General features: G+C 70.4%; 56 protein-coding genes and 3 pseudogenes (1 of these 59 cut by a window edge). 28 read left to right on the plus strand and 31 right to left on the minus strand.

Annotated elements, in window-relative coordinates; all coding sequences use genetic code 11:
• Window positions 1-943 (minus strand): annotated as a pseudogene (locus AC5JJ1_RS21530) (IS3 family transposase); the annotation flags it as partial.
• A 387-nt stretch (window positions 944-1,330) separates the two neighbouring features.
• Here AC5JJ1_RS21530 and AC5JJ1_RS21535 point away from each other — a divergent pair.
• Both AC5JJ1_RS21535 and AC5JJ1_RS21540 read left to right on the plus strand, forming a co-directional pair.
• Complete coding sequence (locus AC5JJ1_RS21535) at window positions 1,331-1,912, plus strand: hypothetical protein (RefSeq protein WP_495787164.1); 582 nt, start codon at window positions 1,331-1,333, stop codon at window positions 1,910-1,912.
• A gap of 435 nt (window positions 1,913-2,347) precedes the next feature.
• Entirely contained in the window at window positions 2,348-4,609 is a 2,262-nt protein-coding gene (locus AC5JJ1_RS21540) for a Calx-beta domain-containing protein (RefSeq protein WP_495787165.1), read from the plus strand.
• 259 nt (window positions 4,610-4,868) lie between these two features.
• Here the strand turns inward: AC5JJ1_RS21540 and AC5JJ1_RS21545 are convergent.
• The 4 genes and pseudogenes from AC5JJ1_RS21545 to AC5JJ1_RS21560 all read right to left on the minus strand — a co-directional run.
• A pseudogene (locus AC5JJ1_RS21545) lies at window positions 4,869-5,774 on the minus strand (IS30 family transposase); the annotation flags it as partial.
• Window positions 5,775-5,829: 55 nt separating this feature from the next.
• A pseudogene (locus AC5JJ1_RS21550) lies at window positions 5,830-6,186 on the minus strand (PAS domain-containing protein); the annotation flags it as partial.
• Between the two features lie 462 nt (window positions 6,187-6,648).
• Window positions 6,649-7,461 (minus strand): hypothetical protein, encoded by an 813-nt coding sequence (locus AC5JJ1_RS21555; protein ID WP_495787166.1) that lies wholly within the window; start codon window positions 7,459-7,461, stop codon window positions 6,649-6,651.
• 348 nt (window positions 7,462-7,809) lie between these two features.
• Window positions 7,810-8,064, minus strand: coding sequence for a hypothetical protein (locus tag AC5JJ1_RS21560; RefSeq protein WP_495787167.1), 255 nt, complete (start codon window positions 8,062-8,064; stop codon window positions 7,810-7,812).
• 375 nt (window positions 8,065-8,439) lie between these two features.
• Between AC5JJ1_RS21560 and AC5JJ1_RS21565 the strand changes: the two genes are divergently transcribed.
• Complete coding sequence (locus AC5JJ1_RS21565) at window positions 8,440-8,808, plus strand: hypothetical protein (RefSeq protein ID WP_495787168.1); 369 nt, start codon at window positions 8,440-8,442, stop codon at window positions 8,806-8,808.
• A 171-nt stretch (window positions 8,809-8,979) separates the two neighbouring features.
• Window positions 8,980-9,432 carry an OsmC family protein gene (locus tag AC5JJ1_RS21570; protein ID WP_495787169.1) on the plus strand — a complete coding sequence of 151 codons (453 nt, stop codon included), beginning with the start codon at window positions 8,980-8,982 and terminating at the stop codon, window positions 9,430-9,432.
• Here AC5JJ1_RS21570 and AC5JJ1_RS21575 read toward each other — a convergent pair.
• The 3 genes from AC5JJ1_RS21575 to AC5JJ1_RS21585 form a co-directional block, all read right to left on the minus strand.
• Complete coding sequence (locus AC5JJ1_RS21575; RefSeq protein WP_495787170.1) at window positions 9,429-10,367, minus strand: LysR family transcriptional regulator; 939 nt, start codon at window positions 10,365-10,367, stop codon at window positions 9,429-9,431. The genes AC5JJ1_RS21570 and AC5JJ1_RS21575 overlap by 4 nt on opposite strands.
• 74 nt (window positions 10,368-10,441) lie before the next feature.
• The gene (locus AC5JJ1_RS21580) at window positions 10,442-10,618 is read right to left on the minus strand and encodes a hypothetical protein (RefSeq protein WP_495787171.1); all 177 of its coding nucleotides are present in this window, start codon (window positions 10,616-10,618) and stop codon (window positions 10,442-10,444) included.
• 73 nt (window positions 10,619-10,691) lie between these two features.
• Window positions 10,692-11,255 (minus strand): hypothetical protein, encoded by a 564-nt coding sequence (locus AC5JJ1_RS21585; protein WP_495787172.1) that lies wholly within the window; start codon window positions 11,253-11,255, stop codon window positions 10,692-10,694.
• A gap of 212 nt (window positions 11,256-11,467) precedes the next feature.
• On the opposite strand from AC5JJ1_RS21585, the gene AC5JJ1_RS21590 reads away from it, so the two are divergent.
• From AC5JJ1_RS21590 to AC5JJ1_RS21620, 7 genes are all read left to right on the plus strand, one after another.
• The gene (locus AC5JJ1_RS21590) at window positions 11,468-11,923 is read left to right on the plus strand and encodes a YsnF/AvaK domain-containing protein (protein WP_495787173.1); all 456 of its coding nucleotides are present in this window, start codon (window positions 11,468-11,470) and stop codon (window positions 11,921-11,923) included.
• A complete protein-coding gene (locus AC5JJ1_RS21595; protein ID WP_495787174.1) occupies window positions 11,920-12,831 on the plus strand; it encodes a YsnF/AvaK domain-containing protein in 912 nt (303 codons plus the stop codon). The genes AC5JJ1_RS21590 and AC5JJ1_RS21595 overlap by 4 nt, the downstream gene beginning before the upstream one ends.
• A 150-nt stretch (window positions 12,832-12,981) precedes the next feature.
• Window positions 12,982-14,043 (plus strand): fatty acid desaturase family protein, encoded by a 1,062-nt coding sequence (locus AC5JJ1_RS21600; protein ID WP_495787175.1) that lies wholly within the window; start codon window positions 12,982-12,984, stop codon window positions 14,041-14,043.
• A gap of 252 nt (window positions 14,044-14,295) precedes the next feature.
• Window positions 14,296-14,733, plus strand: a complete 438-nt coding sequence (gene arsC / locus AC5JJ1_RS21605) for an arsenate reductase (glutaredoxin) (RefSeq protein WP_495787247.1) — start codon at window positions 14,296-14,298, stop codon at window positions 14,731-14,733.
• Between the two features lie 155 nt (window positions 14,734-14,888).
• Entirely contained in the window at window positions 14,889-15,737 is an 849-nt protein-coding gene (locus tag AC5JJ1_RS21610; protein ID WP_495787176.1) for a sensor histidine kinase, read from the plus strand.
• Window positions 15,738-16,152: 415 nt separating this feature from the next.
• The gene (locus AC5JJ1_RS21615) at window positions 16,153-16,368 is read left to right on the plus strand and encodes a hypothetical protein (protein WP_495787177.1); all 216 of its coding nucleotides are present in this window, start codon (window positions 16,153-16,155) and stop codon (window positions 16,366-16,368) included.
• Window positions 16,369-16,428: 60 nt separating this feature from the next.
• Window positions 16,429-17,013, plus strand: a complete 585-nt coding sequence (locus AC5JJ1_RS21620) for a DUF1989 domain-containing protein (RefSeq protein WP_495787178.1) — start codon at window positions 16,429-16,431, stop codon at window positions 17,011-17,013.
• A 193-nt stretch (window positions 17,014-17,206) separates the two neighbouring features.
• Here the strand turns inward: AC5JJ1_RS21620 and AC5JJ1_RS21625 are convergent, their stop codons facing one another.
• The 7 genes from AC5JJ1_RS21625 to AC5JJ1_RS21655 form a co-directional block, all read right to left on the minus strand.
• Complete coding sequence (locus AC5JJ1_RS21625; RefSeq protein ID WP_495787179.1) at window positions 17,207-17,914, minus strand: hypothetical protein; 708 nt, start codon at window positions 17,912-17,914, stop codon at window positions 17,207-17,209.
• A 4-nt stretch (window positions 17,915-17,918) separates the two neighbouring features.
• Window positions 17,919-19,325: a TRAP transporter large permease gene (locus tag AC5JJ1_RS21630; protein WP_495787180.1), complete on the minus strand. Its 1,407-nt coding sequence runs from the start codon at window positions 19,323-19,325 to the stop codon at window positions 17,919-17,921.
• A gap of 5 nt (window positions 19,326-19,330) precedes the next feature.
• Complete coding sequence (locus AC5JJ1_RS21635) at window positions 19,331-19,978, minus strand: TRAP transporter small permease subunit (protein WP_495787181.1); 648 nt, start codon at window positions 19,976-19,978, stop codon at window positions 19,331-19,333.
• Window positions 19,979-20,046: 68 nt separating this feature from the next.
• Window positions 20,047-21,192, minus strand: coding sequence for a TRAP transporter substrate-binding protein (locus AC5JJ1_RS21640; RefSeq protein WP_495787182.1), 1,146 nt, complete (start codon window positions 21,190-21,192; stop codon window positions 20,047-20,049).
• Window positions 21,193-21,521: 329 nt separating this feature from the next.
• Window positions 21,522-22,667 carry a DUF808 domain-containing protein gene (locus AC5JJ1_RS21645; RefSeq protein WP_495787183.1) on the minus strand — a complete coding sequence of 382 codons (1,146 nt, stop codon included), beginning with the start codon at window positions 22,665-22,667 and terminating at the stop codon, window positions 21,522-21,524.
• A gap of 581 nt (window positions 22,668-23,248) precedes the next feature.
• Window positions 23,249-23,710 carry a deoxycytidylate deaminase gene (locus tag AC5JJ1_RS21650; RefSeq protein WP_495787184.1) on the minus strand — a complete coding sequence of 154 codons (462 nt, stop codon included), beginning with the start codon at window positions 23,708-23,710 and terminating at the stop codon, window positions 23,249-23,251.
• Window positions 23,707-24,114 (minus strand): hypothetical protein, encoded by a 408-nt coding sequence (locus AC5JJ1_RS21655; protein WP_495787185.1) that lies wholly within the window; start codon window positions 24,112-24,114, stop codon window positions 23,707-23,709. The genes AC5JJ1_RS21650 and AC5JJ1_RS21655 overlap by 4 nt, the downstream gene beginning before the upstream one ends.
• On the opposite strand from AC5JJ1_RS21655, the gene AC5JJ1_RS21660 reads away from it, so the two are divergent.
• From AC5JJ1_RS21660 to maiA, 5 genes are all read left to right on the plus strand, one after another.
• Window positions 24,105-25,100 carry a catalase family peroxidase gene (locus AC5JJ1_RS21660; protein WP_495787186.1) on the plus strand — a complete coding sequence of 332 codons (996 nt, stop codon included), beginning with the start codon at window positions 24,105-24,107 and terminating at the stop codon, window positions 25,098-25,100. The genes AC5JJ1_RS21655 and AC5JJ1_RS21660 overlap by 10 nt on opposite strands.
• Window positions 25,101-25,253: 153 nt before the next feature.
• Entirely contained in the window at window positions 25,254-25,514 is a 261-nt protein-coding gene (locus AC5JJ1_RS21665; RefSeq protein WP_495787187.1) for a GlsB/YeaQ/YmgE family stress response membrane protein, read from the plus strand.
• 450 nt (window positions 25,515-25,964) lie between these two features.
• Window positions 25,965-27,206, plus strand: a complete 1,242-nt coding sequence (locus AC5JJ1_RS21670) for a 3-hydroxybenzoate 6-monooxygenase (protein ID WP_495787188.1) — start codon at window positions 25,965-25,967, stop codon at window positions 27,204-27,206.
• Entirely contained in the window at window positions 27,206-27,688 is a 483-nt protein-coding gene (locus AC5JJ1_RS21675) for a MarR family winged helix-turn-helix transcriptional regulator (protein ID WP_495787189.1), read from the plus strand. The genes AC5JJ1_RS21670 and AC5JJ1_RS21675 overlap by 1 nt, the downstream gene beginning before the upstream one ends.
• 10 nt (window positions 27,689-27,698) lie before the next feature.
• Complete coding sequence (maiA, locus tag AC5JJ1_RS21680; protein ID WP_495787190.1) at window positions 27,699-28,355, plus strand: maleylacetoacetate isomerase; 657 nt, start codon at window positions 27,699-27,701, stop codon at window positions 28,353-28,355.
• 35 nt (window positions 28,356-28,390) lie between these two features.
• Here the strand turns inward: maiA and AC5JJ1_RS21685 are convergent, their stop codons facing one another.
• From AC5JJ1_RS21685 to AC5JJ1_RS21700, 4 genes are all read right to left on the minus strand, one after another.
• Window positions 28,391-29,401, minus strand: a complete 1,011-nt coding sequence (locus tag AC5JJ1_RS21685) for an alpha/beta hydrolase (RefSeq protein WP_495787191.1) — start codon at window positions 29,399-29,401, stop codon at window positions 28,391-28,393.
• A gap of 85 nt (window positions 29,402-29,486) precedes the next feature.
• The gene (locus AC5JJ1_RS21690; protein WP_495787192.1) at window positions 29,487-29,933 is read right to left on the minus strand and encodes a MaoC family dehydratase; all 447 of its coding nucleotides are present in this window, start codon (window positions 29,931-29,933) and stop codon (window positions 29,487-29,489) included.
• Window positions 29,934-29,945: 12 nt separating this feature from the next.
• On the minus strand, window positions 29,946-31,106 hold the full coding sequence (locus tag AC5JJ1_RS21695; RefSeq protein ID WP_495787193.1) for an MFS transporter: 1,161 nt from the start codon (window positions 31,104-31,106) through the stop codon (window positions 29,946-29,948).
• A gap of 48 nt (window positions 31,107-31,154) precedes the next feature.
• Entirely contained in the window at window positions 31,155-31,454 is a 300-nt protein-coding gene (locus AC5JJ1_RS21700; RefSeq protein WP_495787194.1) for a SemiSWEET family sugar transporter, read from the minus strand.
• Window positions 31,455-31,563: 109 nt separating this feature from the next.
• Here AC5JJ1_RS21700 and AC5JJ1_RS21705 point away from each other — a divergent pair, with 109 nt between their 5' ends.
• The 3 genes from AC5JJ1_RS21705 to AC5JJ1_RS21715 are packed head-to-tail and all read left to right on the plus strand — an operon-like array spanning window position 31,564 to window position 33,436.
• Complete coding sequence (locus tag AC5JJ1_RS21705; RefSeq protein WP_495787195.1) at window positions 31,564-32,034, plus strand: MaoC family dehydratase; 471 nt, start codon at window positions 31,564-31,566, stop codon at window positions 32,032-32,034.
• Window positions 32,031-33,002 carry a Bug family tripartite tricarboxylate transporter substrate binding protein gene (locus AC5JJ1_RS21710; protein WP_495787196.1) on the plus strand — a complete coding sequence of 324 codons (972 nt, stop codon included), beginning with the start codon at window positions 32,031-32,033 and terminating at the stop codon, window positions 33,000-33,002. Before AC5JJ1_RS21705 ends, AC5JJ1_RS21710 begins: the two co-directional genes overlap by 4 nt.
• Window positions 32,999-33,436, plus strand: coding sequence for a GNAT family N-acetyltransferase (locus AC5JJ1_RS21715; RefSeq protein ID WP_495787197.1), 438 nt, complete (start codon window positions 32,999-33,001; stop codon window positions 33,434-33,436). Before AC5JJ1_RS21710 ends, AC5JJ1_RS21715 begins: the two co-directional genes overlap by 4 nt.
• Here the strand turns inward: AC5JJ1_RS21715 and rlmN are convergent.
• Together rlmN and AC5JJ1_RS21725 are read right to left on the minus strand one after the other, a co-directional pair.
• Window positions 33,433-34,596, minus strand: coding sequence for a dual-specificity RNA methyltransferase RlmN (gene rlmN / locus AC5JJ1_RS21720; protein ID WP_495787198.1), 1,164 nt, complete (start codon window positions 34,594-34,596; stop codon window positions 33,433-33,435). The genes AC5JJ1_RS21715 and rlmN overlap by 4 nt on opposite strands.
• On the minus strand, window positions 34,593-35,099 hold the full coding sequence (locus AC5JJ1_RS21725; RefSeq protein WP_495787199.1) for an invasion associated locus B family protein: 507 nt from the start codon (window positions 35,097-35,099) through the stop codon (window positions 34,593-34,595). The genes rlmN and AC5JJ1_RS21725 overlap by 4 nt, the downstream gene beginning before the upstream one ends.
• 184 nt (window positions 35,100-35,283) lie before the next feature.
• Between AC5JJ1_RS21725 and AC5JJ1_RS21730 the strand changes: the two genes are divergently transcribed.
• Genes AC5JJ1_RS21730 through AC5JJ1_RS21745 form a run of 4 tightly spaced genes read left to right on the plus strand, consistent with a single transcriptional unit; the run spans window position 35,284 to window position 39,128 of the window.
• Window positions 35,284-36,528, plus strand: a complete 1,245-nt coding sequence (locus AC5JJ1_RS21730; RefSeq protein ID WP_495787200.1) for a class I SAM-dependent methyltransferase — start codon at window positions 35,284-35,286, stop codon at window positions 36,526-36,528.
• A complete protein-coding gene (locus tag AC5JJ1_RS21735) occupies window positions 36,525-37,025 on the plus strand; it encodes a YdcF family protein (protein WP_495787201.1) in 501 nt (166 codons plus the stop codon). Before AC5JJ1_RS21730 ends, AC5JJ1_RS21735 begins: the two co-directional genes overlap by 4 nt.
• Window positions 37,026-37,075: 50 nt before the next feature.
• Window positions 37,076-38,158 (plus strand): TauD/TfdA family dioxygenase, encoded by a 1,083-nt coding sequence (locus tag AC5JJ1_RS21740; protein WP_495787202.1) that lies wholly within the window; start codon window positions 37,076-37,078, stop codon window positions 38,156-38,158.
• Between the two features lie 10 nt (window positions 38,159-38,168).
• Window positions 38,169-39,128: a Bug family tripartite tricarboxylate transporter substrate binding protein gene (locus tag AC5JJ1_RS21745; RefSeq protein WP_495787203.1), complete on the plus strand. Its 960-nt coding sequence runs from the start codon at window positions 38,169-38,171 to the stop codon at window positions 39,126-39,128.
• Window positions 39,129-39,200: 72 nt separating this feature from the next.
• On the opposite strand, the gene AC5JJ1_RS21750 is transcribed toward AC5JJ1_RS21745, so the two are convergent.
• The 8 genes from AC5JJ1_RS21750 to mutM all read right to left on the minus strand — a co-directional run bounded on the left by AC5JJ1_RS21750 (window position 39,201) and on the right by mutM (window position 47,774).
• Entirely contained in the window at window positions 39,201-39,413 is a 213-nt protein-coding gene (locus AC5JJ1_RS21750; protein ID WP_495787204.1) for a hypothetical protein, read from the minus strand.
• Window positions 39,410-40,501, minus strand: a complete 1,092-nt coding sequence (locus tag AC5JJ1_RS21755) for a PepSY-associated TM helix domain-containing protein (RefSeq protein WP_495787205.1) — start codon at window positions 40,499-40,501, stop codon at window positions 39,410-39,412. The genes AC5JJ1_RS21750 and AC5JJ1_RS21755 overlap by 4 nt, the downstream gene beginning before the upstream one ends.
• Window positions 40,498-42,642, minus strand: coding sequence for a TonB-dependent siderophore receptor (locus AC5JJ1_RS21760; protein ID WP_495787206.1), 2,145 nt, complete (start codon window positions 42,640-42,642; stop codon window positions 40,498-40,500). The genes AC5JJ1_RS21755 and AC5JJ1_RS21760 overlap by 4 nt, the downstream gene beginning before the upstream one ends.
• Window positions 42,643-42,752: 110 nt before the next feature.
• Window positions 42,753-43,880: a DNA polymerase III subunit beta gene (dnaN, locus tag AC5JJ1_RS21765; RefSeq protein ID WP_495787207.1), complete on the minus strand. Its 1,128-nt coding sequence runs from the start codon at window positions 43,878-43,880 to the stop codon at window positions 42,753-42,755.
• A gap of 89 nt (window positions 43,881-43,969) precedes the next feature.
• The gene (dnaA, locus tag AC5JJ1_RS21770) at window positions 43,970-45,358 is read right to left on the minus strand and encodes a chromosomal replication initiator protein DnaA (RefSeq protein ID WP_495787208.1); all 1,389 of its coding nucleotides are present in this window, start codon (window positions 45,356-45,358) and stop codon (window positions 43,970-43,972) included.
• 365 nt (window positions 45,359-45,723) lie between these two features.
• On the minus strand, window positions 45,724-45,990 hold the full coding sequence (gene rpsT / locus AC5JJ1_RS21775) for a 30S ribosomal protein S20 (protein ID WP_495787209.1): 267 nt from the start codon (window positions 45,988-45,990) through the stop codon (window positions 45,724-45,726).
• Between the two features lie 126 nt (window positions 45,991-46,116).
• Complete coding sequence (locus AC5JJ1_RS21780; RefSeq protein ID WP_495787210.1) at window positions 46,117-46,896, minus strand: enoyl-CoA hydratase; 780 nt, start codon at window positions 46,894-46,896, stop codon at window positions 46,117-46,119.
• A 32-nt stretch (window positions 46,897-46,928) separates the two neighbouring features.
• Window positions 46,929-47,774 (minus strand): bifunctional DNA-formamidopyrimidine glycosylase/DNA-(apurinic or apyrimidinic site) lyase, encoded by an 846-nt coding sequence (mutM, locus tag AC5JJ1_RS21785; protein ID WP_495787211.1) that lies wholly within the window; start codon window positions 47,772-47,774, stop codon window positions 46,929-46,931.
• 41 nt (window positions 47,775-47,815) lie between these two features.
• On the opposite strand from mutM, the gene AC5JJ1_RS21790 reads away from it, so the two are divergent.
• Both AC5JJ1_RS21790 and AC5JJ1_RS21795 read left to right on the plus strand, forming a co-directional pair.
• Complete coding sequence (locus AC5JJ1_RS21790; RefSeq protein WP_495787212.1) at window positions 47,816-48,574, plus strand: class I SAM-dependent methyltransferase; 759 nt, start codon at window positions 47,816-47,818, stop codon at window positions 48,572-48,574.
• A 262-nt stretch (window positions 48,575-48,836) separates the two neighbouring features.
• Window positions 48,837-49,778: an SH3 domain-containing protein gene (locus AC5JJ1_RS21795; RefSeq protein WP_495787213.1), complete on the plus strand. Its 942-nt coding sequence runs from the start codon at window positions 48,837-48,839 to the stop codon at window positions 49,776-49,778.
• Here AC5JJ1_RS21795 and AC5JJ1_RS21800 read toward each other — a convergent pair whose 3' ends face one another.
• Entirely contained in the window at window positions 49,779-51,032 is a 1,254-nt protein-coding gene (locus AC5JJ1_RS21800) for a cation:proton antiporter (protein ID WP_495787214.1), read from the minus strand.
• 98 nt (window positions 51,033-51,130) lie between these two features.
• Between AC5JJ1_RS21800 and AC5JJ1_RS21805 the strand changes: the two genes are divergently transcribed.
• The gene (locus AC5JJ1_RS21805) at window positions 51,131-52,105 is read left to right on the plus strand and encodes a 2-dehydropantoate 2-reductase (protein WP_495787215.1); all 975 of its coding nucleotides are present in this window, start codon (window positions 51,131-51,133) and stop codon (window positions 52,103-52,105) included.
• A 15-nt stretch (window positions 52,106-52,120) separates the two neighbouring features.
• Here AC5JJ1_RS21805 and AC5JJ1_RS21810 read toward each other — a convergent pair whose 3' ends face one another.
• Window positions 52,121-52,357 carry a hypothetical protein gene (locus AC5JJ1_RS21810; RefSeq protein ID WP_495787216.1) on the minus strand — a complete coding sequence of 79 codons (237 nt, stop codon included), beginning with the start codon at window positions 52,355-52,357 and terminating at the stop codon, window positions 52,121-52,123.
• A gap of 91 nt (window positions 52,358-52,448) precedes the next feature.
• Here AC5JJ1_RS21810 and AC5JJ1_RS21815 point away from each other — a divergent pair, with 91 nt between their 5' ends.
• Together AC5JJ1_RS21815 and AC5JJ1_RS21820 are read left to right on the plus strand one after the other, a co-directional pair.
• Complete coding sequence (locus AC5JJ1_RS21815; protein ID WP_495787217.1) at window positions 52,449-53,075, plus strand: NeuD/PglB/VioB family sugar acetyltransferase; 627 nt, start codon at window positions 52,449-52,451, stop codon at window positions 53,073-53,075.
• Window positions 53,072-53,659: the 5' portion of an AzlC family ABC transporter permease gene (locus tag AC5JJ1_RS21820; RefSeq protein WP_495787218.1), read on the plus strand. It continues 183 nt past the right edge of the window; 588 of the gene's 771 nt are visible here — the first part of the coding sequence; the start codon lies at window positions 53,072-53,074; the stop codon falls past the right edge of the window. The genes AC5JJ1_RS21815 and AC5JJ1_RS21820 overlap by 4 nt, the downstream gene beginning before the upstream one ends.

A 53,659-nucleotide genomic window follows, 5' to 3' on the forward strand; every position in this document is an offset into this window, starting at 1 on the left:
CCACCTCGTAAATCTGGATGTCGCCTAAGCCCGAGACTCCCATGTCCTCCTACAGGCGCATCACGAGCGATGAACAGGTCGGCCAATGTGTCGATGACGTCCGACGAGGAGAGCTTCCGCGCCACGCGGATCGCCAGCGCCTCTCGCGTGAACTCGTCCACCACGCAGAGCATCCGGATCTTCCGTCCGTCCCGGGTCCGGTCCTCGACGAAGTCGTAGGCCCAGACATGGTTGGCCCGCTCCGGCCGCAGCCGAATACAGGAGCCGTCCGCCAGCCACAGCCTGCCGCGCTTCGGCTGGCGCTGCGGCACCGTCAGCCCCTCGCGCCGCCAGATCCGCTCCACCCGCTTGCGGTTCACCGCCCAGCCAGCATCCCGCAGCAGCGCCGTGATCCGCCGGTAGCCATACCGACCGTAGCGCTTCGCCAGCTCGACAATGTCCACCGTCAGCGCCGCTTCGTCGTCCGGCGCACGCGCCGCCTTCCGCTGCGTCGACCTGTGCTGCCCCAGCACCGCGCAGGCCTTTCGCTGCGACACGCCGAGCTCGCGCACGACATGCTCGACGCAGGCCCGCCGCCGCGCCGGGCTCACCACTTTCCCGATGGTGCGGGGCAATGCCCCGCACCCTTCAGGATGACCTTCTCAAGCGTCAGGTCCGACACCGCCTTCCGAAGCCGCGCGTTCTCCCGCTCGAGCTCCCTCAGCCGCCGCACTTGGTCCAGCTTCAGGCCGCAAAACTCGGTCCGCCAGCGGTAGTACGTTCTCTAACTGAGGGCGGGTGCAGGGTGATCCTGATCCTCCTCCCTGGTCCGGCGCAAGGTCGGCTCCGTCACCCCGATCGACCGCACCGCCTCGGCCGCCGACTTGCCCTGACCTATGAGGACCTCGACCTGCCGGAGCTTGGCAACAATCTCCTCCGGCGTATGCGCCTTCTTCCGCGCCATCCCAGACCCCTCCGCAGCCGCCGGACTACCTTACCGGCGGACCACTTCTACGGGGGCGGGTCAAACCGATCCCTGGCGCACAACGCCTGCGAGTGAGGGTGGCGAGAGGCCGGTGCGGCAAGGCCGTGGCGGCGAGAGTGGCGGACCTTGGCAGGGTACCGTATCGCAGCTTTCAATACCCATAGCTCCACCCTGGCGGCACCGCGCTGGCGCGCCTTCATACCTACCGACATGGCGATGGCCCGTGACATCCACGGGCTGGTTCTAGGTGACCTCGTACGGGTGACGGAAAATGCCGGCTGGGTTTCGGCTGAGTAGGTCAGTAAAGGCCGGAAGAATGTCCGGGGCGTCCACGGCCTCGACCAGTCCAAGTTCAACGCTGCCAGCATGTTCTACCTACCCTGCCGGGCAGCGGTAGGTGACGAGGCAAGCTTCTTTCTCAACTTTGCTGGTGAGCAACGGTCGTCACTTAATGTAGAGGCTGCCATCAACCGGCCAATCACGGCCGACCGCGAAGTTGAGGTGGAGCGGGCTCAGCCTGCTGCCCGGCAGGCGGTGCAGCCGCAGCCCATCATCGTGTTGAGCCCTTCCATGCAGGCCATGCGGGAGGAGCTAATGGACGGCGAACAAGAACGGGCTGATGCCCGCCGCCAGGAAAAGGTCGAGCGAGCCATCGACGAGTGGCGGTCCTGTCTGCCGGGTGAAGGTAGCAAAGCTTTCTTCAAGCTTGGGATGGCGCTGAAACGCGCTGAGATGGAGAATTACGAGATTGGCTCGACCCTTCGGTTGGAAGCTGCCCACAGCCGGTCACCTGCTGGGCGCCGCGCCCAGGGTAGCATCCATCTTGCGAAAGGCATAATAGACCGAAACAGGCGATCCTGCAGCGGAAGGGAGGCGCGAAGCCGAGCGGCTGTCCATCGTGGGCCAACGAACCGCCCGAGCAGTCGGCCGACCTCGTCGCCGTTATGAGGGTTTCCCCGATGCTGTACCTACCAGTTGTCGCCCGCCGTCGCTTGCACGCGCGCCTCTAAACTAGGCCGAAGGCGGACGGCGGCTCCCGAGCGTGATTGCTACAATCGTCCGCACGCGACGGAGCAAGAAGCTTATAGGTGGCACCACCAAGCAAGCACCTGACCTTGCATTCGCCGCCTGTGCCCCACCATCGCAGGCGCAATAGGGACGGTGAGTTTATTAGACTGCCGCCAGCCCTAACCTCTAGCCCAACCTGTGCGCTTATATTCACTGAGTTTCATCCACAATTAGCCGATAAATGTGGGTTGGGAGCCGCAAGTTCCCGTCCAAAAACGCGCACATAAACAAGAATTCTTGACGACAGCTTTGCATCCTCAGAAGACCATCACAGAGGGGACAGTCGTTCCAGCTACGAGATTAGGGGAAGTCTTCATGCCGCCACCCAACATGCCCTTAGATGCCCATTTTGCAGCCTTGAGGCCGGGTAACCCGGGCCGGGGCGAGATCATGAGTGCCCACGGGCAGGATGTGAAGGCGGCCCACGTCCCTGGCGGGAAGACTGCCGACACGGGTGATGTGCAGACCATGAGCCTCATGGCCAGCACCGCCGATGTGCAGCCGATGAGCCTCACCGCGAGCACGACCGCTGATACCACCCAGTACACGCCGGTCTGGCGGGAGGATTTCACCTCCTCCTTCGGCAAGATGGAACGCCGCTGGGGCACGGTCGAGTTGAAGACCGGCATCGACGAGGCCACCGGTCAGTCCGTCAACGAAGCGGTGCTGACCAGCACGAAGGCCTCAGGCTGGGCACAGGGCGGCATGATGGTGCCTCCCACGGGTGCCAGCGCCGGGAATGGGTACGGAATCTACACCATCCGCGCCAAGACCGATCCCGGCGAGGGGCCGGGACCCTTCGCCACGCTGTGGCCCGCCACCGACAAATGGCCCGGACCCGAAATCGATATCTTCGAGAAGGTGTCGAAGCTCGACACGGATGGCTACTCGACGGTCCATTACAAGATCGAAAACGGGACGGCTGCGGGCAAGGACGGGTATGATGTCTACAAGTACCTGCCCGACTTCCAGTTCGATATGAGCAAGTGGCACGAGTATGCGATGAAGTGGGAGCCGGGCAAGCTCAGCCTCTCCATCGACGGCACGCTCGTTTACTCCACCAACGTGCATGTGCCGCTGGATTTCGCCCATGGCGGCCAGAACTCAGCCTTCGGTGTCGGCATGCAGCCCGCCTGGGCCGCTGCGCAGCAGAACGGGGACAGCAACGTCCTGCACGTCGACTGGATGAGCTATGCCGCGCCCGTGGAGGCGCCGTCACCGCCGCCACCGACCCCCACCTTGAGCATCAGCGACGCCCCCACCGTGGTGGAAGGCGGAACGCTGGCCTTCACGGTCACGCTCAGCGCGGCCAGCGCAGGTGCGGTGACGGCGAATTATGATTTCATCTACGGCACCGCCACGGCCGCCGACCATTCGGCGACGGCCGGGAGCATCACCTTCGCGCCGGGGGAGACGATCAAGACCATCTCGGTCCCCACCGTAGATGACGCCATCGTCGAGAGCACCGAGAGCCTGACCGTGCGACTAACCAGCCCGTCCGGCGCTACGCTGGCCGACGACCAGGGTGTTGGTAGCATTACTGACAACGACGTTGCGCCGCCCCCTCCTGGCATGAGCGTCAACGATGTCACGGTCAGCGAAGGCGTCGCTGGCGGCACGATGACCTTCACCGTGTCGCTCAGCACCAGCAATGCCGGCTCCTCGCCGATCACCGTCAACTACGCGACGGCGAACGGCACCGCCGCAGCCGGGACCGACTACACGGCCGGGACCGGCAGCCTCAGCTTCGCGCCGGGCGAGACCACCAAAACGGTGGCGGTGGCGATCACCAACGACACTGTGGTCGAGCCCGACGAGACCCTGACGCTGAACCTGTCGAGCCCGAGCGGCGCCACCCTGACGGATGTCAGCGGCACCGGCACGATCACCAACGACGACAGCGCTCCCCTCGTCACCCCGGGGCTGCGGGTGACGGATGCCAGCGTGGCCGAGGGCGGCCAGTTGAACTTCACCGTCAGCCTCAGCACCGCCAATGCAGGGACCACGCCTATCACCGTTAGCTACGGCACGGTCAGCGGCACCGCCTCTAGCGCCGCCTCCGACTATACGGCGCGGTCCGGCTCGCTCAGCTTTGCCCCGGGCGAGTTGTCCAAGGTCGTCACGGTGCAGACCAACGACGATGCCGTGGCCGAGACCAACGAGACCATGACGCTCCGGCTCACCACGCCGACTGGCGCGACGCTAGCGGATGCCGATGGCCTGGGCACGATCACGGACGGCCGGGTGGTCACCGGCACCTCGGGCGCCAACACCCTGACGGGTAGCCTGGGCGATGATCGCATCACCGGAGCACGCGGCAACGACGTGATGACCGGGCAGACCGGCGCGGATGATTTCGTCTTCAGCCGCTTCGACGGCTTCGACCGGATCAAGTATTTCGTCCCGGGTCTCGATGATCTGGTGCTGAACTCGATCTCCAGCACCTCGGTGCGGGCCGCGCCGGGCACGTCCAACGGCGTCAGCGGCATGGATGTGCGCTACGGACCGAGCGGCGACCACGTCTTCCTCGAAAACGTGTCGTCTTTCTCGATCAGCAACGACGTGATCTTCGCTTAGGTCGGTGGGGTGTGCTGTCAATCCTGAGCATGTGGAGTCATCGGTAAAGACGATCTCGACCTCCCACCCAAGGCGGGGCTGCCCGCCTTGGTGCGCCGTCTCACGCCAGCACTCGGGCGGATGCCGGCGCCTGACCCAGGCTTTCTGGTGCCCGCCGCCTATCGGCTGATTACCAGCACTGATGAGCTTCAGCGGCTCGGCAAGGAATTTCAGAATTGTTTGGCGCTGCACCATTGGGGAGCGGCAGAACATCCTGGGTTCAAGCAGTCGTCGCAACACCAGCCTGCGCTGCTCGCAGCAGCTCGTCAAATGCCTCGGCTGGTGTTCGCCACCCGAGCGTCTTTCGCGGTCGGCCGTTGAGCGTTGTGGCCACCGCTGCGAGAGCTGCTGCGCTGTGCGCACTTAGGTCTGTACCCTTCGGGAAATACTGCCGCAGCAGCCCATTTGTGTTCTCGTTCGTCCCACGCTGCCATGGGCTGTGCGGATCGCAGAAATAGACCTGCACGCCAGGAGCGATGCGGAGCTGCGCATGCAGGCTCAGCTCCGCACCCTGGTCCCATGTCAAGGATCGACGCAGCTGCTCGGGCAGCGTCCTGATGGCGCGCTTGATGGAGCCGCATACCGCCTCGGCGCCATGGCCCGCGAGGGCAGGTCCGTTCTTCAGCCGCTCGCCTTCCCCGTGCCCTGGCATGCGCGGCAAATGGAGCAGCATGGTGAACCGCGTCGTACGCTCGACCAGAGTGCCAATTGCCGAGCTGCCCAGCCCCAGGATCAGGTGCCCTTCCCAATGGCCCGGCACCGCCCTGTCGACCACCTCAGCCGGACGTTCGCTGATCATGATCTCAGGCGTGACATGCGACTTGCCCCGACCGCGGCTGCGCGCCCGTGGCATCCGCAGCGCCCGTCCCGTTCGCAGGCAAGCGGTTAGTTCCCGCCGCAGCGCGCCGCGTCCTTGCACGTACAGCGCTTGGTAGATCGCCTCGTGGCTGATGCGCATCGTCTCGTCACCAGGAAAGTCTAGCCGCAACCGCTTGGCAATCTGCTCAGGGCTCCAGGCCTTGCCCCAGCGACGGTGCTGCCGCCCATGGCGCCGGCTTTTCCAAGAAACAACAGGCCCGCGAGCCGAGGTTCCGCCAGGGCCAGCAATCTCCCCAGCCAACCGGTCCGATGTGCCTGGCCTGAAGACGTTCGGCTTTCCGCCGGTGCGTGATATCGAGCTGGCTGCCGAAGAAGTAGCGCAGGGTACCATCCGCATCGAACACCGGACTGATGTGGACGGACAGCCAGATTCCCTGCCCGTCCCGGCGATAGTTGAAGATTTCCTCCTCAACGTGCTGGTGCCCGGCCAGGGCCTCAGCGATCCGCCGGACCACTGCCAGATCGGTGTCGGGTCCTTGCAAGAAGCGCAAGTTGCGTCCAAGGGTCGCTGCCCGGCCATAACCCGTCATCGCACAGAAGGCATCGTTGCAGTAAACAACGGGACAGTCCGTGCGGTTGGGATCCGCCAGCACCATCGGCGTGTGCGTCATGTCCGCCGCGGCCCGAAAGGCGATCGGGTCAATGGCGCCCTGGCTCAGGAGGGAATCCTCCTGCCAGCCGCGTGTTCCGTCCTAGCCACGCTCGCTTTCCGAAGCACCGTGCTCCTCCTCCGCCGCTGCCGGGCTTGCCCCGCCGCCAACCGGGAGACTGCCCCGCGCGGCCATAGGTACCTGCCTAGCAACGCCAGGGCTGGCCTGCCTTTCCGCACACCTCACAGCAAACAGCCGAAAGACATCGCTTAGCTGGCGGCGGAGGTTCGGCTCCGTGCGGCTGCGCATCGTCCGGCGGGTGGGCCCTGCCAGATCGTCCCGTGGTAGGGACCGACTACAGCGCACTAGCTTTGCCAACAGCTTGTGGATCCGCCAGCCATCAAGGTCCATCGGCGCAATTCGCCAGCCCTTCGCTTCCGTCGCCATGGCGCGCCTCGACCTGTATGTGCGAGGCACCGGCGCCGAAAGGAAGCCGCGGGTGGGCCCGCTCCCGCCCCTTGCCGCCCCGTGTCAGCCGCTCTGGCGGAGCCCCGCGGGGTAGAAGCTCTTCCGTTGCACCCAGCGGAAACCTTCGTGCTTGGTGATGGCAGCGATCTCGATCGCGCCGCCGACGCTCTTCGGCAAGAAGATAGCGAACCGGACGAAACCGATCGTCGTCTCGACCAGGAAGCGCGCAAGGTCGATCGCATCCTGGATCGGCATGGCAGGGACCGACAGCGTCGCGTAGAGATCGCGGACCAGCTCCTGCTGCAGCCGGGTGGCGTCCTGGTGCGGCACACCATGCCGCACCAGCGCTTCTCCGATGTCGAACCCGAGGCCGAGGACCAGACGGTTGAGTGCCTCGTACTGCCCGTCCCACAGCACGCCGAAGCTGTTTTCGTCCATGATCCGTCGTGGTGGGGGACAGTCGCGCTCCGCAATGTTGACCTCCCACACTTCGGCGAGCGGCCGACCGGCAGAATAGCCGCAGATCCGAAGCTGGAGGTTGGTCGGTTCCGGGCAGCCTGCGGCTTTCTCCTCGAACAAGAAGGCACGAAGCCGCTCTGCCACCTCGTCCATGGTGTAACTCGCCGGATCCAGCCGCCACTCCGGATATGCAGTGTCACGCCCGTCGAAGCGCCGCCGCAGGTCCTTCAGCAAAGTCTCGACGGACTCACGGCCAATCCCGCCTGATCCCGTGGACATCGCCCCGACGGGCAGGCCGTCGCAGAGGTTCGTGATCTTGTTCGCGTGAAGGTACACCTGCCCGCTGCCCATGGTGCCGGCGCTATCGGCGGCCATGACGACGCCGTCGTTGATCTTCACTGAGACGATGATGGTCACGATGCAGCTCCCGTGCCGGCGGCATATCGCTGGCGACACCGACCGAAGATTCTGCTGCGCATTCGGTTCCGAGAAGATCCCTGGCACCACGCCGGTCGTGTGCAGGGTTCTCCGCGCGGGGGAACACACAAAGTGCAGTCTCGTCGTGGGTCGTCCGGTGCCAGGTTCACTCACCCGCTGCAGACAGGATATGCGGCGCGGGCGGCCGCTCCGGCAGAGCGGCGCCGGCCGGCCCTCTGCGGGCGGTCGCGGTCCCGCACCCGGCGATCGAGTTCCGTCGTCGCGCATGACGAGACATCTCCAGCCACAGGTCCACTGTCATCCCAGCTGGGCAACCGCAACCGTGCCTCAACGGCGGTCGGCCGCCTGCGCCTCGTCCAGTTCGCGCGGATCGACGACAAGCATCTGGACGAGGGCTCCGGCGCCGTTTGCCTGGCGCGTGATCGTGGTCGAGACACGGCGATAGGCCGGAAAGGAGAGACCCTCGAGCAGCTCCTCCTCCGTCTCAACAATGTAGGTGCCGGCCGGCTGCGGCCCCCCGGTGCTCTTCATGGAAAACGGGCGTCGGAACACGAGGGTGCTGGTGTGCGTGCGGGTGGGCATGATTGCGCTCCTGCGCCGCTCCGTTTGCCGAAACATTCGGGTTCGTGAGCAGCCCGCCCCAGGCAAAACAGTGCACCTCCTGCGGAGGCATCGCCGACGAAGCCGCAGCCTAAGGTTCTTGGCGACTTGCTCCCTCGATGTGGTGACAACAAGCCCTATCCCCTTATCACAATACAGCGTGTGTGCCTGTCGGTGCATGGCATGGCACGCCGCATGGAGCGGCCTTCCCGCATACCCGGCCGGTGCCCCAGGCCAGGGACGACGCTGGCGCTTATTGCGGGGGTTCCGCGACCGGTCGAGTACGCCCTCCGGGCACAGGAAGCGGCACAGCCTCCCCCGCGTTGGTGTCGACACCACGGCTTGGTGGAGGATTGCATGACGCTTCGGGTGGTCTCGTCCGGCGACGGTCCGGCGCTGGCGATTCGCAACCATCTCGTCCCACTGGTTCGGGAGCGTGGCACCCTCGAAGTCCAACGCGACAGGGTGCGGATGATCGCGCTCAGGACTGACGAGTGGGTGTTCGAGCACTGGACCCCGTTCAACGACCTCATGCCGGGAGAGGCCTCCTCTCCCGGATACCGCCGTGCCCTGCAGCGGCAGCACACCGAGCCGGACCTGCCCTACGGGCTCGATGTGTGGCATGCCGGCGCGAAGGTGCTGAGCGTGCTCTGGGCCGATGACGGCGCCTTCGAGGTCAGCGACTTCGTCCGCGGCGGCTGGGAGGCGGAGGCGCTGGCATTGTAGCGGCCCCTGCGCATCCGCGCACACTCGGTCGGCGGCTTTGCACGGCTGCCATAGGCCCCTGGGCGCGCCATATGGCAGCTACATGCCGGCCCGGGTCTCATCTGGGCGGCCGGCAGGCGCGAGGAGACCGGTGCTGCGCATCCCGACCCCAAGATCCCGCGGCATGGCGGCATGAGCGCGCTGCGCACCCTCCGATCCCGAACCGTGGCGGGCAGCCGCTTCCGCCAGTTCACGCAGATCCGCGACCTGCCGGTCCTGATCGTGGATGAGCCGAGCGGCATTGCCGATCCTGACCCGGCGCCGGAGCCGCTGGAGGTTCTGCTGGCCGCGCTCGGCTCCGATCTCACCATCGGTATCCGGGCCGGTGCGATCGCCCGGGGCATCGCGCTCTCGAGCCTCGCGCTCGACCTGGAGGCGGACATCGCCGCCGCTCCGATGGACATGGTGCAACCAGCGCTGCTCGGTCTCGAGGCGGTGCGCGTCGCGGTCCATATCGAGGCCAATGTCCCGCGAGAGGCACTGGCGGCGCTGGTGACGCGAGCAACCTTGCGGTCGCCGGTCGCCAATACTCTGCACGACGGGACCGTGCTGAACGTTGGCCTGGCCGAAGCACAGGGACGCTAAGCGTGGGGCTGCCTCGCTCTCTGAAGTTCCGGCGGGTCCAGCTGGCCGGCACGATCGCGGATGGCTGCCGCCACCGCGTCCAGCACCAACCGGATCCGCGGGATCCTGCGGTTGTCTTTGTGCACGGCGAGCCAGATCTCGACCGCGGCTTGCGCCACGGGCGGCCGAAGGCGTTGCAGCCCGCCCGGCAATGCATCCCCTCGCAATCGGGGCAGGCACGTCATGCCCTGACCGCACAACGTGGCTTGCAACTGGGTTTCTGGACTGTCGGTTCGCAGTACCGCGGTCGCGCGGGGGGCGAACTCGGCAAGCCAGTTGGCAAGCTGCGGCACCTCCGCCCCGTCCAGTCCGGTCACCAGCCGATGGCCCGGGCAGCCGGCCGCAAAATCCGGTGGGCCATGGCGCTCCAGATAGGCAGGGCTGGCATAGAGGCCGTGCGCCATAGTGCCGACCCGCCGCGCGACGAGGTCATGCTGCTCGAAGCGCGTGAGACGCACAGCAACATCCGCCTCCCGCATGGCGAGGCTCATGTGCCGCACATTGGCCAGCAGCTCGATGCCGATCTCCGGGTTGCCGAGCTGCAGCGCGCAGAAGGCGGGCGTCAAGACGTGGCTGGCGAGCGTCTCCACCGTCGTGACCCGCACTACCCCTTCCAGCAGGGCATCGCGGCCGCCAACCGTCCGCTCCACCGCGAGCGCTTCCGCCTCGACGCGTTCCGCCTTGCCGAGCACCGCCTCGCCCGCCAGCGTCGGGACATAGCCGTCCGGCGTGCGGTGGAGCAGCCGGGCGCCGAGGCCGCTCTCGAGCGAAGCGAGGCGGCGGCCGACGGTCGACTGGGTGACGCGCAGTTCCCGGGCAGCAGCCGAGAGACTGCCGGTCCGGACGATGGCCAGGAAGAAGCGGAGGTCATCCCAGTCCAGCAACGGCTCGTCCACGCCTCCCTTCCTGCCGGGCATCGGCAGGACATGAAAGCAACGAACGGAAGCACTGCCGGGTTCGGTCGCCCGGCTCAGTCGTCCTCGCGCGGAATGTCGGGGGTGTCGGGATTACCGGCGCCGGGGCCGTCATGCGGCTCGACCCTGTGGGTCTCCCGCATCAGGGCCAGGGCGTCTCGCAGGGTGCCCGCCCAGTCGCCGCCATTCGTCTCGTGGAGAGCGCGCAGCCGGGGCGTCAGGCGCGCGACCAAGGCCGCGTCTTGGTTATTGGGGTCCACTGATCACTTTCTCCGCTTCGGTTCGGGGGCGTGCAGGCTGCATCGGTCATGGCCCCGCGCAGGAAGCCACGGCCGCGCAGGGGTTCAGGCCGGGCGCCGGACCAGGCCGGGCGTCAGCAGGGCAGTTCGGTCGCGGGGGCCGCGGCAGGCGCCGAGCACCGCCGCAGCGGATGCGGTGCCCGCTGTCGCGCCGCCGACCGCCCTGGAAGCCGTAGGCCAGGCCCGCGAGCAGGTTGCCGATCAGCACGGCGGAGACCAGGAAGGCCACGGCCCAGACCGCGAGGCCATGCAGGATGCCGTCCGTGTCGTTGGCCGTCCCGGACAGCCGGGCTGCGATGTAGCCGCCCGCCGCGAGGGCGAGGGTACTGGCGATGACGAGCCAGATCGCGGCGCCGATGCCCATCCGGGCGGCGCCCGGTGTGGCCTGGGCGACGGCGTCAACCGCGGTCGCGCCGATCGCAGCGCCGAAGATATTGAGCATGGCCGCGATCACCGCGGCGATGAGGCTGCCGGCGATGACGGCGCCCCAGAAGATGTGGGATGGCAGGGCCGGCCCGCCTTCGGGCAGGAAAGCGGCGGCTCGGACCGTGCTGGCCGTGTCGGATGGCATGGGTGTGGCTTTCAGGGATGAACTGCCCAGCGACCCAACGCTGCCCGGCCCGAGGGCGGGGCGCTGCATTTCCGCATAGGCACTAACCGCCTTTGCCGCCTGCCCGCGGCACCAGCCAGCCACCACTTTGGGAGGCAGATGGCGGACCAGCAGCCCATTCGGGCCCTCCGGCTGGGCCGTGGGCTCCGTGCCCAAACCGGAGATGTCCCAGCGTGGCGGATGACGTGAAGGCCGATGCCGAGGTGGTGGTCCCGTTAGTCGAGGAGCACCTGGTCATCGCGCGGCGCTTGGTCGAGACCGGGCGTGTCCGCGTCCATCTATCGACCGCCACCGAGGACGCGCTGGTGCGGGAGACGCTGCGCGGCGAGCGCTTGGAGGTTGGGCGCATCGCCCTCGGTCACGAGGTCGCTACTGCACCGGCTGTGCGGGAGGAGGAAGACGGCGCGGTCCTCGTCGTGCCCGTGCTGGAGGAAATCCTGGTGGTGGAGCGCCGCCCCGTCCTCAAGGAGGGGCTCAGGATCCGCCGCATCGCCACGACCGAGACGGTCGAGGAAACGATCCCGTTGCGCCGCCAGATGGCGAGCGTGGAACGCTTGTCCACCGCTGCCCCTGCAAGCAGCCCCGAAGCTCAAACCCGTCCCGAGGACGGTGGCGGAGACCCAGGATGACCCAGACGACCCTGACCGCCCTCTACGACACGCGCGGCGATGCCGACACCGCGGCCGAGCGGCTGGTGACGGAAGTCGGCCTCGCCCGGTCCGACATCGCGGTGACCGCCCAGGAGACAGGCCGGGACGCGGACGCGGCGGAGGGAGGCGGCTTTCTTGCTTCCCTGAAAAACCTGTTCGTGCCCGACCAGGACCACAAGACCTATGCCGAGGCAGTCCGCCGCGGCGGCTTCCTGCTGACTGCGCGGGTAGAGCAGCGCAGCGCCGAGCGGGTCATGGACATCCTGGAGGAGCACGGGGCGGTCGACCTCGACGATCGCCAGCAGTCCTGGCGCACGGAGGGGTTGAGCAGCCAGCAGGCCACCGGCGCGGCGGCCCTCGCTGACGGTACCGTGGCTATCGCTGCGGTGGCTGCACCGCAGCAAGTGCCCGTGACGGCGCCCGCCGCGGCACCCGTGGAATCTCGCTCTTCGAGCAACGACGAGAAGATCGAGCTCGTCGAGGAGACCCTGCGTGTCGGCAAGCGGGCGGTCAGCGGCGGCCGGGTGCGCGTGCGCAGCTACGTGGTCGAGACGCCGGTTGAGGAACAGGTGTCCTTGCGCGAGGAGCATGTCGACATCGAGCGTCGGCAAATGGACCGTGCCCCGACCGCGGCCGATGAGGCACTGTTCGCCGAACGCGTGATCGAGGCGACCGAGACCGGCGAGGAAGCGATCATCGCCAAGGACGCCCGCGTCACCGAGGAGATAGTCGTCCGGAAGGACACGGAGGAGCGGGTCGAGACGGTGCACGACACGCTCCGGCACACCGAGGTCGAGGTGGACGATACCCGCGTGACCAATGCCAAGGGCACCGCCGCGGCGCCGTCATCATCGTCGGGCCGCCTGGACCCCGCGCCGCGTCGCTGACCGCCGCGGTCGGCCGCGACCGGACAGGAGGGGGCGGTGCCAGCGGGTGCCGCTCCCTCTCCACCACCCCTCGCCTGTGGCGCCCCTTGGCGCCGGCCTGGCGCAACCGCCCTGCCTGTTCTGACCGAGAGTCGCCGACCCATGTCTCAGATGACCAGCCCCATCACCCAGGCGGGCAACGCACAAAAGGGCACGCTCCCCGCCTCTGGCCTGCGAGAGCTGAGAGCGATCACCCAGCGCTTTCAGACAGCGGTACCGCGCACCGCTGCGTGGCAGCTCGCCACTACCTTCCTGCCCTTGCTGGCGCTGCTCGCGGCGATGCAGGCCGGCCTCGCCTTGGGCTGGTGGTGGGTGCTGGCGCTAGGCCTGCCGGCGGCAGGGTTGACGGTGCGCGTCTTCGCTCTGCAGCATGATTGCGGGCACGGCTCGCTGTTCCGCACGCAGCGCGCCAACGACCTGGTTGGGCGGCTGTGCTCGCTGTTCACTTTCACGCCCTATGGGCACTGGCGGCGGCAGCACGCCGGGCACCATGCGGTCTGGAACGACCTCGACCGCCGCGACCGCGGCACCGACATCTACTCGACCTGCGAGACTGTTGCCGAATACCGGGCTATGGGTCGCAGGCGCCGCCGTGGCTACCGCATCCTGCGTCATCCGCTGCTCATGCTTCTGGTATTCCCGCCTCTGGTGTTCCTTGTGCTCTACCGCGTCCCGTATGACGCACCGGTCGGCTGGGGCCGGGAGCACCGCAGCGTGCACCTGACGAACCTTTCGTTGCTCGCCTTTTACGGTGGCTTCTCGGCGCTGCTCGGCATCTGGCCGGTGACAGCAAGCATCCTCGCCGTGATGGTGCCGGCCAGCATCGCCGGCGTGTGGCTCTTCTCGGTGCAGCACCGCTTTGACGGGGTGCATTGGGCTCGCCACGCGGCCTGGGATCGGGTGGCTGCGTCACTCGCGGGGAGCTCCTACCTGCAACTGCCGGCGGTTTTGCGTTGGTTGACGGCGAGCCTCGGCTTCCATCACGTGCACCACCTTGCTCCTCGCATTCCGAATTACCTGCTAGAGGCCTGCCACGACGCGCACCCCGCCTTCGCCACTGCACGGGTGGTCACGCTGCGTGAGGCTTTCTCGGCGCCCGACCACCTGCTGTGGGACGAGGAGGCCGGCCGCATGGTGACCTTCAAGGAGGCCGAGGAGGGCGCTGCCCAATAAAGGGCTTGATGGTCTTCGCGGCGGGCCAGGCTTGCTCAGCCGAAGCGCAGCCTCGGCGGCGGCCCCTCACGCTGGCCGGTTCCGACGTCGCCTAGCCTTGGGCGAGGCTTGCGCCGCCCTGCTGGACGCACCGACAGCTCTGAGGCAGACCTGAGTGACCGATGGGAAAAGCGCGACGTGACATCCGGCGCGATGATGGCCCGCGGTGGGGCCAGGGTCCTTGCCTTGATGCAGTCCGGATTGGGGAACATCGTGACGATCACAATATACCATGACCCGAACTGCGCCACGTCACGCGACGTCCTGGCGCTCATTCGCAACAGTGGCGAGGAGCCGGAGACCATCGAGTACCTGGAGGCGCCGCCCTCGCGTGAGACGTTCGTAGGCTTGCTCCGGCGCATGGACATCCCCGTGCGCGACTTGCTGCGCCAGGAAGTGCCGCCGTACGAGGAGTTCGGTCTCGATGACGTCAAGTGGGCTGACGACGCACTGATCGACCTGATGCTGCGGCACCCCGTTCTGATGAACCGCCCGATCGTGGTCAGCCCGCTTGGCGTGCGGCTGTGCCGGCCATCGGAGACGGTCTTGAACATCCTGCCCGCCTCGCAAGAGGGCGCCTTCCGCAAGGAAAATGGTGCGCCTGTTATTGATGACCAGGGAAGACGCGTTGATCGGACTGCTTTGGATTGAGCGCATCCCGGACAGGGCCAGTCGCGCTGGCATATGCACTGACTCGGCGGCACCGAGCACCACCCCGTCCGTGCGGGCCGCGGGGGAAACGCGCCTTCATAGCGGGCCGGGATGAGGTTCCGTTGCCGACGTCACCCCCAGGGCCTTGAGCGAGCATGACGGCGAGATCAAGCCGGCACGAGGCAGAGCTGGAAGCGGAGAACGAACGCCTGCGGACCGAGCTTGCCGCCGCTGAGAGCCGTGCCGCAAAGAACGCCGAGGTGCGAACGCACGAGCTCGCCGACGCGCGCACGGATCTCGCCAGTTCCAAGGCGCTGAACGCGGAGCTTCGCCGGGCTAACGCCGAACTGGCGGAGAGCGAGCGGCATCGGAACCTGCTGTTGTCCGAGCTGAACCACCGGGTAAAGAATATCCTTGCCACCGTGCAGGGACTTGCCGCGCAGACGCTGAAGGGAGTCGGTGGTGATCCTCGGCGCTTCGCCCGGCACTTCGGAGCGCGGCTGCGGACCTTGGCGCGGGCGCACGACATGCTGGCAGCGGGCGGGTGGGAGCCGGCCGGCATCGAGGACACCGCTCGGAATGCGCTGGCGCCGTGGCTGGGGACCGGCCGGGCCGTCCAGCTCAACATCTCGGGCGGTTGCCTCGGCGTGATGGTACCGCCACGACAGGCGCAGGCGCTGGTACTCGCCTTTCACGAGCTGGCCACCAATGCGACCAAGTACGGTGCGCTCTCCGTTTCCGAGGGGCGGGTCGAGATCCGATGCGAGGCGGGAGCGGGCGAAACTGTAACGATCCACTGGGCAGAGGCGGAGGGTCCGCCGGTGGTAGGACCGCCGGACCGGCGGGGCTTCGGCACCCGGCTGCTGGAGCGCGGCCTCGCAATGGACCTCGGACCCGGCAGCAGCGTCGAGCTGCACTTCGAACCGGCCGGTTTGCAGGCGGCGATCCGCTTCCTCCCCGCGCAGGGACCGCATTGGCCGATCAACCGCCATCGGAGTGCCTAACGCCCGCATGCAGGCTGCCGGTTCAGAGAGTGTTCGCCCCCGGTTCTCAACGCTGCTCCCGTCGGCCTCCTCACAACCTGTCTTCCTCCGTTGACCTGGCGCATGCAGGCGCAGGTTCGGCCCGGGGTTTCGGGACCACCCTGGTCATGCATCGGTGGAACGGAGCCGGCTCTTCACTTCGGATCCCAAGAGCACACGGATCCAGCTGCCAGGCCTTGCCGCATTGAAACTGCAGGGTTTTCGGGTCTGGGATCAGTGACCCGTCGAGCATGTCGCAGAGCCCCTTTGATCCTGTCGCCCAGGTCGCATCGGGTTTGGAGGTTGCAGTTCCGCTCCCGCAATGTGCCCGACAGCACGGCACGCCGGAACTGTTACCGGCGTTTGACCTTTCGATCTCCAGCCCAAGGAGTCGAAAATGCCGGACGACAAGCAGAAGGGTACTGGGGAGCCCGGTTGGACGGAGGAGGAGAAGGGCCAGGGAGCCCCTAAAGCCAGCGACGCGGGCGAAGCCGGCGACGCGGTACCCAAGGCAGGCTACGGTGGCGACGACCGCGCCGCGACGGAAGCCGCTGCGGCGCAGGTGGATCGGGACTCAAAGGACGAGGGCAGTCCCGGGGACCATGAGCAATGACCGACCCGCATTCAGTCTGACACTGGACGCCAGCGTTGTGGGGCAGCCGGAGCGCAATCGATGCTGGATGAGATCGTGCCTGCGGGCGCGCCTTGGTGTAGCATCGTACCCCGCGGCCGCACCCTACGCATCACCGACTTGCACGGGCGGCAGGCTGTCGACTTCCTCTGCTACAACGCGGCGGCGCCTGACGAGCGGTACCACGCGCCCAACACCATGAAGGCGGCCGGCACGATCTTCCTGACGGCCGGACACGTTCTCTATTCGGACATCGCGCGTCCGATCTTCACCATCGTCGAGGACCAGTTCGGCGGCCATGACACGATCGGCGGATGTTGCAGCGCGCCATCCAACCTCATGCTCTACGGCGTGAGGGACTGCCCGGGCTGCCGCGAGAACTTCCTTCAGGCTCTGGCCCGCCATGGCCTGGGCCGGCGAGACATCGTGCCCAACGTGAATTTCTTCATGCGCGTGCCGGTCGAGACCGACGGCGCCGCCGCGATTGCGCACGGGGTCTCCCCGCCAGGCTGCGAAGTGGCGTTGCGGGCGGAGATGGATGCGCTCGCCGTGATCTCCAACTGCCCGCAGGTGAACAATCCCTGCAACGGCTACGACCCGACGCCGATCCGGGTGCAGATCACCTGAGCGGTGTGGGCTTTTTCATTGTCGCAACCACATGCCGATTGCCTGCTTGGGCGCCGGCGCCGGCGCCGGCTCCCGCTTCGACCGCCGCCACCTGACGCCGTCCAGCGACAGCGCGTGCGCCCCAGGCGGCGACCGGAAGCCTCAGCCTCGCCCAGGCGGCACCCCTGCGCCCGGCCTCGAGCCGGTAGGAGCCTCAGGCGAAGCCTAGCTTGACCCGGCCGAGTCCGGCGAAGCTGGCCGCCAAGCTCAGCCCTGCCTCCGGCGCCACCGCAGGCGAGAGCCCGTTCACCACGAGCACCGCCCCGGCCGGCAGCCCGCCCGACTGCCGGGCCGCATCCGCGGCCAGCGCCAGCGCCGCCCGCAGGTTGACGGCGGGTCCGCGCGGCCGCCGCCTCGCTTCGGCCAGGGTGACGGCGACGCTGCCTGCCGGCAGGGCGCCGCCACGGCCAACCGCGACATGACCGAGGCCGCACAGATCGGCCGCCAGCAGGCCTGGGCCAACCGGCGGGTCGCGGAAGCGGCTGCCCGTCACGTCGATGGCCGGATGCACCGCAGCGAAGGCCGGAAGCCCGTGTCCATGCTCGGGCAATGCTTCGGCCAGGACCGCGACAAGGGCCGCGCTGGCCCGCGCATGGCGCAATGCGGCCAGGGGCAGGCTGGCGCCGTCGGGCAGCAGCCGCCCCTCCAGCATCGGTCCGGCGAGCCGCACCCCGTCCGGTCCCACCGCCAGGCGGATCCCGCAGGTGGCGAGGCCCAGCTCCTCCAGCATCTGGGCCGCCAGCTCATCGCCCTCCGCAGGGCTGGCCGGCATGAGGGTGTCCGGCAGCGCAGCCAAGGGATTGCCGGTCTCGAAGGCCCCAGCCAGGCAGGCTGCCGCCTGCCGCCGCGCCGCGTCCCGCATGGGCCTAGCGCGCCGGCGGCAGGGCGATCTCCTCTTCGGCGAACCCCCCTGGCGGTGGCGCGTCCATGTTGATCGCCGGGGCACCGCCGGCATTGCCATAGAGCTGTTCCGGCAGCCAGGTCACCAGTCCGGGGAAGACGTAAACCAAGATCATGCAGAGCACCACGATGTAGATGAACGGCATGCAGCCGGCGAAGATCTGCTCCAGCCGCACATGCTTCGGCGCCACGCCTTTCAGGTAGAAGGCCGCCATGGCGACGGGTGGCGAGAGGAAGCTGGTCTGCAGGTTCAGCGCGATCATCACCCCGAAGAACAGCGGGTCCACGCCGAAATCATCCAGCAGCGGCAGGAAGATCGGCACGAAGATGACGATGATCTCGGTCCACTCCAGCGGCCAGCCGAGGATGAAGATCAGCAACTGCGCCAGGACCATGAAGGTGAACTGGTTCAGCGGCAGCGACTTGAAGAAATCCTCCACCAGCTGCTGGCCGCCGAGATAGCCGAAGACCGAGGAGAATATCGCCGAGCCGACGAAGAGCCAGCACACCATGGCCGAGGTGCGGGCGGTGAGGAACACGCTTTCCTTGAGCTTGCCCCAGGTGAAGCTGCGATAGATCACGGCCAGTATGATGGCGCCGAGCGAACCCATCGCCGCCGCTTCCGACGGCGTGGCGAGGCCGAGCAGGATGCAGCCCAGCACCAGGGCGATCAGCAGCGCCAGCGGCAGGAAGGAGGTCACCAGCGACCACAGGATGGTGGTCAACGGCACCGCCACCTCCTCGCGCGGCAGCCGCGGCGCGACGCCGGGCTTCACGACGGCGATGCCCATCGCATAGAGAACGTAGAGGCCGGCCAGCATCACCCCCGGGATGAAGGCCGCGGCATAGAGCTGCACGACCGACACGCCCGCGGTGGCGCCGAACAGGATCAGCATGATCGAGGGCGGGATCAGGATGCCGAGGCAGCCGCCTGCGGCGATGACGCCGGTCGCCAGCTTCACGTCATAGCCCGCGCGGAGCATCGGCGGCAGCGCGAGCAGCCCCATCAGGGTCACCACCGCGCCTACGATGCCGGTTGCCGTGGCGAAGAGCGCGCAGGTCGCGAGCGTCGCCACCGCCAGGCTGCCGGGGATGTTGCCGGAGGCCATCTGCAGGCTCCGGAACAACCGATCGAGGATGTTCGCCCGCTCGATGATGTAGCCCATGAAGACGAAGAGCGGCACGCTGATCAACACGTCATTCGCCATGATGGCGTAGGTGCGCTGCACCAGCAGGTCGAAGATGCGTTCCTGCATCCCGAGATAGCCGAAGATCAGGCCCATCGCCATCAGGGTGAAGGCGATGGGAAAGCCGAGCATGATGAAGAACAGGAACAGGAAAAGCTGGGTGAGGCCCAACACGCCATCGGTCATGGGGGTTATCGTCCGGTGTGTTCGTCGGCGGCGCGTTCGCCGGGGATTCGTCCGCTCGCGGCCATCTCGCGTGCCAGAAGCTCGGGGTCCTTCTCGGCGGCGGCCGCCAGGATCTGCTGCTCCAGCTCTTCCACGTCCGAGAGGCGCTGCGGCCAGACGCCGCTGCGGATGCATTGGATGCAGCGCACCACCTCGACCAGCCCCTGCAGCAGCAGCAGCACGCCGACCACCGGAATCAGCAGCTTGAAGGGCCAGATCACGGGCCCGGTCGGGGAGAACATGCTGCGCTCGTTCTGCCGGAAACTCTCGGCGAAGAAATGCCAGCCGGAGATCATGAAGGCGAAAATCGCCGGGAAGAAGAACAGGATGAACAGCACCAGGTCGAACCAGGCCTGGGTGCGCGGGCTGAAGTTGCGGTACAGGAAATCGCCGCGCACATGCCCGTTGCGCGACAGCGCATAGGCGCCCGCCATCATGAACAGCGTGCCGTAGAGCATGTAGGATACGTCGTAGCCCCAGGTGGTCGGGGCACGGAAGACGTAGCGGACGAAGACCTCGTAGACCACGACGCCGGTCAGCACGAGGATTGTCCAGGCGAAGGTCTGGCCGACGAAGGTGCTGAGCCGGTCGATGCCGAGCAGCAGGCGCTGCATGCGCGTTCCCCCAATGCGAACGAAACCCGCTGCCCGGCAGTGCCGGGCAGCGGGCTGGCTTGGCGCGTTCAGCCCTGGCGGGCGAAGAAGTGGTTGTAGGAGATCACCGGGCTGGCTTCGTAGCGCAGGAAGAAATTGCCCACGCGCCGGCACCAGTCGCGCTGGCTGTCGCAGATCTTCTTGAACAGCGGACCATTGACCGGGGAGGAATTATCGGCCTCCAGCCTGGCGATCACCCGGTCCCAGGCCTGGAGCTGGGCATCCAGGACCGGGCGCGGCGTCGGCCGGACGTTCACCCCCTGCTGCTGCGCCATGGCCTGGAGGTCGCGCGAGAAGCGGTCCTGCAGCTTCCAGCTCATCTCGGCCGAGGCGGATTCGGCGCCGTGACGGATCACCGCCTTCAGCTCGTCCGGCAGGCTGTCATACTTGGTCTTGTTGAACAGGATCTCGAAGCTCTCCACCCGCTGGTGGTAGCTCTGGATCATGTAGGTCTTGGCCACGTCGGGGAAGCCGAGGACGCGGTCGGAGGAGGGGTTGCTGAACTCCGCCCCGTCGATCACCCCACGCTCCAGAGCCGGAACGATCTCCCCGCCCGGCAAGGAGACGACGGCGGCGCCCATCTCGTTCATCACGTCGGCGGCCAGGCCCACGGTGCGGTATTTCAGGCCGCGGATCTGGTCCGCCCGCTCGATCGGGGTCTTGAACCAGCCGAGCGGCTGGGTCGGGATCGGGCCGGACAGGAAGCCGACGGTGTTCACCTTCAGCACGTCCTGGGTGAGCTCGCGGTACAGCGCCTCTCCCCCGCCCTGGTAGAACCAGCCGAGCAGCTGGTTGGCATCGCCGAACCAGGGCGGCGCGGTGCCGAACAGGCTGAAGGCCTTGTTCTTGCCGAACCAATAGGCGCAGACGCCATGCCCGCCATCGAGCGTCCCGGCCGAGACCGCGTCCAGCAGCTGGAAGGCGCCGACCACCGCGCCGGCCGCCAGCAATTCCAGCCGCAGCCGGCCGCCCGCCATGGCGTTGACGCGGTTGACGTAATCCTGGGCGAATTCGTGGAAGATATCGCGCTGCGGCCAAGTGGACTGGAAGCGCAGCGTCACGGTCTGGGCGCGGCTGACATTGGGCGTGGCCAGTACGGCGGTCCCAGTGGCGCCGATCGCGGCGACCTTCAGCAGGCCACGGCGCCCCGGGACCGATGTCTCGGTATTGGACATGTCTTCTCCCTGCGGAAAGGCGCCAGATTTGAAGTGCCTGGGCGCCATTGCTCCATCGTTCTAGATAACCTGCCGGAAACCCGACCGCAATGCCGTCCTGGGGTTGTACGGCCGACGGATCCGGCGTGGCATCGGCCTCCTCCATGCGGCCCGAGACACCTTTCCGGCTCCCGCGATCGCACGGCTGTTAGGCAGACGAGCCCAGGCAGCGTCCGACCGGTCCTGCCCCGGGACGGGTGGCTGTTGGTGAACGCCACCGCGGTCTCCCTTGCTCCACGAATGGAGCGGCGGGCAGCACGCCTCCGCTTCGGCTGCCCCAAGGCCTCCCATCAAGCTGCCTTCCTGGTGCGGAACAGCCCCCTCACGAGCCCTGCCGCTGGCGCCAGCACGTATCCGGCGAGCGGGACGGTCAAGGCGCCCACCGCCAGGCCCAGCACGCCGGAGACTAGGGCGGTTACCAGCCAGGACACAGCGCCGGACATCGCCGGCAGCAGCTTGCCCGCCCAATGCGCCAGGTCGTGCACCAGATGGCCGGGCGCGGTGACGCCGAATTCCTCCAGGCCATGGAGCACGATGCCACCGCCGACCCAGAGCATCGCAGCGGTGCCTATGATCGCAAGGACGCGCAGGAAATGTGGCATGCCAGCCACCAGCCCGCGACCGAGCGCCTGGGTCACCGGGCGCAGCGCCCGGTCGGCACCGGTCGGCGCCTCGGCCGGAGCATCGATCATTGGGATGGCGGCAGGCAGCACGGCGCGCCGGCCGACCACATCGGGCGCCGGGGCGGCCTTCTGCGGGATCATCCCCCCGCTTCCGCGAAGACCCAGCAGGGTGGAGACCGGGCGCTCATTGACCGCCAGCGAGACGCCCAAATCGTCGGCCTTCACGATCAATGCCACCGCGCCATAGACCAGCAGCGTCACGCCGATGCCGACGACCGCCAATATCACGGCCTGCGCCACCGTGGACTCTCCCGAAAGCCCGGCCAGGGTCAGCGCCATGATCTCGGCTGAGAGAATGAAGTCCGTATGAATGGCGCTGCGCACCCGCTGCTGCTCGAGCGCTTGCAGGTCCTGCTGGGCGGCGCTGACTCTTTCTCCATGATGCTCGGCTGCATGAGGCCGCAGCGCCTGCAGCACCTTTTCGAAACCCTCGTAGCAAAGGTAGGCACCGCCCAGCATCAACAGCGGCGTGATGATCCAGGGCGCAAGCCAGCTCAGCGCCAGTGACCCGGGCAGCAGGTACAGCAGCTTGTTCTTCAGCGAGCCGAGCGCGATCTGTCCGACGATCGGCAACTCCCGCTTGGCAGCGAAGCCGACGACATAGCGGGGCGTCACCGCCGCATCGTCGATGACGACGCCGAGCGCCTTGGTGCCGGCTCTGGCGGACTGGGCCGCGACATCGTCCAGCGACGCAGCCGCAACCTTGGCCAGGGCCGTCACGTCGTCCAGCAATGCGATCAGCCCAACGCTCACGGAGGCATCCCTCGGTTCGCCGCAGATGAACAGCTCTTCATCATCTGCGCAAAGCACCGGAAGCGGATGCGTTGCAAGGGCGGAGGAAAATTCCTCCGGTTCCCAGCAAGGCGGCGCCTCCTCCTGCCGGGCGGCACGGCCAATTGTCGACGGTGCCGTGGTTGGGTCGCCTCATCGATAGATGTTCCGCCACATCACCCATAAATGAGGTATTCGACCCGGATTTTCTCGCAACGGTTGAGGGTGGGCCGGCGCCTCAGCCAAGCTGGTCAACATCGCCATAGCTGGCCGCAGGCCTTGCAATGCACGGCGTCCAGGTCATCGCGCTGCAGCGTGCGTCAAGAGCGTGGGTGCAGCACTTCCCCGCCGGACCGAAACACGGCCTGCGCCGGCCGGAAAAACAGCGCGATCCCGACGATCGTCATTACCGCCGAGGGCAGTTCGCCGCAGGTGCTCGCGGGTCGAGAGCGCCGCCCCTGGTCCGCGGAACACGCCCCTGACAATGCTGCGGTGATGACCAGCGGTCAGAGGCCGCAGCGGGCAACGGCCATGGACGGGCGCCTTGACACGGGTTCCTGTCCTTAGGTTTCGGGCGTCGTCCCGTGCTGCCAGGCCACGCCGGCCTCGTCCATGAGGAGACGTCCTGCCGCCTCGCTGTCTGCCCAATCGGCCCGCAACTGTCCCTTGAACACGACGCGCTGGATCCCCGCCTGGATCAGGGAGGCAGCACAGGCCGCGCATGGCGGATGGGTGATGTAGGCCGTACAACCGGCGAGCGAGACACCCGAGCGCGCGGCCGTGGCGACGGCGTTGGCCTCGGCATGCACGGAGAGGAGCAGCTTGGTCGGACGATGGGCGAGACGCTCCGGAAGGTCGGTCACTCCGCGCGGGAACCCATTGTAACCGGTAACCCGGATCCGTCGGTCGTCGTCAACCACGACGCAGCCGACCTTCGTCGTGCGGTGCTTGGACCAGTCCGCGATATGCGTTGCCAGTGCCAGAAACCGAGCGTCCCAACGAGCGGAGATGTGTGCATTGATCATTTCCCGGCCACAATGGCACAAACGGCTTGCCGGTTCGAGGTCAGAGGTTGTCGACGGCCCTGCTGTCGGGTGGTGGTCTCGCCGAAGCGCAGCCGCGGCCTCAAGTCATTGAGGATGGACTCGAAGCCTTGAACCTCGACGGCGACATCCACCGACCCGCGGGGTATGGCCAGCGCGTGCAGCGCTACCGCAGCGAGCCACTCCGCCGCGGCGCCGAACCGCCTCCCGAGGCCCCCAGCCGGTGACAGGAGCGGCGCTGACAACAGCCGAACGGCGCTTTCCGCCGCCTCGACCTTGATCCCGCGGGTAGACCGATGCTTCCGGTGCCACGTTGCGCAAACGACGGCAATGGTCACATCATCCGGCGGCGCATCGCCAATGAGGAGGAAAGCCCATGCCTGCATCCCTGCGTGCCGCGCCGATCGCAACCCTCCTCCTTGGCCTCGGGGTTGCCCTTCCGGCCACTGCCCAGACACCGACCCCGACGCAGGTGATCGAAGCGTTTGAGGGCGTCCTGGGACCGATCCGGACCCATCGCCCGAGCCACCCCAAGGGTACCTGCGCCGCCGGCTACTTCGAGGGCACCGCCGAGGGGGCGCGGCTGTCGGTCTCGCCGGCCTTCAGCGGGCAACGCGTTCCGACCATCCTCCGCTTCGGGGTCGGCGGTGGTCCCACCGCCGCCGACACCAGCCGCAGCACCCGCAGCCTCTCGATCCGCTTCCAGGTGCCCAACGGCACGCCCTGGGACATGGCCAACATCTCCGTTCCCATCTTCGGGGCACCGACGCCCGAGGCATTGGTCGAGGGTCTTCGCGTGCGCAGGCCCGACCCAGCCACCGGGCGGCCGAACCAGGCGGCAATCGACGCATTCGTCGCCGCCAACCCGAAGACCACGCTGCAGGGGAGGTGGCTCGCCGCCAACGCCCCGCCGGCGAGCTGGGCAACGACGCCCTACTGGGGCGTCAACACCTTCCACTTCCGCGGCGCCGATGGGGAGGTCCGCCCGGCGCGCTGGGTATTTGAGCCTGTCGCCGGAACGCAGCGCCTCAGCGACGAGCAGATGCGCAGCCTGCCCGCCGACTTCCTGGCCGAGGAACTGCGGGGCCGGGTCGCCCAGGCGCCTGCCGCTTTCGACATGATGTTGATCTTCCCGCAGGCCGGAGACGACCTGAACGACCCGACCACAGCATGGCCCGACGACCGGCAGCGCGTAACCGTAGGCCGGCTGACGGTCACCGAGGTCGCCGCTGGGCCGGGCGGCGCCTGCGACCGGATCAGCTTCCTGGCACTGGCCAATTCGCCCGGCGTCGAGTTCAGCGACGATCCGACGCTCCGTGCCCGACCGGCGCCCTATGCGGTGTCGCTTTCGAAGCGGACGCAGCCTCAGTAGCGACAAGCCACAGGCGAAGGCCGCGATGTCCGTGGCCGGCTCCTCATGGCGACGGCGGCACCAGGCGCCATGCCGGGCGTTGTGTCCGTCAGCGCGGCAGCCGGTGGGCTGACGGCGTCGGTCGCCGTTTCGGCGCGTAGGGAGGAAATCGGGATGGGTATCATCGCCTGGATAGTGTTCGGGCTCATTGCAGGTTGGATCGCCAGCAAGATCATGCACGGCCAGGGTTCGGGTCTCACGATCAACCTGGTGCTCGGCGTGGTCGGTGCGTTCGTCGGCGGCCTCCTGATGAGTGTCATAGGCGGCGTCGGCGTCACCGGCTTCAACCTGTGGAGCCTGCTGGTCGCAGTCCTTGGGGCAATCGTTGTGCTCTGGCTCTACAATGTCCTGTCGTCGCGCCGGCGTGTGTCCTGAGCCTGCAACCAGCCGCGCCGCCGACTAGGCTGCCGCCCGCCCGCGCAGCCCGGAGGCGCGCTCGACCGGGCTGGCCTGGAGCAAGGGCCAGCTTGCACGACGCCTGAAACCATTTTGGCTGCCGAGGCCAAGCTTGCGGAGCGCATGCCCGGCCCGAACGGGTTCGGGTGGAGGTGTCGCGCCTGGATAGCGCCCGCGACCAGGCGTCCGCGGCTGTTGGAGCCTCGAGGCCCGCAATGTCGAAACCGGCCATGTCGGCTGGATGGCGGGGCGGCGCCTCACTGGGCTTGGGCGGCAGGCCATAGCCGGGGACTAGCGGCTGGGAATTGCGGCCTCCGGACATCAAGCTCCTAGGACACGGCCCGTGCCGGCAGGCTCCGCGTCCGTCCGGTTCGGCGCCGTTGCGCAGCATGCTGACGGTCCCTAAGCTGCCCGGCAGCGAGGGAGTCCTTGACCCATGCCGCGCGCGCCCGCCGGGCCCTGACCGTCATGCCCGGCTCCCTGCCCATTCTGGTCGCCGGCGGCGGCATCGGCGGCCTCGCCGCCGCGCTCGGCCTCGCCCGGCGCGGCATCAACAGCCTCGTGCTGGAGAAGGCGCCCGCGCTCGGCGAGATCGGCGCCGGCATCCAGCTCGGCCCCAACGCCTTCCATGCCTTCGACCAGCTCGGCGTCGGCGACACGGCGCGCGCCTTGGCCGTCTATATCGACCGGCTCCGGCTGATGGATGCGCTGGATGGCCGGGAGATCACCCATATCGACCTGGGCGAGGGCTTCCGCCGCCGCTTCGGCAACCCCTATGCGGTGATCCATCGCGGCGACCTGCACGGCGTCCTCCTCAGGGCCTGCCGCGAGAGCCCGCGTGTCGCGCTGCGCACCGCGAGCGCCGTGCAGGGCTACGAGCAGGAGGGCAGCAGCGTCGCCGCCCTGCTCGCGGATGGCAGCCGCATCGCCGGCGGCGCGCTGATCGGCGCGGACGGCCTGTGGTCCAGCATCCGCCGCCAGCTCGTCGGCGACGGCCCGCCGCGCGTCTCCGGCCATACCACCTACCGCTCCGTCATCCCGACCGAGCGCATGCCGGAGGAACTGCGCTGGAACGCGGCGACGCTCTGGGCCGGGCCGAAATGCCACATCGTCCACTACCCCCTGCAGGGCTGGAAGCTCTTCAACCTCGTCGTCACCTACCACAACGACGCGCCGGAGCCCGTCGCCGGCCTGCCCGTCGCCTTCGAGGAGGTGATGCGCGGCTTCGAGCACATCCACCCGCGCGCACGGAGCATCATCCGTCACGGCACCGACTGGAAGCTCTGGGTGCTCTGCGACCGCGACCCGGTGGAGCGCTGGGTCGATGGCCGGGTCGCGCTGCTGGGCGATGCCGCGCATCCGATGCTGCAATACATGGCGCAGGGCGCCTGCATGGCGATGGAGGATGCCGTGTGCCTGGCGCAGATGGTGGAGGCGCATCCCGGCCGCATCGAGGCAGCGCTCGAAGCCTACCGCCGGCGCCGCCTGCTGCGCACCGCCCGCGTCCAGCTGCAGTCGCGCGCGGTGGGCGAGCATGTCTACCATCCGGCCGGGCCCCATGCGCTGCTGCGCAACGCCATCATGTCGGCGAAGAGCTCCGAGGAATGGTACGAGGTGATGGCCTGGCTCTATGGCGGCCCGCAGGACGAGCCGGCGCCGGAGGCGGCGTGATGCCGGGCCCGCCGCCCGACATCCAGGACAAGCCCGGCTTCCTCATCCGCCGCTGCCAGCAGATCGCCCTCGCCCTCTTCCTCGAGCATTGCGCCGAATACGACCTGACGCCCGTGCAATACGCTCTGCTGAAGGCGGCCGAGGCGGAGCCGGGGGCCGACCAGATCACCCTCGCCGGCATGGCCGCGCTCGACCGCTCCAACGCCGCGCGCCTCGCCGCGGGCCTCAAGGCGCGCGGCCTGCTGCACCGCGCCGCCGATCCGGCCGACTGCCGCGCGCGGCGCCTCACGCTGACGCCGGCCGGCCAGGCTCTGCTCCGCCAGGCCGCCGCCGCGGTGGAGCGGGTGCAGGAGGAGCTGCTCGCCCCGCTGGCCCCGGCCGAGCGCCGTGCCTTCCTCGCCGCCCTCGCCCGGATCGCCGAGGCCGGCAACGAGACCTCGCGGGCGCCGCTGCGCCTGCCGGAGACGACCGACGCCGCCTGAGGAGACACCGATGGACCAGCAACCGAGGCCGGGCCGCCTGCACGGCTACTACCGCTCCACCGCCGCCTGGCGGGTGCGCATCGCCCTGAACCTGAAGGGCCTCGCGGTCGAGCACGCCTTCCACCACCTGCGGCGCGGCGAGCAGCGGGCGCCCGCCTATCTGCGGCTGAACCCGCAGGGCCTGTTGCCGGCGCTGGAGCTGGAGGGTGGCGCTGCGGTGCTGACCCAGTCCCTCGCCATCTGCGAATGGCTGGAGGAGACGCACCCGGCGCCGCCGCTGCTGCCGGGCGATGCGGCGCAGCGCGCCCATATCCGCGCCTTCGCCCAGGCCATCGCCTGCGACATCCATCCGGTGCAGAACCTGAAGGTGCTGGCCCGCCTGCGCGGCCTCGGACTGCCGGAGGAGGCGGTGACCGGCTGGGGGCACGACACCATCGCCGAGGGCCTCGCCGCCTGCCAGGCGCTGGCGCCGGCGGGGGAGGGGCCCTTCCTCTTCGGCCCGGGGCCAGGCCTCGCCGAGATCTGCCTGGTGCCGCAGCTCTTCAATGCCCGGCGATTCGGCGTCGACCTCGCCCCGCTCGGCCGGCTGCTGGCGGTGGAGGCGGCGTGCCAGGCGCTCCCCGCCTTCGCGGAGGCCGCGCCCGACCGCCAGGCGGATGCCGAATAGGGACCGCGGCCGTTTCCACCCGTCCGGGGTTTGCCCTACCCGCAATGCCCCGGCCGGCCCTCGATGAAATCGAGCAGGCAGGGGGCGTAGCGGTCGGTGAAGCCCGGCTCCGCCCCGCCGCCATGGCCGGCGAGCCCGGCCGGCCGGTCGAGGAAGAGCAGCCCCTTCACCCGCCGCGTCATGGCGCGGAACAGTCGGGCGCGTGCCGCCGGGTCCGGGTCGTACTCGTCGCCCTCGAAGGTGGCGACGGCGACGCGGGCCTCGGTGTTGCGGGCGCGCTCCAGCACCTCGCGCAGTTCCGCCACCGCCCAGGCCCAGGCCGGGCTGCCGCGCGGCCCATGCGCCGCCGGGGCGATGGCGACGACGCCGTCGACCAGGCCCGGCTCATCCAAAGCCTGCAGCGCGTTCCAGGCACCGCGCGACTGCCCGCCGACGACGATCCGCTGGTAGCCCTGCGCCCGCAGCGCCCGCAGCGCGCCATGCAGCCAGCTGGCGGCGGTCTCCGTATCGTCCACCATCGGGTCGCGGTCGAAGCGCAGCACGTCCCAGCCGGCATTGTTGAACAGGCGGACATGCGGCTGCGGCTGGCTGCCGCGGCTGTCCTGCCCGCCCGCGGCGCGGCCATGCGCCCAGACATAGGCCCCACGCGCCGCCCGCGCCCCCTGCCAGAGGAAGCGCCCATCCGGCACCAGCGCCCAGCCCGGCCCGCCCTGGATCGGCCGCGACGGCGCCACCGGCGGCGCCCCCTCCTGCCCCGGCCAGACCACGGCGAGGTCGCGCGCATAGACCCGGCAGCCCTCGTCCCGCGTGCCCTCGCTGACCCATTGGGCGCAAAGGGCCACGGCCCGCGCCTCGGTGGTGGCGAGGTCCGGCTGCGCCGCCGCCCAGCCCCAGGCGCCGCTCGGGCTGACGGCGAAGGCGCGCGGCGTCGCCTGCTGGAGGAACCGGGCATAGTCGGCGCGGCCTTCCGCGCTGAGATGGGGCACCGCCCCCGCATCCAGCACGGAGGCAGGCTCGGCGGCAGCCGGGGCGGCGAGGGCCAGCATCAGGGCTAGCCACAAAACTCTGTGATATCCCATGATTGTGAGGGAACCATGGGAGCCGCCGCAAAATCAACAGAATTGCCGAGCCTCAGCCGCGGCGCGGCACCACCAGCCTTGGCCGGATCACCTGCACCGCCTCGTCCCGCTGGTTGAGGGTGGTGCAGCGCACCCGGAGCATCCCCTGCTGCGGCTTCGACTGGCTCGGCTTGACCTCCACCACCTCGATCTCGACGCGGAGCTCATCGCCCGGCCGCACCGGCCGCGGCCAGGCCAGCTCCTCCATCCCGCCGCCGATGATGCCGCCCACGGGGCGGAAGTCGCTGCCGATCAGCAGTTTCATCGTCATCGAGGCGGTGTGCCAGCCGCTCGCCGCCAGCCCGCCGAACAGCGTGCCGCGCGCCGCCGCATCGTCGAGATGGAAGGGCTGCGGGTCGTACTCACGCGCATAGGCGATGATCGCCTCCGCCGTCACGGTCAGGCGGCCGGAGCGGAAGACCTGCCCCGGCGCGAAATCCTCGAGATAGCGTTCCTCCATTGCCCCGCCCCTTCAGCTGCGGGCGGAGTTTGCCCTCGCGGCGAGCGCCAGCGCCAGCACCCCGCAGCCGGCCACCGCGAAGGCGCCGCGATAGCCGATCACCGCCAGCCCCAGCCCGAAGGCGAGCGAGCCGGCGCTCTGCCCGAGGAAGAGCGCGAGCGCGAAGGCGCCGACCGCCGTGCCGCGCGCCTCCGGCAGCGCCTCGGTCGCCCGGGTCTGCAGCACGCCGTGGAACATGTAGAAGGCGAGGCCGAGCACCACCTGCAGCCCCGCCACCACCTCCCACCGCCCGGCCATCGCCAGCAAGCCGAGCGAGAGGGCGATCGCCACCCCGCCCACCGCCAGCAGCCCGCCCTCGCCGAAGCGCGCCAGCAGCGGCCGCGCCATCCGCGTATAGGCGAAGGCGCCGAGGCCGAAGCCGGCGACGATCAGCCCCGCCTGCGCCGCGTTGCGCCCGAAGCCCTCGATCAGGAAGGAGCCGGTGAAGGGAAAGGCTCCGCCGAAGAGCCAGAACCCGTCGAAGAAGGCGAGGCCGATCAGCCAGCGCCCGGAGGGCCGGCCGAGCAGCTCGAGATAGGCGCGCATGCCCCGCCCGCCGCCGCCCTCCTCCGGCTGCCGCCAGAGCAAGGGCCCCAGCCGCCAGGCGAGCACGCCGGCCACCGCCAGCGCCATCCCGCCGAGCAGCAGGAAGGGCAGCCGCCAGTCCGCCGCCTCCGCCACCATGCCGGAGACCGGGCCGGCGACGAGCTGCGCCATCACCATGCCGGTCAGGAAGCGGCTGATGGCCACCTGCCGCTCCGCATAGGGCACCGCATCGGCGATATGGGCCATCAGCAGCGGGATGACGGCGCCGGCGAAGAAGCCGCTCCAGGCCCGGAGCGCGATCAGCCCCGGCAGCCCGGTGGCGAAGCCGCTCGCCACCAGGCCGAGGCCGAAGAGCAGCACCGCCCCGCAGGCGATCCGCACCTTGCCCAGCCGGTCGCCGAGCGGCCCGGCAACCAGCTGCACCAGCCCGTAGGGCAGCACGAAGCCCGCCACCACCGCGCTGGCATGGGAGACGCTGACATCGAAGGCCCGGGCGATGGCCGGCAGCAGCGGGTCGAGCATCCGCATGCCGGAGCCGGTGGTGAAGCCGGCAAGCGCCAGCAGGGCAATGGGGATGGCGGGCGGCATGCGGCGCCGATAGGGGCCCGCAAGCCGCGGGGCGTCAAGCGGCGGCGGTCAGCCGGCGGTCGGGTCGAGCGTCGCCGCCACCGCCTCCTTCTTCTCCCGCGGCAGCAGCTTCATCGCCAGGATGAAGGCCGAGAGCGTCAGGCAGATGGCGTTGGTGAGGATCAGCGGCCATTGCCCGAGCAGCACCCCGTAGGTGAGCCAGAGCGCGAAGCCGATGACGGTGACGGTGTACATCCGCTTCGAGATCGCCTCCGTGTCGCGGGTGCGGATGACCTTCCAGGCCTGGGGCAGGAAGCTGGTGGTCGAGGCAAGGGTGGCCAATCCGCCAATGATGGGGGCGGCGTCCATGATAGGCATATCCTCCGGCGATAGGCGTTGGCCTGTAAGCGGCGGTCCGGGCCGGTGGTTCCGTTGACAGCCGCGCCCGCCGCGCCGAGCCTGCGGCGCGGGAGGACTCATGACGGACCGATCGGACGCGCCGCTGCTCGGCCGTGGCTTCGCCTGGCAGCAATTGCGGGTCGGCCAGCGCTTCCGCAGCTTTGGCCGCACCGTCACCGAGCATGACCTAATGGGCTTCGTCGCGCTCACCGGGATGCAGGAGCCGCTCTTCGTCGATGCGACCCATGCGGGCGCGCTCGGCCCCCGCCCCGTGCCGGGCGCGCTGACCCATGCGCTGATCGAGGGGATGGTGCTGGCCGGCATGGCGCACGGCACCGGCCTCGCCCTGCTCGAGACCCATATCCGCCCGCTGGCGCCCGTCCGCGTCGGCGACACGATCCATGCCGAGGTCGAGGTCACTGCCATCCGCCCGACCAGCGGGGGCGGCCGCGCCGTGGTGCGCAGCGCCATCCGCGTGCTGAACCAGCGGGGCGAGCCGGTGATGGACTACGACGCGACGCGACTGATCGAGGGAGAGGATTCCGCATGATTGCACGCCGCCTGCTGCTGGCGCTCGGCGCCGCCGGCCTCGCCGCGCCGGCCATGGCGCAGGGCAGCTTCCCCGACCGGCCGGTGCGGCTCGTCGTCGCCTTCCCGCCCGGCGGGCCGACCGATGTCGTCGCCCGCATCCTGGCCGAGCGCCTGGGGCGGGAGCTCGGCCAGCCGATGGTCGTCGAGAACCGCGGCGGGGCCAACGGCAACATCGCCGCCGAGGCGGTGGCGAAGGCGGACTCGGACGGATACACGCTGCTCTACAACACCTCCTCCATCGTCATCAGCCGCGCGCTCTACCGCCGCCTCGGCTACGACCTGCTGCGCGACCTCGTGCCGGTCTCGCTGACCGCCGCCTCGCCGCTGGCGCTGGTGGTGAACCCGGCCGCGCCGCCGCGCAGCCCGGCGGAGTTCATCGCCTGGGTGCGCGCCGATCCCGGCAAGCTCAGCTACTCCTCCGGCGGCGTCGGCAACATCTCGCACCTCGTCACCTTCCTGGTGCTGCGCCATCTCGGCGCCGATGCGGTGCACATCCCCTATCGCGGCACGGCGGCGGCGCTGACCGATGCGGCGGCGGGCAACGTGCAGTTCACCGCCGACACGGTGGTGACGGCGCTGCCGCTGATCCAGGAGGGGCGGGTGCGCGCCATCGCCGTCTCCAGCGCCGAGCGCTCGCCCCTGCTGCCCGAGGTGCCGACGATGAGCGAGGCGGGGCTGACGCCGCCCGGCTTCGACCTCGGCGCCTGGCAGGGCATCCTCGCCCCGGCACGCACGCCGCCGGCGGCCATCGCCCGGCTGAACGCCGCCATCGCCGCGACGCTGGCCGATGCGGAGATCCGCGCCCGCCTCGCCGCCCAGGGCGCCCGCCCGACCGGCGGCAGCCCGGCGGACTACGCGGCCTATCTGCAATCCGAGATCGGCCTCTGGACCAAGGTCGTGGCCGATAGCGGCGCGACGGCGGAGTGAGCGGCGGCATCGCCATCCGGCCGGTGGAGGCGGTGGACCTGCCGGCCCTGCCCGGCCTGCTGGCCCAGCTCGGCTATCCGATGCCGGTCGAGGAGATGGCCCGCCGCCTCGCCGCCGTCCGCGCCGCGCCGGACCATGCCGTGCTGGTCGCGGTGGGGGAGGGGGCGGTGCTCGGCCTGATGCATCTCTTCCTTCGCCCCGCGCTCGAGAAGCCGCCGGAGGTGGTGGTGCAGGCATTGGTGGTGGAGGCGGGGCTGCGCGGCTCCGGCCTCGGCGGCCGGCTGCTCCGCGCCGCCGAGGACTGGGCCCGGGCGCGCGGCCAGGCCTCCGTGTCGCTGCATTCCGGCATGGCGCGGGAGGCGGCGCATGCCTTCTACGCGGCGCAGGGCTATGCGCGGGTCGGCAGCGCCGTCCTGTTCCGGAAGTCGGTCTAGGCGGTCACCCGCCGCACCCGCTCGCTCTCCGTCTTCAGCTGCCCGCAGGCAGCAAGGATATCCCGCCCTCGCGGCCGGCGGATCGGGCTCGAATACCCGGCATCGTTGAGGATGGCGGCGAACCTCGCCGTCTGCTCGTAGGTGCTGGTCTGGTAGGGGCTGCCCGGCCAGGGGTTGAAGGGGATCAGGTTGATCTTGGCCGGGATGCCATGGAGCAGCCGCACCAGCTCCCGCGCCTCGGCCTCCGAGTCGTTCACCCCGCGCAGCATGACGTATTCGAAGGTGATCCGCCGCGCATTGCTCGCCCCCGGATAGCGCCGGCAGGCATCGAGCAGCTCCTTGATCGGATACTTCCGGTTCAGCGGCACGATCTCGTCGCGCAGCTCGTCGGTGACCGCATGCAGCGAGACGGCGAGGTTGACGCCGAGCTCCTGCCCGCAGCGGTCCATCATCGGCACGACGCCCGAGGTGCTGAGCGTGATGCGGCGGCGCGACAGGCCGATGCCCTCGCCATCCATGATGATGCGCAGCGCCTTGGCCGTGTTCTCGTAGTTGTAGAGCGGCTCGCCCATGCCCATGACGACGATGGTGGACAGCAGCCGCGGCTGGTCGTCCTTCGGGCTTGGCCATTCGCCGTAGCTGTCCCGCGCCGCCATGAACTGGCCGACGATCTCGGCGGCGCCCAGGTTGCGCACCAGCTTCTGCGTCCCCGTATGGCAGAAGCGGCAGGAGAGGGTGCAGCCCACCTGGGTCGAGATGCAGACGGCGCCGCGGTCGGCATGGCGGTCGGGGATGTAGACCGTCTCCACCTCCTGCCCGTCGCGCCAGCGGAACAGCCACTTCCGTGTCTCGTCCGCACTCGTCTGCACGGTCGCCGCCTCGGGCCGCCCGACAGTGAAGCGCTCGGCGAGCTTCGCCCGCATCGGCCCGGCGATGCTGGTCATGGCGGCGAAGTCGGTGACGCCCTGGTGGTAGATCCAGTGCCAGAGCTGCTTCGCGCGGAACGGCTTCTCGCCGAGCGCGGCGAGCTCCGCCACCAGCTCCTCGCGGGAGAGGCCGACAAGCTCCCGCCGCCCGTCCGGCAGGGTCGCCTCCGGCGGGTTGAACAGGGCGGACTTGGCGAGGATGCGCTCGCGCTCGGCGCTGGTCAGATCGCTCATCGGCGGCCTCCTGCGGGGCATTCCTTGCTGATCGCGTCATAGGCGGCGCTGAAGCCGGCGAGCGGGAAGGTGTCGGAGGTGGTGCCCCGCCCGTTCGCCCCCGGGCCGCGCACCAGCATTTCCCGCCCGTTGCGCATGGCCTGGACCACCATGGCGCCGTCCCGCGCCGCGGCGGTGGAGCCGGCGGTGTAGAAGGGCAGGTCGGAGCCGCCGATCACCGCCACCGCCTCGGCATTGCGCGGATAGGCGTAGCCGGCCGAGACCGTCACCGTATCCCGCCGCCCCGGCCGGTGCGTCACCGTCAGCATCACCCCCTGCCGGCTGGCGCGGGTGAAGGCGTAGCAGACCTTCTGCCCGCCCTCGCTGTAGGTCGCCGCGATCCAGGATTGGTACTCGCCGAGCTTCTGCGGCCGCGCCTGTTGGGCATGGGCCGCCGAGGGGGCCGCCAAGGGCGCGGCCTGGGCGATGGCAAGGGCGAGGAGGAGGCGGGGAAGCGCACGCATGCCGCTGGAAGCACCTGTCAGGGCCGGCCCGGCGCGGCCGCGGGGGAGGGCGGCGCCGGCTCGGCGGAGGTCGGATGAAGGTGGGGCCGCGGGGGTGGCGGTCTCATGGCGGTAGATAGGCCCGCTGTCGCGCCGCAGCAACCGGGCTGGTGCCCCGGCGCGCCTCCGCTTATGCAACCCGGCCATGAGCGACGCTCCCGACCGGCACCTCGCCGCCCAGTACGAGGCCTTCCCCTACCCCGCCCGCGACCCGCGGGAGGAGGCGCGGCGCCTGATCGTCGGCAGCCCGAGCCATCTCCGCGAGGTCGACCACTGGATCTTCGGCGGCCGGCGCCCGGCCTCCGCCCTGCTCCGGGCGCTCTTTGCCGGCGGCGGGACGGGCGACGGCACGATCATGCTGGCGCAGCAGATGGCCTGGGCCGGCCGCCCCGGCGAGGTCACCTGGCTCGACCGCAGCGCCGCCGCCCGCCGTATCGCCGAGGGCCGCGCCGCCGCCCGCAAGCTCGGCAACCTCCGCTTCGAGAACGGCTCCCTGCTCGACCTGGCCGGCAGCGGCCTCGGCCCCTTCGACTACATCGATTGCTGCGGCGTGCTGCACCACCTGCCGGACCCGCTGGCTGGGCTCCGGTCCCTGGCCTCGGTGCTGGCGCCGGGAGGCGGCATCGGGCTGATGGTCTATGCCCCGCATGGCCGCACCGGCGTCTACATGCTGCAGGACGCGCTCCGCCTCCTCGCGCCGGAGGGCGAGGCGCCGCCCGCCCGGATCGACCTCGCCCGCCGCCTCTGGCGCCAGGTGCCCGAGACCGCCTGGCTGAAGCGCAACCCCTGGCTGACCGACCACATCTCGGGCGGCGATGCCGGGCTCTACGACCTGCTGCTGAACCCGCGGGACCGCGCCTACACGGTTCCCCAGCTCGCCGAGCTGGTCGCCGCGGCCGGCCTCCGCATCGCCTGCTGGGTCGAGCCGGTGCGCTACGACCCGGATGCCTACCTCCCCGACCCGCGCCTCCGTGCCCGCACCGCGGCGATGACGCCTACCGAGCGCGCGGCGCTGGCCGAGGCCGTCACCGGCAACATGGGCATCCACATCCTCTACTGCCGCCGCGCCGAGGAGCCGGAGCCGGAGCGCCCTTGGGAGGACCCGGAGGCCGTCCCCACCCTCCGCGAGATGGACGGCGCCGCCCTGGCGAAAGGCCTGCCGCGCGACGGCACCCTGCCCGTCACCTTCGACGGGCTGCGGGTGAACCTGCCCCTGCCGCGCCTCGCCGGCGCCATCCTCCAGCGGGTCGACGGCCGCCGCAGCTTCGGCGCCATCGCCGACGAGCTGGCGGCCAACGGCGTCTCCCGCGAGGCCTTTTGGCGCGACCTCGCCGCCCTCCGCCGCAGCATGGAGGCGATGAACCGCCTGCTGATCGCCGCCCCGGCGTGAGGGCGGCCATCGTCATCTTCGGCGCCGCCGTCCGGCCCGACGGCAGCGCCAGCCCGACCCTCCGCCGCCGGGTGGAAGCCGCCGCCCGCTTCGGCGCCCGCCTGCCCGACCCGCTCTATATCCCGACCGGCGCCCGCGGCCGCTTCGGCCCGGCCGAGAGCCATGTCATGGCCGACCTCCTGCGCTCCTTCGGCATTGCCAAGGAGGCGATCATCGAGGAGCCGACGGGGACGGACACCCTCTCCTCGGCGCTGGCCTGCGCCGCCCTGCTGCGGCGCCTCGGCCATGCCGGCCCGGTCCATGCCGCGACCAGCCGCTTCCACCTGGCGCGCTGCGTGCTGCTGCTGCGCATCGCCGGCTTCCCGGCCCACCCCGTCCCCATCGGCGGCTCCGCCGGGGCGGAGGGCTTCGCGAAGCGCTGGTACTGGCGCCTGCGGGAGGTGCCCGCCATCCCCTACGACGCCGCGCTGGCGGTCTGGCATCGGCTGCGGGGCTAGCTCGACAGCCCCTTCCCGCCTTGCCATCCTCCCCGCGAGGAGACCCAAGGATGATCCAGCCCATCGCATCCGCGGCGGCCTGGCGGCCGCCTGCGCTCGAGGCTACGGGTGCTTGGCTGCGCCGCCTTGCCCCCGCCGAGATCGAGGACCTGCGTAGCGCCTTCCGCCGCCTCCAGGCAACGGGCAAGCCGATGCTGGAGATCACGCGGGAGGACTTCCCCCTCGGCCCCTTCGGCGCCGTGCTGGCCGAGGCGGCGCGGGAGCTGGAGCACGGCATCGGCTTCCGCACCCTCCGCGGCATCCCCGTCGGCGACTACACGCCGGAGGAGGCGCGGCTGCTCTTCTGGGCGATCGGCACGCATCTCGGCGTCGCCCGGCCGCAGGGCAAGGCGAGCCAGCTCATCTCCGACGTGCGCGATGCCGGCGGCACCTATCGCGGCCATGGCGGGCGCGGCTACAACACCAATGCCGAGCTCGACTTCCACACCGACGGCAGCGACGTCGTCGCCCTGCTGTGCCTGAAGACGGCGCGGAGCGGCGGGCTCAGCCGCCTCGCCAGCTCGGTCGCCATCCATGACGCGCTGCTGGCGGAACGCCCGGAGCTGGTGGAGACGCTCTACGGCCTCTTCCCCCATAGCCGGCAGAAGGAGGAGGCGGCCGACGAGACGCCGACCTACCTCGCGCCGGTCTACAGCCTGCAGGACGGCCACTTCGCCGCCCGCTACATCCGCAACCACATCCGCGCGACGCAGCAGCTCGAGGGCGAGCCGCCCCTCACCGAGCGGCAGCACGAGGCGCTCGACGCCATCCAGGAGATGGCGAGCAGCGACGCCTTCTGCTTCTCGATGTGGCTGGAGCCGGGCAACCTGCAGCTCGTCAACAACCACGTCCTCATCCACAGCCGCACCCATTACGAGGATTTCGAGGAGCCGGAGCGGAAGCGCCACCTGCTCCGCCTCTGGCTCGCCGTGGCGGAGGGCCGGCCGCTCTGCGACGCGATGCGGGAGGTCTACAAGAGCACCGCCCCGGGCAGCGTGCGCGGCGGCTTCAAGGGCCAGAACCTGCCGCCCGGCCTCGCCGCCTGGCAGGCCCGCGCCGCCGCCGCGCTCGGCATGCGCGACACCCCCTACTGAGAGCCGCCCGATGACCCCCACGCGCCGCGCCGCCCTCGCCACCGCGCTGATGGCAGGCACCGCCCGGGCGCAGCCCGCCTGGCCCTCCCGCCCCGTCACCATCATCGTCCCCTATGCGCCGGGCGGCGGGACGGACATCTTCGCCCGCGCCGTGGCCGAGGGCATGCGCGAGGCGCTCGGCCAGCCCGTCGTCGTCGAGAACCGCGCCGGCGCAAATGGCGTGGTCGGCGCGGAGCTCGTGCAGCGCTCGCCGCCCGACGGGCACATGCTGATGGTCGCCACCGGCGCGCATGTTATCAACCGCTATGCCATGCCGAACATCCCCTTCGACCCGGTGAAGGACTTCGCCCCGGTCTCGATGCTCTCCGGCTATCCGCTGGTGCTCGCGGCGCATGGCGGCCAGCCCTATGGCGACATCGCCGGGCTGGTCGCGGCGGCGAAGGCGCGGCCCGGCAGCATCGCCTTCGGCTCCACCGAGGCGGCGACCAGCTATGCCGGCAACGCCTTCGCCCGCCAGGCCGGCATCCAGCTGATCGAGGTGCCCTATCGCGGCAGCGGGCCGCAGCTGAACGACCTGGTCGCCGGCCATATCCCGCTCGCCACCACCAGCACCGTCGCCGTGCTCCAGCATGTGGCGAGCGGCGCGGTGACGGTCCTCGCCGTCACCTCGGCCCGCCGCTCCGCCCTGCTGCCGCAGGTGCCGACGATGCAGGAGGCGGGGCTCGCCGGCTACGAGTTCAACGGCTGGTACGGCATGTACGGGCCGCCCGGCCTGCCGCCGGCGCTCGCCGCGCGCATCTTCGCCGCGGTGCAGGCCGCGCTGGCGAAGCCCGCCATCGGCCAGCGCCTGGCCGAGCTCGGCGCCGACCTGGCGACGCTCGGCCCCACCGACTTCGCCGCCTTCCTCGAGCGCGACAACCGGCGCTGGGCGGAGGCTGCCGCGGCTGGGCTGGTCGCCAGGGCGAACTGACCCCGCCTCCGCCCGGCAACCCGGCCCGGGGCCCGCCCCGGGAGCATGATCCGCAGCCGCTGGATCGCGGATCTATGCTCCCGGCGCTCGATCCTCGCCGGCCTCGAGCCTGCCGCCCCCGATGCCCTGCCGCCGCCGCGACGCAGCCCAGGCCAGGAGCAGCGGCGCCAGCAGCGCGGCGGCGCCGATCCCGTCCCAGGCCCCGTCATCCACCAGCGCCACCACCAGCCCCGCGGCGGAAAGCAGGGCGAGCGCCGCCGGGATGCGCCAGACCGGCCCGATCATGCCGCCGCCCCGCGCCGCCGGCGCCACCAGAGCCAGAGCCCGCTCAGCAGGATGACGATGGTGGCGGCATCGAGCACCGCCCAGGCGATCTTCAGCGCCATGCCGCCATAGTCGCCGAAATGCAGCGGCTGGGAGACCAGCAGCGCCGTCACGTACCAGGGCATGCGCCGCATATCCGTGAGGCGCCCGGTCTCGGCATCGACCAGCGCCGGGGTGAGCAGCCGATGCGTCAGCGGCGTGTCGCCGCGGAGGAAGACCGCATAGTGGTGCCCGCTCGAGAACATGGTCTGCGGCCAGGCGATGAAGAAGGGCTCCCGCCCCGGCGCCGCCGCCCGCGCCGCCGCCAGCGCCGCCTCGACCGAGCCCGGCGCCGCGACCGGCGGCTGGCCGCGCCAGGGCGCGACCATCTCGGCCAGCTGGTCGGCCCGCCAGGCGGCCAGCACCTGCTCCGCCAGGGTGTTGACCACGCCCGTCGCGCCCACCACCAGCACCCAGCTCAGCGTGACGACGCCGAGGATGTTGTGCAGGTCGAGCCAGCGCAGCCGCGCGCTCCGCCCGCTGCGCACCGCACCGAATCCCCCATGCCGTGCGAAGGGCCCGTAGAGCACCGCGCCCGAGACGGTGGCGACGACGAAGAGCAGCCCCATCGCGCCGAGGAAGAGCTTGCCCGGGATGCCGGCGAAGAGGTCCGTGTGCAGCCGGAGCATCCAGTAGAGGAAGCCCTCGCGGTCGCGCGGCTCCTCCAGCACCTGCGCCGTGCGGGCATCGACCAGCACGGTGCGCAGCGCCTCCGGCGGCGCGGTCGGGCTCGGCGCCATGCTGAGGCGGAGGATGGCCGGGTCATCCTCCCAGATCAGGTACTGCACCACCTCGCCCGGCCGCTTCGCGCGGGCCGCGGCGGCGACGCGGTCGAGATCGGCGGGCGGCGTCCCGGGCGGCATGGCCGGCGCCTCCACCTCCGCCCCGGTCAGGTGGCCGATCTCATGGTGGAAGATCAGCGGCAGGCCGGTGATGCAGAGCAGCAGCAGGAAGAGCGTGCAGACCAGGCTCGACCATGTGTGCAGGCGGGACCAGGCGCGGAGGCTCACCAGCGCTTCACCAGGCTGGCGAGCACCGTGCGCCGGTTGCCGTAGAAGCAGGCCGTGTCGCTGGTGCAGCGCGCGACATAGCTGGTGTCGAACAGGTTGTTCGCGGTGACGGCCAGCTGCGTGCCGGCGAAGCCGGTGCCGAGGGGCGACAGGTCGTAGCGCAGCGCCGCATCCACCAGCGTCACCGAGGGGACGACGTTGTGCGCCGCGTTGCCCGTGGTGCTGTTGCCGAGGAAGCGCAGCCCGAGCCCCAGGCCGAGCCCCGCGAGCCGCCCCGACCCCTCCTCGAAGCTCTGGTCGGCATAGAGCCCGGCCCCCGTCGCCGGCACGCCGGCCGGGCGGTTGCCGCGCTCCTCCGGCGCGCCCTTGGTGATCTCCGCATCGAGCGCGGTGAAGGAGCCGATGAGGCTGAGGCCGCGCGGCAGCCGCGCCACGCCCTCCAGCTCCACGCCCCGGACCCGGATCTCGCCGGTCTGCACCTGGAAGATCGGGCTGTTCGGGTCGGTCGCCAGGCTGTTCGACTGGGTGAGCTGGAAGAGCGAGGCCTGGACGAAGCTGTCCCGCCCCGGCGGCTGGTACTTGATGCCGATCTCGAACTGCTCGCCCTGGCGCGGCGTGAAGGCGCGGCCCGCGGCGGTGACGCCCGGCGTCGGCAGGAAGGAGGTGGACCAGCTCGCATAGGGCGCGAAGCCGCCCGGCGCGAGATAGACGAGGCCGACCCGCGCCGTCGTCGCGGTATCGCTCTGGCGCTGCGTGTCGCCGCCGATGCGGTCGAGCGTGCTGGTCTCCACCCAGTCCTGCCGCACGCCCGCCGTCAGCACCCAGCGCTCGCCGAGGCGGAGCTGGTCCTGCGCGTAGAGGCCGTATTGCGCGGTGTTCTGCCGGGTGTTCGCCCCCGCCGCGGCGAGCGGCACGGGCGAGCCGTAGACGGGGCGGAAGAGGTCGAGGCCCGGCGCGCTGCCGAAGGCCTGCGGGTTCGAGATCCGCACCGTGGAGTAGTCGAAGCCGGCCAGCAGCCGGTGCCCGACCGGGCCGGTCGAGAAGCGGAACTCCGCCTGGTTGTCGACCTGGAAGCGGTCGATGTCGGGCGTCGAGAGGAAGCCGATGCGGCCCAGCGTCCGCCCATCCTCCAGCAGCCCCACCCCCACGGTCTGCCGCCAATTGATGCCCGAATGCGCCCAGCGCAGGTTCTGCCGCAGCGTCACCACGTCGTTCAGCCGCCGCTCGAACTCGCTGCCGACGCCCCATTGGGTGATGTCGTACTTGTCGAAGCGCGGCTCGCCGACGAAGCGGCTGGTCGGGATGCGGCCGAAGGGCGTCTCCGTCACCGTGCCGACATAGGGCAGGAACTGCGCGCCCTGGGTGCGGTCCCGCTGGTAGTAGGCGCGGAGCGTGAGGCGCGTGTCCTCATCCGGCCGCCAGGTGATGGCCGGCGCGATGAAGGCGCGGTCGTTGCCGACCTTGTCGACCTGGCTGTCCGCCAGCCGCCCGAGGCCGGTGATGCTGTAGGACCAGACCCCATCCCGGTCGAGCGGGCCGCTGGCCGTGCCGGCCGCCTGGGCCCGGCCGAAATCGCCGGCGGTGAGGCGCAGCTCGCCCTGCGGCGTCAGCGTCGGCTGGCGGGAAACCTGGTTGACCAGCCCGCCCGGCTGGATCTGGCCGTAGAGGACGGAGGCCGGGCCGCGGACGATCTCGAAGCGCTCGAGGCCATAGGGCTCGAAGGAGCCGGCGGCGAAGCCGACGCTGTAGCGCAGCCCGTCGAGGTAGAGGCCGTAATCGACCGCGTCGAAGCCGCGCAGCAGCAGGAAGTCGGCGCGCGGGTCGGGCCCGTAGCTCTCGGCCCTGAGCCCCGCCTGGTAGCGCACCGCCTCGCCCAGGGTCTGGGCCTGGAGCGCGTCGATGGTCGCCCGCGGCACGACGGAGATGGATTGCGGCACCTCGATCAGCCGCTCCGCCCCCTTGGTTCCGGAGGTCGCCTCGCTGGCGACGAAGCCGCGCGGCGGCTCCACCGCGCCGAGCGGCGGCGCCCCGGAGATGTCGAGCTGCGGCAGGCGGACGGTGCCGTCCTGCGCCATGGCAGGGCCGGCGAGGGCGAGCAGGAGCAGCCCTGCGGCGCGGCAGGAGGGGGCAGGCGATGTCACGGCAGCAGTTCCCGGCGAGTTTTAACCGCCGTTACTGCGTCTCATTCTCAATTGCAATTAACAATCTATCCGAAGTGCGAGGCCGGGCCAGGAGGGCCCGGCTCGCCGGCTCAGACCCGCATCGGCATCAGCACGTAGAGCGCCTCGGGCTTCGCCGCATCCGTCACCACGGTCGGGGCGCTGCCATCGGCGAAGCGGAACTCCACCATGTCGCCGATCTGGTCGGTGATGTCGTTGAGGTAGCGCGCCTGGAAGCCGATCTCGAGCGGCGAGCTGTCATACTTCACCACCTCGCCGTCCAGCTCCTCCTGCGCCTGACCCTGCTCGGCGGAGGAGGCGGAGAGCAGCAGGTGGTTGCGGTCGAGCGAGAGCTTCACCGGCCGCGACCGCTCCGAGCTGATGGCGGCGACGCGCCCCACGGCCTCGGCGAATTCCCGCTTCTGCACGCGGAGGATCTTGTCGTTCCCGCGCGGGATGACGCGGTCGTATTCCGGAAAGGTGCCGTCGATCAGCTTGCTGGTGAGTTGCACCGCCCCGATGTCGAAGCGGATCTTGGTGTCGGAGAGGCGGATGGTGATCTCGTCCCCCGTCTCCTCGGCGAGCTTGCGCAGCTCGTTCACCGTCTTGCGCGGGATGATGACGCCGGGGATGCCGGCGGCCCCGTCCGGCAGCGGCTCCTCCACGCGCGCCAGCCGGTGGCCGTCGGTGGCGACGGCGCGCAGCACCGGCGAGCCCTCGCTCTCCGTCGCATGCAGGTAGATGCCGTTGAGGTAGTACCGCGTCTCCTCCGTGCTGATGGCGAAGCGGGTGCGATCGACCAGCTCCCGCAGCTGCCCGGCGGAGAGGGCGAACTGGTGCGGCAGCTTGCCCTCGGTCATGGAGGGGAAGTCCTCCACCGGCAGCACCGAGAGGTCCGTGTTGAACCGCCCGGCCCTGAGCTTCAGCGCCGCATCGCCCCCGGCATGGTCGAGCTCCACCTTGGCGCCCTCGGGCAGCTTGCGGACGATCTCGTAGAGGGTCGCCGCCGGCGCCGTGGTCCGCCCCGGCCGGGCGACCTGCACCCCCGGCACCTCCTCGACGACGGCGATCTCCATGTCGGTCGCCGTCAGCCTGAGGAGGCCGTCCTGCGCCGAGAGCAGGACATTGGCGAGGATGGGGATGGTGTTGCGGCGCTCGACGACGCTCTGCACATGGGCGAGCGCCTTGATGAGGATCGCCCGTTCGACCGTGAACTTCATCTGCCCCGAGGCTCCCCCGACACCCGAACCTGCCGTCCGGTGTGCACTCTAACACCCTTGATTCGCAAGGGTAAGCGGAGGTTTCCGGCTCAGGTTTCGAGCATCTTCCTCAGGAGGGCCACATCCTCGGCGAAGCCGGCATCAGCCTCCATGAGCTCGGCGATGCGGGAGACGGCATGCATCACCGTGGTATGGTCCCGGTTGCCGAAGCGCCGGCCGATCTCCGGCAGGCTCCGCTGGGTGAGCTGCTTGGCCAGGTACATCGCCACCTGGCGCGGCCGGGCGACGTTCCGGGCCCGCCTGGCGCTGCTCATGTCGGTGAGGCGGATGTTGTAGTGCTCCGCCACCTTCTTCTGGATCTCCTCGATCGAGACCCGCTTCTCATGGGCGCGGAGGACGTCGTGCAGCACCTCATGGGCGCTGTCGATGGTGATCGGCCGGCCGAAGAGATTGGCATGGGCGACCAGCCGGTTCAGCGCCCCCTCCAGCTCCCGGACATTGGTGGTGATCTTGTTCGCCAGCAATTCCAGCACCTTGGGCGGCACCGCCACCTGCGCCGCCGCGGCCTTGGCCTGCAGGATGGAGAGGCGCAGCTCATAGGTCGTCGCATGGATGTCGGCGACCATGCCGCAGCCGAGCCGCGTCCGCAGCCGGTCCTCGATGCCCGCGAGGTCGGAGGGCGACTTGTCGGAGGAGACGATGATCTGCTTGCCCTGGTCGACCAGGGCATTGAAGGTGTGGAAGAACTCCTCCTGCGTGTTGTCCTTGCCGATCAGGAACTGCAGGTCGTCGATCATCAGCACGTCGACGGCGCGAAGCGTCTCCTTGAACTCCATGGTGTTCTGCGAGCGCAGCGCCGCGATGAAGCGGTACATGAATTTCTCGGCGGACATGTAGGCGACGGTCCGCTGCGGGTCATGCGCCCGGATGGCCCAGGCCGTCGCATGCATCAGGTGGGTCTTGCCCAGGCCGACGCCGCCATAGAGGAAGAGCGGGTTGAAGCCTGGGGAGGCCGGCTTCTCCGAGACCCGCCTGGCGCAGGCATGGGCGAACTCGTTCGGCTTGCCGACCACGAAGGTGTCGAAGGTGAAGCGCGCCTCGAGCGGCACCACCCAGTCGGAGCGCGGCTCCGGCGCCATGCGCGCCTCGGCGGCCCGCGGCGCCAGCGGCTCGGCCAGGCCCCGCCCATCCACACCGGCACGCTCCTCGGCACCGGCCATCACCGCCTCGGGCGGCGGGCTGGCGGAGACGCGGATGTCGATGCGCCGTACCTCCGGGTACTCGGCCTGCCACAGCACGCGCAGCCGGTCGCCGTAATGGCTGTTCACCCAATCGCGCAGGAAGCGGGTGGGGAGGAGGATGACGGCATCCTCGCCCTCCACGCCGGACAGGGTCATCTGCCGCAGCCAGGTGCGGTACTCGACCTCACCGACCTCTTCGCGCAGGCGGCCGCGGATGCGGGCCCAGCCGGCAGCCAACTCTCCGGAGGATTGGGGTGGCAAGCGGGCCGGCCTCCTGTTCGAACCATGCGCAAGCCGGCAGCCGCCAGCCGATGGGTCGCGCAAGGGTAGCGGACCTGCGCGGCTGTTCGGTCTCGGTGCTGCCGGGGATTGGATGTCTGGGCCGCACGTCGATCCGACGAACGGTATGATACCGCGGGCTCAAAGTCCGCGACAATAGCAACTTTCCATCAGGCGCTAACGGTAGAATACCGGCTGAGTACAAACGCAAGCAGACGGGTTCCGGCACAGGTGCGTTACTTGCCGGGGCCCGCCATCAAGATCTTGCGACATCATCACGAAGGCGGCCGCGCCACGCCCGCCCCGTCAGCCGAGCCGGTGGCTCAGGCGCCGATCGACTTGATCCGCGCCGAGAGGCGGGAGAGCTTCCGCGCCACCGTGTTGCTGTGGAGTACGCCCTTGGTGGCCGCGCGCTGCAGCTCGGGCTGCGCCGACTTGAAGGCCTCCTGCGCCTGCGCCTTGTCACCCGAGGCGATGGCGGTCTCCACCTTGCGGAGGAAGGTCCGCACCCGCGAACGCCGCGCACGGTTGCGGATCGTCCGCTTCTCGGTCTGGCGGATGCGTTTGCGGGCGGAAGCCGTGTTCGCCATGGGGCTGTATCTTCAACTCAGGCAGGGGTGAAAGCAGGTCCGCAGGCCCCGGCCAATGGCCCGGGCTGCGCGAGGAAGGGGCTTCTACCCCCGCCTCGCGCGCCACGTCAAGCGAGCGAAGCCCTTCTAGCGATTCCTGAAATTGGGCTTCCGCTTCTCGGCGAAGGCCGCCATGCCCTCCTTCTGGTCCTCGGTGGCGAAGAGCGCCTGGAAGGACCGCCGCTCGAACTTCACCCCCTCGGCCAGCGTCGTCTCGAAGGCGCGGTTGACGGCCTCCTTCGCCACGGCGACGGCGGGGGCCGAGAGCGAGGCGATCTTCTCGCCCACCCTCACCGCCTCGGCCACCACCTCGGCCGCGGGCACGATGCGGGCGACGAGGCCGGAGCGCTCCGCCTCGTTCGCGTCCATCATCCGCGCGGTCAGCACCAGGTCCATCGCCTTCGCCTTGCCGATCGCCCGCGTCAGCCGCTGCGTGCCGCCCGCCCCGGGGATGACGCCGAGATTGATCTCCGGCTGGCCGAATTTGGCGGTCTCGGCCGCGATGATCATGTCGCACATCATCGCCAGTTCGCAGCCGCCGCCGAGCGCATAGCCGGCCACCGCCGCGATCACCGGCTTCTGGACGTAGGTGACCGCCTCCCAGCGCTTGCCGATGAAGTCGTCGAGATAGACCGCCGGATAGGTGCGGGACTGCATCTCCTTGATGTCGGCGCCCGCGGCGAAGGCGCGCTCGCTGCCGGTGATGACGATCGCCGCCACCTCCGGGTCGGCATCGAAGCCGCGCAGCGCCTGGCCGAGCTCGTCCATCAGCTGGTCGCAGAGGGCGTTGAGCGTCTGCGGCCGGTTGAGGCGGATCACCGCCACCCGTCCCTGCCGCTCGGTCAGGATCATCTCGTACTCGGCCATGCCCGCATCCTCCATTCTGGGGGCGGAGGATATCAGCGCTGAAGCCGCGGGCAATAAAAGCTGGCCCGGCCCGCCTGGACGATGCGCCGGATGCCCTCGCAGCCCGGCGGCCCGGGGCAGGCCTCGCAGGGCAGGCCCTCCCGGTCATAGACCTTGAACCGCTCCTGGAAGAAGCCGATCCCCCCATCCGCCTGGACATAATCCCGCAGCGAGGAGCCCCCGGCCGCGATGCTCTCCTCCAGCACCGCCTTGATCGCCGGCACCAGCCGCACCGTCCGGGCGCCCGCGACGCTCGCCGCCGCCCGCCGCGGCGAGATGCGCGCCCGGTAGAGCGCCTCCGACACATAGATGTTGCCGAGCCCGGCCACGACCTTCTGGTCGAGCAGCGCCGCCTTGATCGGCGTCTGCTTCCCCGCCAGCGCCACGCTCAGCACGGCGGGGGAGAAGGCCTCCTCCAGCGGCTCCGGCCCCAGCCCGGCCAGCAGCCGGTGGCCGTCCTCGCCCGCGGTCGGCACCAGGTCGACGCTGCCGAAGCGCCGCGGATCGACGAAGCCGACCCGGATGCCCTCCTCCGTCTCCATGGCGAAATGCTCGTGCAGGACCGGCTCGTTCGGCAGTTCGGCGGCGCGGCGCGCCACCATCCGCCCCGACATGCCGAGATGGATCAGCACGGAATCCCCGCCTGAGAGCCGCATCAGCATGTACTTGGCCCGGCGGCGGAACCCCTCCACCCGGCTGCCGGCGAGGCGCGCCGCCAGCCCCTCGGGGAAGGGCCAGCGCAGGTCCGGCCGGCTGATCGAGGCCGCGCGGATCACCTGCCCCTCCAGCACCGCGGCCAGGCCGCGCATCACCGTCTCGACTTCCGGCAATTCAGGCATAGGTTCCGTGCCGCCCCCAAGGGGCCTATGGTGCCCGCCGCATGACCGAACGCAACACCCCCCCCGACGAGACCATCGACTTCGGCTTCCGCGAGGTCCGCCGCGAGGAGAAGGCGGGCATGGTCCGCCAGGTCTTCGACAGCGTCGCCCCCCGCTACGACCTGATGAACGACCTGATGTCGCTCGGCCTGCACCGCGCCTGGAAGTCGGCCTTCGTCGCCGCCATCGGCGCCTCGCCGCGCGAGGCCCTGCTCGACCTCGCGGGTGGCACCGGCGACATCGCCTTCCGCGCGCTCGAGGGGGGCGCCGGCCGCGTCATCCTCTCCGACATCAACCCCTCCATGCTGCAGGTGGCGCAGGGCCGGGCGCTGGATCGCGGCCATGCCGCCCGCCTCTCCTTCCTCTGCGCCGATGCCGAGCACCTGCCGCTGCCCGACCGCAGCGTGGAGAAGGTCTCGATCGCCTTCGGGCTGCGCAACTGCACCGACAAGCCGGCTGTCCTCCGCGAGGCCCGCCGCGTGCTGCGGCCCGGCGGGCGCTTCCATTGCCTGGAGTTCAGCCGGGTCGAGGTCGCGGCCCTCGCCCCGCTCTACGATGCTTGGTCCTTCCAGGTCCTGCCCCGCCTCGGCGCCCGCATCGCCCGGGATGCCGAGAGCTACCAGTACCTCGCCGAGAGCATCCGCATGTTCCCCGACCAGGAGGCGCTCGCCGCCATGATGCGCAAGGCGGGGCTGGAGCGCGTCACGCACCGCAACCTCTCGGGCGGCATCGTCGCCATTCATACCGGCTGGCGGCTGTAACCGTCCCCACAGCAACTGCTAGCCATGCTGTGAATGAGCAGATGACGGCTCCCGGGAGTTTTCCACTCATTCGGGGGACGCAGCGCGCCAATATCCCATCTCTCATGCTGCGCTGCAAAAAGAGCTAACGTATACTAAATACGAGTAGGGGGACCCGTGGCCCCAGGGCGCACGGGACGGAGTCGTCAAGGGGGGCACTGCACCCATGAACCATCAGCCAGAGGCCGCCTTGCGCCTCGACCCATCCGCCGAGCCACGTCGCATGCCGGCAGCCGATACCTCCGCCTTGCCCGAGGGCTGGATCAGCCTGCCCGATTGCCTGCTCGAGCCCCGCCCGGTGGCGGGCGTGCCCGCCACCACGATCCTGGTGCCGATGGCGCTGCTGCACCCGGAATTCGGCGTCGCCCTGCTCGGCGTGCCGGGCGCCGTCGCCGAGGCCGCCGCCGCCGCCTTCCGCCAGCGGCTGGAAGATGCCCGCTTCCCCGCCATCTTCCCCGGGCACCTGCCGGTGGTGACGCTGGCCATGCTGCCCGGCGAGCCGCTCAACCTCCGCCGCCGCCTCGCCGCCGCCTTCGCCGCCGTGCCGCCGCTGAACCTGGCCGGGGGCGATGGCTGGATCACCCTGGTGAGCCGCCTGCTGCAGACCCGCCCCCTGATCCGCCCGCCCGGCCCGCGCCGCATGCGCCCCGCGGCGGCCGATCCCGTCGTCGCCGATGCCGGCCTGCCCTGGCGCAGCTTCGCCCCCCTGCTCGGCCTCGCGGGCGGCGGCCTGCTGATCGGCCTGCTGGTCGGGCTCAGCCAGCAGCCCTCCGCCCCGGCGGAGAGCGGCACGGAGGCGGCCCCGCGCCCCGTCGCCAGCGCCCCCCCGCCGCCCCGGGCCGAGGTGCCCGTGCCGGAGCGGCCGCCGGAGCGGCTGCCGGAGCGCCAGGCCGCGCTGCCGTCGCCCCCGCCCCCGGCCGTTCCGGCGCCCCCGGCTGCCGCGCCGCCCGCGGTGGAGCCCGCTCCCGCTCCCGCCCTGCCGCGCGTGCTGGTCCGCTCGGCCGCCAATCTGCGTGCCGGCCCGGACAGCGGCGCCCCCATCCTTCGCACCGCCCCGCGGGGCGAGGCCTTCCGCGTCCATGGCGAGGCCCGCGGCGGCTGGATCCAGGTCGGTGGCACGGCGCCGGAGGGGTGGATCCATTCCAGCCTGCTGACCGAGCCCTGATCAGGCGACCTCGAGCGGCAGCACCCCCTGCCGCCGGCGCCGCCTGTCGAGCCAGCGCATCGCCGGCGTCACCGTCATCCCGTGCAGTCCGACCGAGATCAGCACCGTCAGGCTGATCACCGCCCAGAGCTCGCCCATCTCCGGGAAGGCCGCGGCATTGGCCGCGAAGGCCAAGTAGTAGAAGCTGCCCAGGCCCCGGATGCCGAAGAAGGCGATCGCCGCCCGCTCCGCCATCGGCTGCGGCGTGCCGAGCAGCGAGAGCATCCCCGCCGCCGGCCGCACCACGAAGATGAAGGCGAGCGCCGCCGCCACCCCCGTCCAGGTGAGCGGCCCCAGCACGCCGCCCGCCACCGCCCCGCCGAACAGCACCAGCAGCACCATCATCAGCAGCCGCTCGGTCTGCTCGGCGAAGTCGTGCAGGCGCTCGTGGTAGTCATGGTGCCGCTCCGCCGCCCGCATCGCGAGCGCCGCGACGAAGACGGCGATGAAGCCGTAGCCATGCACGACCTCCGTCAGCCCGTAGGCGAGGAAGGTCGCCCCCAGCGCGACGAAGCCGTCGCCCGTGCGGGACAGCTTCGCCCGGTTCGGCATGCGGAAGGTGAGCCAGCCCAGCAGCCGGCCGATGGCCCAGCCGGCGCCAACCCCGGCGGCCAGCTTCCACAGCACATCCACCCCGATCCAGTGCGGCAGCCAATCCCGCGGCGCCAGCCCGACCGCGGCAAGGCTCACCGCGAGGTTGACGAAGGGAAAGGCCAACCCGTCATTCAGCCCGGCCTCGGCGGTGAGGGTGAAGCGCACCTCGTCCTCCTCGCCGGAGCGCGGCGGCCCGACCTGCACGTCCGAGGCGAGCACCGGGTCGGTCGGCGCCAGCGCCGCGCCCAGCAGCAGCGCCGCCGGCAGGCCGAAGCCGAGCCCCCAATAGCCGATGCAGGCGATGCCGAGGATCGAGACCGGCATCGCCACCCCCAGCAGCCGCCAGGTCAGCCGCCAAGTCTGCCAGGCGAAGGGCCGGTCGAGCTTCAGCCCCGCCCCGGTCAGGGCGACGATCACCACCAGCTCCGTCAGCCGCTCCGCCGTGTTCGGATAGGTCAATGGGTCCGGCGTGTCGCCGTTGGAGAGGCCGAAGGCGGTGAAGCCGCAGGCGATGCAGAACATGGGCAGCGAGAGCGGCAGCTCCCGCAGCACCATCGGCAACCAGGCGACGAGAAGGATGAGCGCACCGGTGCCGATCAGCAGAACGATATAGGGATCCATGCCTTTCCAACGCCCGAGGCCTCGCCGGTTGCCCTCGCCGGTTGCCCTCGCCCCCGGGGGCGCCATAAGCCTCACCGGGTGGAACGGAGGGGAAGGCCATGCAGGTTACGGTCCTGGGTGCCGGCGCGGTCGGCGGCTGGCTGGCGGCGGGCCTGGCGCGGGCCGGCTGGCCAATCTCGGTCCTCGCCCGCGGCGCCAGCCTCGCCGCCCTGAAGGCCCATGGCCTCGTCCTCCTCGACGGCGACCGGCGCGAGGCCTTCCCCGTCGTCGCCGCCGGGGATCCGGCCGGGCTGCCCCCCGCCGACCTCCTGCTCCTCGGCCTGAAGAGCCATGACCTGCCGGCCGCCCTGCCGCTGATCGAGCGCCTGATGGGCCCGCGGACCCTGGTCGCCACCGCGCAGAACGGCCTGCCCTGGTGGTTCCTCGACGGCTTCGGCGGCCCCGCCCAGGGCCTCACCCTGCAATCGGTCGACCCCGGCGGGGCCCTGGCCCGGGCCATCCCCGTCGGCCGCGTGCTGGGCGGCGTCGCCCATGTCGGCAGCCGGGTGGAGGCCCCGGGCACCATCCGCCTGATGAAGCAGGACCGGATGCTCTACGGCGACCCCTCCGGCCGCCATCCCGGCCCGCTCGCCGCCCTGGTCGGGGCGCTCCGCCGGGGCGGCATCCCGGCCGAGCCGGCCGGACACCTCCGCCGCGAGATCTGGCTGAAACTCTGGGGCAATTCCAACATGAACCCGCTGAGCGCCCTCAGCCGCGCCGACATGCAGGCGATGCTGGACGATGACGGCATCCGCGGGCTGGTCGAGGCGATGATGGCGGAGATGGCCGCCCTCGGCGACCGCATCGGCCTGCCCACCGGCCAGGGCATCGCCGAGCGCATGGCGGTCACCCGCCGCCTCGGCCCCTTCCGCACCTCGATGCTGCAGGACCTGGAGGCCGGGCGGCCGCTCGAGCTCGGGCCCGTGCTCGGCGCGCTGGTGGAGCTCGCCGGGCATCTCGGCCAGCCGGTGCCGATGCTCGCCGCCGTCCACGGCCTGACCCGCCTGCTCGCCCGCAACCTCGGGCAGGGCTGAGGCGGGCCGGGACGGCTACTGCTTCGGCGTCTCGTCCGGCGCGTCGGTCGAGCGCCAGTCCTCGAGCCCGGTCCGGTCGCGCCGGGTGGGGAAGATGTCGATCGGCCCGCCCAGCTGGGAGGCCCGCTCGTTGAAGTCGCCGGGCTGCGCATCGCCGGGCCCGATCGGCCGGTCGATGGTGCCGCTGGCGCGCTCGGTCGGCCCGGTCTCGTTTGATGCCTTGTCGTCCGGTGTCTTGCGTTTGTCGGTCATGCCCGGCCAACGCGGCCGCGCCGGGGCCGGTTCGCCTGGCCTCCGCTCCCTTCCGGTGGGACAATGGCCGCCGCCATGGGGGAGGGCAGGGATGCAGGGCAGGCTGGTGATCCTCGGCGCCGGCGGGCATGGCAGAGCCTTGATCGAGCTGGCCCGCGACCTGCCCGGGATCGAGCTGGCCGGGCTGGTCGATGCCGCGCCCCGCGCCCGGGAGATGCTCGGCCTGCCCATCCTCGGCGACGAATCCGCGCTGCCCGGCCTGCTCGCCGCCGGCACCCGCCTCGCCTGCGTGGCGATCGGCGATGCCGCGGCCCGCCTCGCCGCCGCCGCCCGGCTGGAGGCGATGGGCTTCGCCCTGCCGCCGCTGGTCCACCCTTCCGCGATCATCGCCCGCAGCGCCCGCATCGGCCCCGGCGCGGTGGTGCTGCCGCGGGCCGTGCTCGGCGCCCTGGCGGAGGTCGGGCGGCTGGCCATCGTCAACACGGGCGCCATCCTCGAGCATGACGCGGCGGTGGGCGAGGCGGCGCATATCGGCCCCGGCGCGGTGCTCGCCGGCGGCGTCCGGGTCGGGGCGCGGAGCCTGGTCGGCGCCGGCGCCGCCTGCCGGCCCCATGCGGTGATCGGCGCCGATGCGGTGGTCGGCACCGGCGGCGCCGTCATCGCCGACATCCCCGACGGCGCGGAGGTCGGCGGCGTGCCGGCGCGCTCGCTGGCATGAGCGCCGGCCCGCCCCCCAACCCGCCCGCCAGCCCGTCCCCCTACCCGCCTCCTGGCGCCTTCACCCGCGCCGGCTTCCGCCGCGGCGCCCTGGCCGCGCTCGGCCTGACCCTCGGCCTCGCCCCTTTCGGCCTGGTCGTCGGCATGGCGGCCGATGCCCGCGGCCTCTCCCTGCTCGAGACCCTGCTGATGAGCGGCCTCGTCTTCGCCGGCACCTCGCAGCTGGTGGCGCTGGAGCTCTGGTCGGACCCGGCCCCGATCCTCGCCGCGACGTTCGCCGCCCTCGTCATCAACCTGCGCATGGCGCCGATGGGCGCGGCGCTCGCCCCGGCGCTGGACCGGCTGAGCGGCCTCCGCCTCTGGGGCACGCTAGCGGTGCTGGTCGACAACTCCTTCGCCCTGATGGTGACGGAGATCCGCTCCGGCCGCCGCGACGCCGCCTTCCTGCTCGGCGCCAGCCTCGCCATGTGGGCGGTCTGGATGGCGACGACGCTGGCCGGCCACCTCTTCGGCGCCGCGGTGCGGCTGCCGCCGGGCCACCCGGTCTTCTTCGCCTCGGTGGCGGCGCTGATGTCGATCCTGGTC

The organism is Belnapia sp. (assembly GCF_059504005.1).

Excerpts from the sequence above, each read along its gene's own strand:
- AC5JJ1_RS21535 (WP_495787164.1), top strand. The coding sequence starts at position 1,331 with ATGTTCTACCTACCCTGCCGGGCAGCGGTAGGTGACGAGGCAAGCTTC.
- AC5JJ1_RS21540 (WP_495787165.1), top strand. The coding sequence starts at position 2,348 with ATGCCGCCACCCAACATGCCCTTAGATGCCCATTTTGCAGCCTTGAGG.
- AC5JJ1_RS21560 (WP_495787167.1), bottom strand. The coding sequence starts at position 8,064 with ATGCCCACCCGCACGCACACCAGCACCCTCGTGTTCCGACGCCCGTTT.
- AC5JJ1_RS21565 (WP_495787168.1), top strand. The coding sequence starts at position 8,440 with ATGACGCTTCGGGTGGTCTCGTCCGGCGACGGTCCGGCGCTGGCGATT.
- AC5JJ1_RS21570 (WP_495787169.1), top strand. The coding sequence starts at position 8,980 with ATGAGCGCGCTGCGCACCCTCCGATCCCGAACCGTGGCGGGCAGCCGC.
- AC5JJ1_RS21585 (WP_495787172.1), bottom strand. The coding sequence starts at position 11,255 with ATGCCATCCGACACGGCCAGCACGGTCCGAGCCGCCGCTTTCCTGCCC.
- AC5JJ1_RS21595 (WP_495787174.1), top strand. The coding sequence starts at position 11,920 with ATGACCCAGACGACCCTGACCGCCCTCTACGACACGCGCGGCGATGCC.
- AC5JJ1_RS21600 (WP_495787175.1), top strand. The coding sequence starts at position 12,982 with ATGACCAGCCCCATCACCCAGGCGGGCAACGCACAAAAGGGCACGCTC.
- AC5JJ1_RS21610 (WP_495787176.1), top strand. The coding sequence starts at position 14,889 with ATGACGGCGAGATCAAGCCGGCACGAGGCAGAGCTGGAAGCGGAGAAC.
- AC5JJ1_RS21615 (WP_495787177.1), top strand. The coding sequence starts at position 16,153 with ATGCCGGACGACAAGCAGAAGGGTACTGGGGAGCCCGGTTGGACGGAG.
- AC5JJ1_RS21620 (WP_495787178.1), top strand. The coding sequence starts at position 16,429 with ATGCTGGATGAGATCGTGCCTGCGGGCGCGCCTTGGTGTAGCATCGTA.
- AC5JJ1_RS21625 (WP_495787179.1), bottom strand. The coding sequence starts at position 17,914 with ATGCGGGACGCGGCGCGGCGGCAGGCGGCAGCCTGCCTGGCTGGGGCC.
- AC5JJ1_RS21630 (WP_495787180.1), bottom strand. The coding sequence starts at position 19,325 with ATGACCGATGGCGTGTTGGGCCTCACCCAGCTTTTCCTGTTCCTGTTC.
- AC5JJ1_RS21635 (WP_495787181.1), bottom strand. The coding sequence starts at position 19,978 with ATGCAGCGCCTGCTGCTCGGCATCGACCGGCTCAGCACCTTCGTCGGC.
- AC5JJ1_RS21640 (WP_495787182.1), bottom strand. The coding sequence starts at position 21,192 with ATGTCCAATACCGAGACATCGGTCCCGGGGCGCCGTGGCCTGCTGAAG.
- AC5JJ1_RS21650 (WP_495787184.1), bottom strand. The coding sequence starts at position 23,710 with ATGATCAATGCACACATCTCCGCTCGTTGGGACGCTCGGTTTCTGGCA.
- AC5JJ1_RS21660 (WP_495787186.1), top strand. The coding sequence starts at position 24,105 with ATGCCTGCATCCCTGCGTGCCGCGCCGATCGCAACCCTCCTCCTTGGC.
- AC5JJ1_RS21655 (WP_495787185.1), bottom strand. The coding sequence starts at position 24,114 with ATGCAGGCATGGGCTTTCCTCCTCATTGGCGATGCGCCGCCGGATGAT.
- AC5JJ1_RS21665 (WP_495787187.1), top strand. The coding sequence starts at position 25,254 with ATGGGTATCATCGCCTGGATAGTGTTCGGGCTCATTGCAGGTTGGATC.
- AC5JJ1_RS21675 (WP_495787189.1), top strand. The coding sequence starts at position 27,206 with ATGCCGGGCCCGCCGCCCGACATCCAGGACAAGCCCGGCTTCCTCATC.
- maiA (WP_495787190.1), top strand. The coding sequence starts at position 27,699 with ATGGACCAGCAACCGAGGCCGGGCCGCCTGCACGGCTACTACCGCTCC.
- AC5JJ1_RS21685 (WP_495787191.1), bottom strand. The coding sequence starts at position 29,401 with ATGCTGGCCCTCGCCGCCCCGGCTGCCGCCGAGCCTGCCTCCGTGCTG.
- AC5JJ1_RS21690 (WP_495787192.1), bottom strand. The coding sequence starts at position 29,933 with ATGGAGGAACGCTATCTCGAGGATTTCGCGCCGGGGCAGGTCTTCCGC.
- AC5JJ1_RS21695 (WP_495787193.1), bottom strand. The coding sequence starts at position 31,106 with ATGCCGCCCGCCATCCCCATTGCCCTGCTGGCGCTTGCCGGCTTCACC.
- AC5JJ1_RS21700 (WP_495787194.1), bottom strand. The coding sequence starts at position 31,454 with ATGGACGCCGCCCCCATCATTGGCGGATTGGCCACCCTTGCCTCGACC.
- AC5JJ1_RS21705 (WP_495787195.1), top strand. The coding sequence starts at position 31,564 with ATGACGGACCGATCGGACGCGCCGCTGCTCGGCCGTGGCTTCGCCTGG.
- AC5JJ1_RS21710 (WP_495787196.1), top strand. The coding sequence starts at position 32,031 with ATGATTGCACGCCGCCTGCTGCTGGCGCTCGGCGCCGCCGGCCTCGCC.
- rlmN (WP_495787198.1), bottom strand. The coding sequence starts at position 34,596 with ATGAGCGATCTGACCAGCGCCGAGCGCGAGCGCATCCTCGCCAAGTCC.
- AC5JJ1_RS21725 (WP_495787199.1), bottom strand. The coding sequence starts at position 35,099 with ATGCGTGCGCTTCCCCGCCTCCTCCTCGCCCTTGCCATCGCCCAGGCC.
- AC5JJ1_RS21730 (WP_495787200.1), top strand. The coding sequence starts at position 35,284 with ATGAGCGACGCTCCCGACCGGCACCTCGCCGCCCAGTACGAGGCCTTC.
- AC5JJ1_RS21740 (WP_495787202.1), top strand. The coding sequence starts at position 37,076 with ATGATCCAGCCCATCGCATCCGCGGCGGCCTGGCGGCCGCCTGCGCTC.
- AC5JJ1_RS21745 (WP_495787203.1), top strand. The coding sequence starts at position 38,169 with ATGACCCCCACGCGCCGCGCCGCCCTCGCCACCGCGCTGATGGCAGGC.
- AC5JJ1_RS21750 (WP_495787204.1), bottom strand. The coding sequence starts at position 39,413 with ATGATCGGGCCGGTCTGGCGCATCCCGGCGGCGCTCGCCCTGCTTTCC.
- dnaN (WP_495787207.1), bottom strand. The coding sequence starts at position 43,880 with ATGAAGTTCACGGTCGAACGGGCGATCCTCATCAAGGCGCTCGCCCAT.
- rpsT (WP_495787209.1), bottom strand. The coding sequence starts at position 45,990 with ATGGCGAACACGGCTTCCGCCCGCAAACGCATCCGCCAGACCGAGAAG.
- AC5JJ1_RS21780 (WP_495787210.1), bottom strand. The coding sequence starts at position 46,896 with ATGGCCGAGTACGAGATGATCCTGACCGAGCGGCAGGGACGGGTGGCG.
- mutM (WP_495787211.1), bottom strand. The coding sequence starts at position 47,774 with ATGCCTGAATTGCCGGAAGTCGAGACGGTGATGCGCGGCCTGGCCGCG.
- AC5JJ1_RS21790 (WP_495787212.1), top strand. The coding sequence starts at position 47,816 with ATGACCGAACGCAACACCCCCCCCGACGAGACCATCGACTTCGGCTTC.
- AC5JJ1_RS21795 (WP_495787213.1), top strand. The coding sequence starts at position 48,837 with ATGCCGGCAGCCGATACCTCCGCCTTGCCCGAGGGCTGGATCAGCCTG.
- AC5JJ1_RS21800 (WP_495787214.1), bottom strand. The coding sequence starts at position 51,032 with ATGGATCCCTATATCGTTCTGCTGATCGGCACCGGTGCGCTCATCCTT.
- AC5JJ1_RS21805 (WP_495787215.1), top strand. The coding sequence starts at position 51,131 with ATGCAGGTTACGGTCCTGGGTGCCGGCGCGGTCGGCGGCTGGCTGGCG.
- AC5JJ1_RS21810 (WP_495787216.1), bottom strand. The coding sequence starts at position 52,357 with ATGACCGACAAACGCAAGACACCGGACGACAAGGCATCAAACGAGACC.
- AC5JJ1_RS21815 (WP_495787217.1), top strand. The coding sequence starts at position 52,449 with ATGCAGGGCAGGCTGGTGATCCTCGGCGCCGGCGGGCATGGCAGAGCC.